The organism is Duganella sp. CY15W, assembly GCF_009857555.1.
GTDB classification, from domain to species: domain Bacteria; phylum Pseudomonadota; class Gammaproteobacteria; order Burkholderiales; family Burkholderiaceae_D; genus Rugamonas; species Rugamonas sacchari.
In genome coordinates, this window is sequence record NZ_WWCQ01000002.1 from 1,094,312 (window position 1) to 1,151,982 (window position 57,671).

Below are 57,671 nucleotides of genomic sequence, written 5' to 3' on the forward strand. Positions count from 1 at the left end.
GGGCCTGTTGGTCGCGGTTGTGGTGCTCAGCCTGTTTGTCATGGCGATCGCCCACGTCATTGCCCGCTTCCCCTGGCTCGCTGTCCTGATCGCGCTGCCGTGGGCGCTCTACGTCAAATATAAAAAAGAGTAGGGCGGCCGTCACTGCGGCGGGAATTTTTCCACATGCATTTCCCCGGCGCGGCCATAGTAGGCAACATGGCGGCCTGCAATCCAGACCATATAGCCGACGCAGCCTGCAGCGACCGACAGACTCACGAATGCCGGATATTTGACATCGCCGCGCTGGGCGCCGCGGATCGCGTCCTGCACGCCTGCCGCATCGAAGTCCGGCGGTATCGCGGCCGCGCTACGCGTCAGCGGGATGGTGTAGCTGTCGCCTTCGGGGCCATAGTAGGTGGTGGTGCGGGCGCGATAATCGGCGTAGTAGCTTTCCACGCCGGCGCCTGCCAGCCGCATGACGATTTCGCCAAAGCTTGCGGTGCCTGCGTAGGAATCATGCGCGCAGCTGTCGATGATGTTCTTGTCCATCTTTCCTCTCCTTGGTAAAATAGTTTCCATGGAAACCAATTGAGCGGATTAAAACATGCCTTCAAAGAAAAAAGCAAGCGCGCTGGAATCGCATGTGGGGTTCTGGCTGCGGTTTGTTTCCAACCATGTGTCAGCAAGTTTTGCCGCGCTGGTCGAGCAACATGGCGTCTCCGTATCGGAATGGGTGGCATTGCGGCATATGTATGACCGCGATGCCTCCACTGCTTCCGAATTGATAGCCGCACTGGGCATGACCAAGGGCGCGGTATCCAAGATCCTCACGCGTTTGCAGGACAAGGGCCTGGTGCAGCGCTACATCGTCGATGACGACCTGCGCGCCCAGCAACTGTGCCTCACGGAAGAAGGCCGCACGCTGGTGCCCAAGCTGGCCGCGCTGGCGGATCAGAACGATGAAGCCTTCTTTGGCCAATTGAACGATGAGCAAAGGAATGCCCTGCTGGGTACGCTAAAGTTGTTAGTCCGAGTAAATGATTTGAAACAATTGCCCGTTCTGTAAGGCAAAAAGGCGACAAAGCAATAATGTCCTGACAGTGTTTCCCTAACATTTTAGTCAGGTTAGTCTTTCCGTGTGAGAATTTGATAGTATTGCCGTACGCCAACCTAACTGAATCTAGTTAGAATTCACACCGAGAGATTTCCATGCGCCCGTACCTGATCCCGATGACCTGCATTGCCGCCCTGCTGAGTGCCTGCGGCGGCAACACCGAAACCAGTCCAGCATCCCGCGTCGTGCAAGCCGCCGCCCCGATGGCGACCGCAGCCACCACGATTGAACTGGACCCAGGTACGCTGCCAGCGGCCGATGCGCAGCAGTACGCGCAGCCATCGTTCCACATGGCGCCGGTGCTGCTGGATGCACCGGACGACAACGCGGTCGGCGCGGACGCACCGGTGCACACGCAAACCATCCCGTCGGAATTCCGCCGCCTGGGTTCGCGCCAGCTGACGGTGCAGGCGCTGCGCCACGTCGAAGCGGACCGCAGCCTGGCCGCCGACACCAGCCCGGCCACGCCAATGGCCACCAGCAGCACGGTCGTGACGTACTCGCCGGCGCAGATCCGCGCCGCCTACGGCCTGCCAGCGCTGCCGGCCAGCTTCACCAATCTGACCGCCACACAGGCGGCACAGCTGGGCGCCGGTCAGACCATCTACATTGTCGATGCGCAGCACAACCCGAACGTGGCGGCCGAACTGGCAGCGTTCAATACCAAATTCAGCCTGCCGGCATGCACCACCAAAACCATCGCCAGCAGCACCAAGCTGCCGCTGGCAACGGCTGCCGGCAACGCCTGCGAACTGTCGGTGGTGTACAGCACGGCCAGCGGCGGCATGAGCGCGTCCGCGCCTGCCTACGATTCCGGCTGGGCCACCGAAATTGCGCTGGATGTGCAGTGGGCGCATGCCACCGCGCCGCTGGCGCGCATCGTCCTGATCGAAACGGCCAGCGCCAGTTATGACAATCTGCTGGGCGGCGTCAAGCTGGCCAATGCCATGGGGCCCGGCGTGGTATCGATGAGCTTTGGCGGCAGCGAAAGCAGCGGCACCAGCGCGGCCGATGCCACCTTCTCCGCAGCGAACATGACTTACCTGGCCGCCACCGGCGACTCGGGCGCGGCGGTTGCGTGGCCATCGGTATCGCCGAAAGTGCTGGCGGTGGGCGGTACCACGCTGAGCTACAGCGGCGCGGGTACGCGTTCCGAAGTGACGTGGTCGAACACCGGTGGCGGCGTCAGCCAGTATGTGGCGACGCCGTCGTATCAGAGCGTGTCGGTGCCCGGCATGGGCACGGCCGCGCGCCGCACGGTGGCCGACGTGGCGTTCAATGCCGACCCGTCGAGCGGCCAGTATGTCGCGGTGATCCCGAGCGGCAGCAGCACGGTGCGCTGGTCCAGCGTCGGCGGCACCAGCCTGGCAACGCCGCAGTGGGCCGGCCTGATTGCGGTGGCCAATGCGCTGCGCGCCGTGAATGGCAAGGCCGCGCTGGGCGCGCCACATAGCGCGCTGTACAACCAGATCTCGACGGTGCCGGGCACCTATGCCGCAGTCTTCGCCGACGTCGTCAAGGGCAGCAACGGCAGCTGCGCCGGTTGCACGGCCAAGACTGGCTACGACCTGGCTACCGGCCTGGGAACGCCTAACGCCGCTTCGCTGCTGAGCACCCTGTCCGGCCTGACCGTGGACACGGCGCCTGTGGTGGCGCCAGCCACCATCAATGGCAAAGTCGGCACGGCCCTGAGCTTCACGGTGTCGGCTTCGTCGGCGAATGCACTCAGCTACACCCTCAGCGGTGCGCCTGGCGGCATGAGCATCAATAGCAGCGGCGTGGTGAATTGGGCGACGCCGGTGGCTGGCACCTACAGCGTCACCGTCATCGCCAAGGACAGCAAGACCGGCCTGAGCGGCCAGGGCGTGTACACCATCGTGATTGCGGCTGCGACCACCACCACTAACCCAACCACCACCAGCTCGGCGGGTCCGGTGATTACGGCGGCGGCCATGAATGGCGTGGTCGGCAAGGCGCTGACCGGCAATATCGGCATCTCGGCTACCGGTGCAGTGTCGCTGACGATCTCCGGCGCACCACTTGGCATGGCGTTCCTGCCTGGCGGCATGAACATTACCGTGTACTGGGCGGCGCCGCAGGCTGGCAGCTATCAACTGAAAGTATCGGCCACCGATGCCAAGGGTGCGACCACGCAGATCACCATTCCGGTGACCATCAACGCACGCTGATTGCTGCAACAGGACTTATGCGTTTTCCACCTTTGTGAAGTTGTTTTTATTCGTTTTGTTTCATTTTGACGAACCGTATGCTGGTGTCTATCGCCATCAACGCATAAAGGGTCGTCATGTCAGAAGAAGTACTCGATCTGCCACAGCAGCTGGCAGAGCTTAAAACCCGGGCCGGCTTGTCCGGCCTGTCTTATGCGGGCGGTGTGCCGCCGGCACTGGCCTGGGAGCTGTTCTCCAGCGGCCAGGCGCTGCTGGTGGATGTCCGCACCGCCGAAGAGCGCAAGTTCGTCGGCCACGTGCCGGACAGCCTGCACGTGGCCTGGGCCACCGGCACCGCACTGACCCGCAATCCCCGTTTTGCCCGTGAGCTCGAAGCCAAGCTGGGCCGCAAGGATGCGGTGGCCCTGCTGCTGTGCCGCAGCGGCAAGCGCTCGGTGCTGGCGGCGGAAGCGGCAACCAAGGCCGGCCTCACCAATGTCTTCAATGTGCTGGAAGGGTTCGAAGGCGAACTCGACGCGCACCAGCAGCGCGGCAAGGCGGACGGCTGGCGCTTCCAGGGCCTGCCTTGGGTGCAGGACTGAACCATGGCAGCCACCTTCGACATCACCGGCATCGTGCAAGCGCTGCACGATGCGCGCCACAGCTGGCGGCAGACCCAACGCCGCAATAGCGAAGCCGGCAACCGTGAATTTCCTTCACGTGACGCGCTGGCCGCCATCATCGACAGCCTCAAGGGCGTGCTGTTTCCCATGCGACTAGGACCGCCCGATCTGCGGCAGGAAAGCGAGGACTTCCACGTGGCGCATGCGCTCGACGCGGCCCTGCACGCGCTGCTGAAACAGGTGCGGCGCGAGCTGGCCTATAACGCCGGCCTGCGCGGCCAGGGTGGGCGTCCCGTCGATGAGGAAGCGCTGATCGCCGTGCGCAGCCTTGCTGCTGCGCTGCCGGGCATCCGCGCTCTGCTGGATACCGATGTGATGGCCGCTTACCAGGGCGATCCGGCGGCGCGCAGCGTGGACGAGGTGCTGCTGTGTTATCCCGGCGTGCTGGCCATGATCCACTACCGGCTGGCGCATCAGCTGTATGTGCTGGAACTGCCGCTGCTGGCGCGCATCGTATCGGAGCTGGCGCACAGTGCGACTGGCATTGATATCCACCCGGGCGCGCGCATCGGCGCCGGCTTTTTCATCGACCATGGCACCGGCGTGGTGATCGGCGAAACCGCCGTCATCGGCGAGCGGGTGCGCGTGTACCAGGCAGTGACGCTGGGCGCCAAGCGCTTCCCGACGGATGCGGAAGGCAATCTGCAAAAAGGCCTGCCGCGCCATCCGGTGGTGGAAGACGACGTGGTGATTTACGCGGGCGCCACCATCCTTGGCCGCATCACGCTGGGCAAGGGCGCTGTCATCGGCGGCAATGTGTGGCTCACGCATGACGTGCCGGCGGGCGGCCGCATTGCCCAGGCCGAATCGCGCGAAGGCGCTTTTGCCAACAGCATAGGTGCGTCATGAGTGCCGCGTCCGGCGTGGCGTGCGCGCTGGCGCACAGCTTCGGGCGGGGCGTGCGGCAGTTGCGCGAGGCACAGGGCTGGTCGCAGGAGCGGCTGGCGGAAAATTCCAACCTCAACCGGTCCTACATCGGCGAAATCGAACGCGGCGTCGTGATCGCCTCCCTGCTCACCGTGGAAAAACTGGCGGCTGCACTCAAGCTGTCGCCGGCCGCCTTGCTGACCCACGGCGAAAGCCTGCGCACCAAGGCTGAGCCCGTGTAGAAATGAGGGACCTGACCCCGGAGTGGTGGCGATAGCATGTTGAGCGCATGGGTATCACACCGCACACTATCCCTGTTTTCTAACTATCTGGATGGGAGTCACGATGTCGGCAACAGTAGGCGGTACCACGGCGCTGGGCGATAACGCAGCGCGGCAATTAGCAAACGCAACCAAGACCGCGCCCCAGCTGTCGACCATCAGCCCGCGCTGGCTGACCCATCTGCTGCAATGGGTGCCGGTGGAGGCCGGCATCTATCGCCTCAACCAGGTGAAGAATCCAGAGGCGATCAAGGTCACCTGCACCGCGCGCGAGGAGGAGAACCAGCTGCCGCGCACCTTTGTCGATTATGAGGAAAATCCGCGCGAGTATTTCCTCAACGCGGTGTCAACGATCCTGGATGTGCATACGCGCGTGTCCGATCTGTACAGCAGCCCGCATGACCAGATCAAGGAACAGCTGCGCCTGACGATTGAAACCATCAAGGAAAACCAGGAATCCGAACTGATTAACAACCCGGATTATGGCTTGCTGGCGCAAGTGACCGAGGAGCAACGCGTCTTCCCGCTGACCGGCGCACCGACGCCGGACGATCTGGACGAACTGCTGACCAAGGTGTGGAAGGAGCCGGCATTCTTCCTGACCCATCCGCTGGCGATTGCCGCGTTTGGCCGCGAGGCGACACGCCGCGGGACGCCGCCGCCCACCATCAGCCTGTTCGGTTCGCAGTTCATCACGTGGCGCGGCATTCCGCTGATCCCGTCGGACAAGGTGCCGGTGGCCGATGGCAAATCCAAGATCCTGCTGCTGCGCGTGGGCGACAAGCGCCAGGGCGTGGTGGGCCTGTACCAGCCGGGCCTGCCGGGCGAGCAGAGTCCGGGGCTGTCGGTGCGCTTCATGGGCATCAACAACCATGCGATCTCGTCCTATCTGATTTCGCTGTACTGCTCGCTGGCGGTGCTGACGCCGGATGCACTGGCCGTGCTTGATGATGTGGAAATCGGCAAATACCACGACTATCCCGACACCTATAAATGAGCCATCCATCTCCTACCTTGCCGGAGCCGTCCGGCGCGCCGTTTGATACGGCAGCGCTGGCACGGCTGGCCAATGAATTGTTCAGCGCGTCGCCGTTTGCCTCGCCGTCGGGTGTCCATGGTGTGCAGGCGCCCGCCAATATTGCACCGCCCGGCTCGCCGCTGGCCAGTCCGGCCGGTCTCGGGCCTGCTGTGCCGGGAACGCCGATACCGCAAGGCCAGCTACCGGGCACCAACCTGATCCCGGCGTCGCCGACGCAGCTGCCCTCGCTGGCGCACCGTGCTCCGGCGCTGGCACCGTCCGCGCCAGCCGGCAATGGCGTACCGGACAAGGTGTACAGCACGCTGCCCGCGTACGAACCACGCAGCGGCGGCGCCGTGCTGGGCGTGCCGTCGCTGGAGGTGGGGGGAGCGCGTCAGATCGATGCGCCGTCCTACTACTTCCTCAACGACTGGCAGACACCATCGGGCGCGCCGTCCTCATCCGCAGCGGCCTCTCCGGTGCTGGGCGCCGCCAGCCATCAGCCGCCGTTTGACGTGCATGCCGTGCGGCGCGATTTTCCGATCCTGCAAGAGCGCGTGAATGGCCGCCAGCTGGTGTGGTTCGACAACGCCGCCACCACGCACAAGCCGCAATCGGTGATCGACCGCATCAGCTACTTCTACGAACACGAAAACTCCAACATCCACCGCGCCGCGCACGAACTGGCCGCACGCGCGACCGATGCGTACGAAGGCGCACGCCAGCGCGTGCAGCGTTTCATCAACGCCCCGGACGTCAACGAAGTCATCTTCGTGCGCGGCACCACCGAGGCCATCAACCTGGTGGCCAAGAGCTGGGGCGCTCAGCACATTGGCGAAGGCGACGAAATCATCGTCTCCAACCTCGAACACCATGCCAACATCGTGCCATGGCAGCAGCTGGCTGCGGCCAAAGGCGCCAGGCTGCGTGTGATCCCGGTCGACGACAGCGGCCAGATCCTGCTGGACGAATACCGCAAGCTGCTGAACCCGCGCACCAAGCTGGTCTCGATCACACAGGTATCGAATGCGCTGGGCACCGTCACCCCGGTAAAGGAAGTGGTGGCGCTGGCGCACAGCGTGGGCGCCAGGGTGTTGGTGGATGGCGCGCAATCCGTATCGCATATGCGGATAGACGTGCAGGAGCTGGGCGCCGACTTTTTCGTCTTCTCCGGCCACAAAGTGTTCGGGCCGACCGGTATCGGCGCGTTGTGGGGCAAGCGCGAAGTGCTGGAAGACATGCCGCCGTGGCAGGGCGGCGGCAATATGATCGCCGACGTCACGTTTGAAAAAACCGTGTACCAGCCGATCCCCAACAAGTTTGAAGCGGGCACCGGCAACATAGCCGATGCCGTCGGCCTGGGCGCAGCAATCGACTACGTCAACCGCATCGGCATCGACAACATCGCGCGTTACGAGCACGAACTGCTGGTGTACGGCACCTACCAGCTCAAGCAAATCCGTGGCGTACGCCTGATCGGCACGGCGGCCGACAAAGCCAGCGTGATGTCCTTCGTCCTGGACGGCTACACCACCGAACAGGTAGGAAAGGCGCTCAACGAAGAAGGCATCGCCGTACGCACCGGTCACCACTGCGCCCAACCGATCTTGCGCCGTTTCGGCGTCGAGACCACAGTACGGCCCTCACTGGCCTTCTACAACACCTACGACGAAGTCGACCGGCTCGCCGCCGTCATCCGCAAGCTCGCCTAAAATCCGGGGTCAGTTCTTGCAATCCAACACGGGCTCTGCCATACACCGGCAGAGCCCGTGTTGGATTGCAAGAACTGACCCCGGATTTATTTGGTTTTGGCGCGGGTGCGGATGGCGTTGATTTGTTTGAGTTCTTTGTCGCTGGCGTTGGCCAGCAGCGCTTCGTGGGCTTTGCCGAGCTCGACGTAGTGGGCTTGCTCCGGCGTCAGGGCGTTGCCGCGCAGCGCCCAGCTGGTCAGGAAGCCGGTCACCAGGCAGCACAGGACGACCAGCATCGTGTAGACGGCGATCCAGCTCCCGGTTTTGAATTGCAACAGGTTCAGCGACAGGCTGGTCCTGCGCGCCGCTTCGGTGGCTTCGCCCAGGCTGTGCACCATGCCGGCGACTGCCGCGCTGGTGGCGGTGGTCGCGGCGGCGCTCGCCTGGGCGCCTGCTACGTCGGCGATCTGCTGGGCTTCGGCGCTGATGCGGACGGCGTCGGCGATCTTGCCGTCGATCTGGCTCAGGCCGGCATTGGCCAGCCGCACCAGCTTGTCGCAATTGGCGATTTGTCGCGAGACACTGGCCACTTCTTCGTGAAAACGGCCGACTTCGAGCCGGTGGGCATCGATTTTTTCATGCAGCTTGTCAAATTCGGCTTGGGTCATGGCGCCTTCGTCGCTTACGCATTTCAATCGTGCCGTCCTTGCTCAGCTGAGCAAACTCAGGCTTAATATCGTGTCAAAAAAGTAATTTTAACGTTTTTTATCGGTTTTACCGGAGGTTTCCGTCATGCTAGCACTGCTGAATCGTCTTACCCAAGACACGCGCCTGCTCCAGTTGTCCACGCCGCTCGGCGCGGATGCGCTGGTGGTCGAGTGCCTGCGCGGCGAGGAGGCGATCAGCCAGCCCTATGCACTGACGGTCGCTGCATTGTCGCCTGATCCGGGTATTTCTCTCAAGACATTAATTGGCCAGCCGGTGCTGCTGCAGCTGCAGACCACCCTGCCGGGGCAGATGCGTGCTTTTCACGGTCACGTGACCAGCGCCCGCGCGATGGGGGCGGATGGTGGCCTGGCGCGCTATGAAATCACCATCGGCCCATGGTACGCCTTTATGGCTGCCGGCCGCGATAGCCGTATCTTCCAGGACCAGACGGTGCTGGATATTCTCGATGCGATCTTTTCTGGCTGGAAAGAAGTTGGCAAGCTGGCGCCGGCCTGGCGTTATGAGGTGGCGGACCGCAGCGTCTACCCCAAGCGCTCACTGACCTGCCAGTACCAGGAATCCAATCTGGCTTTTGCCGAGCGGCTTATGCAGGAAGAGGGTCTGTTTTACTATTTCGAGCACGACGGCGATCCGGCCAGCCCGTCGTTCGGCAGTCATACGATGGTGATTGCCGACCACAACGATGCCTTCCAGCCGAATCCTGAGCCGTTGATCCGCTTCACCCAGCCGGGCGCCGTGATGAGCGTGGATGCCATGGACCGCTGGCGCACCGCGCTGCACTGGACGGTCGGCGGCCTGGCCCTCGGCAGCTGGGATTATCGCAGCCTCAGCATGCGTCCGGTGACCGCATCCAGCGCGACCGCAACCGATGCCCCGATCAGCCGCGATACGCCCGGTGCCTACGCCTATACGTCACGCGAGCACGGCCAGCGGGTGGCCGACCGCCAGCTGGAGGCGCTGGAAGCGGGGCGCGAAGTGCATACCGGCGCCGGCACGGTGCGTACGCTGATACCGGGCACCACTTTCACGCTGACCGGCCAGGCCCAGCTGGATGCCGGCGAAGAAAGCGACCGCCAATTCGTGGTGCTACGGGTGGTCCACATGGCGCATAACAACCTCAGCGCGGATATTGCCAGTGCAGTGGTCAAGGCGCTGGGCCTGGGTGCGCTGGCCAAGGCCATCAATGAGGAGCAGGACAGCAGCAGCCTGCACGCCGTTGGCGAGGCGATTGCCGAACGTCCGCTCTACCGCAACCGTATCGATGCCATCCGCAGCAAGGTGCCTTTCCGCGCCAGTTCGGTCGATGGTCATGGCGTGCTGCTGCATCCCAAGCCTACGGTGCAGGGCCAGCAGACGGCGGTGGTGGTCGGGCCGCAAGGCGCGGTGATCCATACCGACCGCGATCACCGCATCAAGGTGCAGTTCCACTGGCAGCGCGGCGAGCAAAGCCATAGCCGTTTGAATCATCCGAATGACGGCCACAGCGGCGCGCCGGGCGACGATAGCGCCGGCACCTGGGTGCGGATCGCCACGCCGCTGGCGCCGGTGGCGGGCGCCAACTGGGGCACGGTAGCGGTGCCGCGCATCGGCAGCGAGGTGCTGATTGATTTCCTTGACGGGAATATCGATCGCCCGGTGGTGATCGGCAGCGTCTACAACGGCCAGGGTGCGCAGGATGCGCAGAACAATCAGGTGGCGCAAGGCGCCGGTGCGGCCACCGGTAACGCCCCGGCCTGGTTCCCTGGCGTGGCCGATGCCTACGCCCACGGTGCGGTGCTGTCGGGCCTGAAGTCGCAGGCGATGGCGTCCAGCCAGGCCGGTAGCGGCGCCTACAGCCAGCTGGTGTTTGACGACAGCCCCGGCGAGCCACGCATGGCGTTGCAGCGACACGCCGGACCGCACAGCGGCACCGATGAGCTGAACCTGGGACATCTGCGTCATCAGACCGATAACCAGCGCCTGCAAACGGCGGGCTTCGGCGCCGAGCTCAAGACTGAACACGGTGCGGCACTGCGGGCCGGGCGCGGCATGCTGCTGTCGGCCGATGCGCGCAATGGCGGCAGTGGCCAGCAGCTCGACACGCGCGAAGCGCAGTCGCAGATCGAGCAAAGCAATCAGTTGCAGATATCGATGGCGGACCTGGCGCAAAAACAGAACGCCAGGCTGGCCGCCAAGGGGGGCGCGGAACCGGCGCCGGATCAGTTGCCAGCGATTGCGCAACTGGCTGCCAGCGCCAAGGCGATCGCCACCACGGGCAATGGCAGTGGCGGCGACAGCGGCGGCAGTGGGCAGGTGACGGCCTACAGCAATCCGCACCTGCAGCTATCGGCGCCGGCCGGCATTGCCGCCGTGACGCCGGTCAGTGCGGTGCTGCGTTCGGGCACCACCACCAGTCTGACAGCGGGACAGGACATCAACCAGGTCGCGCAAGGGAACAGCATGCATCTGGTCAAGGATGGCATCAGCCTGTTCAGTTATGGCAAGGCCAGCAGCGCGGACAAGCCGAACCAGGAAACCGGCATCCGCCTGCACGCGGCCAGCGGCAAGGTCAGTGTACAGAGCCAGTCGGACCAGACCAGCATCACCGCCGACAAGCTGATTACGGTGGCCAGCATCAGCAAGAGCGTGACCGTGGCCGCCAAGCAGCACGTGAAGCTGACGGCACAGGGCGCCTACCTGCAACTTGAAGGCGGCAACATCCTGGTGCACGGCCCGGGCACCATGTCGTTCAAGGCCAGCATGAAGGAGCTGACCGGTCCTGCGGACGGCAGTGCCGGCAAGCCAGCGCTGCCGCAAGCCAAGGACCTTTACAACGAAGCTTTTGTGCTTAACCACGAGAAGACGGGCGAGCCGATGGCCAATGTGCCTTACCGCCTGGAGTCCGCCAGCGGCCAGATCCTCGAAGGCATTACCGATGCCGAGGGCCGCACCCAGCGTCTGTTCACCAGCAAGGCGGAGCAGGTCAAGCTGTTCCTGTTAAACCAAGATTGATTTTTGTTGAGATGGTACGACCATGAGCCTGGATTCTTCCGCATCCTCTTCCACCACTGGCGTGATGGCGCTGCAACCGCACGCGGAGGGCACCACCAACATCCCCGCCGGCACCTTCATTCCCGCCAAGCTGCCGGCAGGCGAAGGCGCGTTGATGTACTGGCCGGAGCAGAACGCCTTTCTGGCGCTGTTTGCGCCTGAGTTCAATGCCCTGCATTTCCAGGCCGACGAACACAGCAAGAAGATCGCGGCGCTCCAAGAGGCCAACAAGAAGGTCACCGAAGCGGCGGTGGTACTGCGCGCTGCGCAAAAGGCCAATGTCGCCGCCGACATGAAGAAGGCGGAGGACGAGCTCAACAAGGCGCTCAACGAGATGCAGCAGGCCAGTGACGAAGTCAAGAAAAAGCTGGAGCCACTCGACAAGCTCGATGCCAAGGGCGGTAACAAGATGATCGAGCTGGTTTCGCTGAAAGCGGGCCGCTACGACAAGAAAGACAAGGGTGTGCCGATCTATGTCACCAGCGACAAGATCAAGAAAGTGCTGGCGGAAAAGCGTCTCTATCTCGTCGAAAGCGAAAAGGCCAAGCGCGAGAAGGACAAGATCTTCAAGGACGGCAAGCTCAACACCAAGGAAATCAAGCACCGCATTGCCGAGAAGGCGCAGTCCAAGGATTTCAAGAAAGAGTGGAAGCTCAAGCCCGACGATGCCGATGAATACACCGGTGTGCTGTCCGAGTGGGCGCGCACCATGAACGGCGACATCGCCAAGTTCATCGAGCGCAATACGGATGACCTGCAAAAGAAATTCAACCACGACCCCAAGGACGAACACCGCAACATCGATCTGTCGGTGGATGCGCAGCTGATGCGCTATACCGCTGGCGCCGGGCTGGCGGTCAACTTCAAACCTTTCCAGGGCAATCTGTTCGACCAGCGCGACCGCAACTGGCCCAGCCGCATAAAGCGCGGTTTGATGTCGGCCGACTGCGGCATCAAGGCCAATGCCAAAGCGGCGTTTGCTGTGGCCGAAGGCCGTGTGCACACCGAGCTGTACTTGCCGCATTATGCGGGCTGGCATGCGACCGCAGAGCTCGCCGGACAAACGGTGGAGTTCGGCTATTGGCGGCTGTATGGCGACATCATCCTGTCTGGCAGCGTGGGCGCCAGCGTGGCGGTGGAGCTTGGTATCGAGGTCAGCCTGACGGGCGGCAAGCAGGGCATCCGCGGCATCCCGCCAGCCAACAAGAAAAAGAGCGGCGCCAAGGCACGCGTCGGCGCCAGCGGCGATCTGGACGCGTTTGCCGGCGCCCGCGCAGGCCTGGACGCGAAAGGCGCGCTGCAATGGCTCAACCCGGAAGGCGCGGAGAGCAATGGCAAACCGCTCAAGGTCAAGCCCGGCAAGGCGATTGCTGAATACAAGGACATGGCAAAAATCGACACCGGCGTGGCGGGCACGGCAGGTATCGGCGTGCGCGGTGCGTTTGCGATCAAGCACGAGGAGGGTAAATTCGTCATCTATGCCAAGATCGGTGCGTGTCTTGGTTTAGGCGGTGAGGGCTCGTTGAAGTTTGAAGCGGGCACAGCGACTATTGGCGAATTCTTCAAATGCGTCGCTTATCACCTCAAGCGTCTTGATTACCACAAGCTTGGGGATGCGATTGAGCAGGATGCGTATGAAGCCTATTGCAAAGTGAAGTATATGGTCGTGGCCGGTGGTCGCCGCCTGGAACAATTTGTCGATGAGCAGTTAGACACTATTGAGAAAGAGTTTGATAGTACGATAAAAAAAATCGATCGGGCACTTAAAGATGGCACCAATGAGGCCAAAGAATTTCTTAACCGGATACGTCATGAACTAGAGCTGGAAACAGCAAGCTGGCTGAGCTATGCGCCGCCGGAAGTGATGGGGCAGATCACGCGTCAAATCGCTGCCGCTGGCTTGAGTCCCGATGCAGCCATCAGTGGAGAAGCACCGAGATTGATGGCGATGGCATTGGGCGCGCCTCAGACGCTGAATCATCTGAATACAGTCGCTGAGCGTATGACGCTTGCTATGGGTGATAAGCAAAGCGAAGCTACTGGCATGGCGATGATTCAGGCTTGTTTAGCCGATAGCGTTTATTCCTCATCGTTGAACGCTGCCCAGCAGCGCCTGGCCGATGCGCAACCATTGCTCAGTCAGCCTTTTATCTGGAATAGTGAACCGGAGTTCCAGACTGCCTCTTTGGCAATAGAACACTCCATGTTTGCTTAATGGGTGGTGTGCAGCGCACACCGGAAAGCTGTGCCAGCCACGCCGGCATATTTCCCATAGGGGACTTCACGATCTGGATCGCCTTTGTTTTTACCAAAACTGGTCCAGGTACCATGTTGATCGCCGTTATTTCGGGACCAACGTTTAATGCTCATCGCGGACGAGTAACTACCAGCGAAGCCGCGATAAACATGTACCGAGCCTTTGGCAGGACCAGCAGGATCTTGGACTGGGGAGTTTGCGTAATAGCCAGCGTCATACCAGTCCCGGACCCATTCGCTGATGCCGTTGCTAAAATCGTGGAGTCCTGCCGGATTGGGCGGAAAGCTCCCCACCTCGACTAAGCCCCCCAGCGATTTCCGTTGTTCGTAGGAGGCAAGGTTGACCCCTGGTTGCGACTCGCCGTTATTTGTCGGATACAAATTTCGCTTGCCAGCGCCGCGCGCGGCGTATTCCCATTGCGCCTCAGTGGGAAGATCATATGGCTCGCCGGATTGTTTCGCCAACCATGTGCAGTAGTCTTTGGCGCCTTGCCAGTTCACGCCCGCAGGATTACGTGGCTTGCGGCGTTTCTGTTCGACGTCTGACTGAGCGATACGGGGCAAACGCTGCGCTGCAGTAAAGATATCGAACTCTGCCATTGTGATGGGATACTTCCCGATTGAAAATGCACTCAGTGTTACCTTATGCACAGGCTTGGAGTCAGAACTGCCATCAAATGGCAAGCCGCTACCATTCACTTCTGCACCCCAATCGCCCATATCAAACGTACCGGCAGGCAGCGGCACCATGTTTTTCTTCGTATCGGCCAGTAGCTGCTTGATGGCTTCTGCACTTGGTGCCGGATCGCGCCAGTTCCCGTCTGGCATTTGCTCAGCCTGATCGGCTGACGCGATGTTGGCGGCGAACAGAAGATTTAGCAACAGGGTTGAGCTGGCGAGTACAGTACGCATGGTGGTCCGTCATAGAAGCAGGTCTGCTTATTATGTCATCAATAAAACCAGTCTGATTTCCTGTTGAGCCCGATGCCGGGGCGGCGCTGCGGATGTTGAGAATGCCTTATCATGGAGCCTTGCAAACGACCGTATCCTGGGCGCCATTGGAACCGACTAACTACCATCTTGCCGTCTGCGCTTATCTGGAGCAGCGGGAGCCAGAACTGTGGAACTGGATCGCCGCTTCACGGCAGGAGCAAGACCCCGCCTTACGCCTGCATCTACTGAAAACCACCTATCAATTGAGCCAGGAAGCACATCCAGCCTTGCATGCGGCAGTGGCGCAGGCCTCGCAGCGGCTCAACATCGCGCCAGAGGTGGCGCTGTATCAGGCCAATCACGCGGAGCAGATCAACGTCGCGATCTATGTCGAAAATAATGCGGCCCACATCATTTTCAGCGGCGCCGTACTGGAATTGCTGGATGACGCCGAACTGAGCGCCGTGATCGGCCACGAGCTGGCCCACTACGAATTGTGGCAGCGGGATGGCGGCCGCTTCTGGATCGCCAGCCGCCTGGTCGAACGCCTCGCCGATGAAGAACCGGGCCGTGGCGAATGGCATTACACCGCCTTGCGCTATCAGCAGTACATGGAGATTTATGCGGACCGCGGCGCCTACCGCGTGTGCCAGGACATCGCGCCGTGCATCGCCAGCCTGGTCAAGATCCAGACTGGCCTCAAGCAGGTGCACGTGGACAGCTATCTGGAACAGGCGGAACGCATCCTGGCGCACGATGGCGTGGTCAGCGACGCTGTCAGCCACCCGCAAGCCTTCATCCGCGCCAAGGCGCTGGCGATGCACGCTGCGGCTGCGCCGGAACTGGATGTCACGCTTGATCGCCTGCTGGCCGGCGCCATGGAGCCGGATACGCTGGATATCACGGGCCAGGTCGCCCTGTCCGCGCTGACCCGCAGCGTGGTCGCCAGCCTGCTGACCTCACCGTGGTTTGCCAGCGATGCCGTCAAGGCGCTGGCCCGGCGCTACTGGGACGACTTCACGCCTGGCGAGGCCGCAGCGCCGCAGCATCTGGGCGCGGTCGGCCAGGTGCTGCTGCCGGATGCACACAAGCTGGATATCTATCTGTCCTTTGTCCTGCTGGATTTCGCCTGCGTCGACCCAACGCTGGAAGAACTGCCGATGGCCGCCGCGCTGCAACTGGCCGACCAACTCGGCATCGGCGACACCTTTGAAACCACCGTGCTGAAAGAAACCAGGCTGAAAAAGACCGCCCTGGCCAAACTGCGCGCCATGGTGATTCCCATCCATATCGATCGCCCATGAGTACTCCTGCCCCCGTTTTTTTTGATTTCCTCAACGGCCTGCACGACGCTCCGCAGACCGAAGACCTGCAGGCCTGGCTGCTGCCGCTGTTTGAACAGGTAGCACAGCTGCACGCGCAGGATCAGGTGGCGCCGTTGAAGGGCGTGGCGAGTGTGCGTTTCGATTACAACCAGCTGTGGTTTGAGCAGGGGCTGGCGCCGGCGCCGCAACGCGCCGACGATAAAATCGCGGCACTCGATCCGCAAAGCACGCTGACCATCAGCGCGCGCCTGTATCAGGATGACGAGGAAACGCGCAACCTGCGCATCGCCGCGCTGCAGACGGGGACGGGTGTCGAAGCACCGGCCTACCTGCCTGGCTATGTCTCATGGGAGCACACCTGGTCGCACCACGATCCGCTGACCGATATCTTTGTCCTGGGCCTGATGCTGGCCAGCGCCGCGTGCCGGCTGAACCTGTCACAGGAAGAGGATCTGGCGCGCTTCGTCGCCCATCGCCATAACCTGTTTGCCTTGAACGACAGGCTGAATCCTGTCTGGGCGCGCATGATTGTGCGGATGACTGAGCTGTCGCGCCACCGTCGCGAGCCGGACCTGCAAGAGGTCATTCATACGCTGCGCAACTACCGCGTGCTGGATGCGCCGGTAGCGCTGCCTGCGGTCGCGCAGGGCGAAGGTTCGCGCAACCGCCAGCTGCAGGCGCATTTGCGCGACCGCCTGTTTGAGGTATCGCGCCGCAACAAGCTGCTGTACTTCCGCCAGTCGCAGCAGACGCTGAACCTGACGGTTGGCTCGTTCCCGCTGATGCTGGATGTCCGCAACATCAAGGAAGAGCAGCTGTTCTACTGGCATGAGGACGTGGCAAAGCAGGTATGCAGCGAGGCGCCGATCCCGTTACAGAAGTATCTGCGCTTTGAAGACCTGCCGTTCCTGCCATCGCAGCTGGATGCGATACGCACTGCGGCCCAGCGTGACCAGAACGAGTACGGCTGTTCGCAATTGCGGCTGGCCGTGTGCATGCTCCGCTGGCATAACTTCAAGGAAGACAAGAACGAACGCATCACCACGCCATTGCTGCTGTTGCCAGTGACGCTTACGCGCAAGAAGGGTGTGCGTGACACCTATCAGCTGCAGGCGACGACGTCGGTGGCGGAAGTCAATCCTGTGCTGCGCCATGTCCTGCGCCAGGTGTATGGCATGGAACTGCCGGAAACCGTCGATCTGGAGCAGCCGCTGGATGCCTTCCATGCGCAGCTGGAACAGCAGATCCGCCAGTCGGAGCCGGGCATCACGCTGCACAAGATAGAGCGTCCGCAGATTCAGGTCATCCGCAAACTGGCCAAGGCGCGCCTGGACCAGTTCGAGCGTCGCCGCAAGAAGCAGCTCAGTGGCCTGGCCCGCCGCAGTCATGGCGATTTCGAATACAGCTACGACAAGTCTGCCTACCATCCGCTCGGCGTGCAGCTGTTCCTTGACCGCGTCAAGCCGCAACCGGCGCCGCTGGCCAACCTGGTCGGCAAGCCACGCCCGCTGTACATGACGGCACCTGGCGTGGTCGAAGGCGAGACGTACGTGATCGATGAGGACCGCGCAGGTTCTCCCTACGACTGGGAGTTTGACCTGTGTGCGCTCACGCTGGGCAACTTCAACTACCGCAAGATGTCGCTGGTGCAGGACTATAACGCGCTGCTGCGCGAGAACCTGTCCAGCCCAGCGTTCGACGGCATCTTCTCGCTGGAGCCGCGCCGCAGCTTTGCCGACACGGTGGAACAGCCGGACCTGGCCAGACAATTCACGGTGGTGCCGCAAGACCCGACGCAGGCCCGCGCGATAACGCACGCCCGCAGTGGCGCCAGCATGATTATTCAGGGGCCGCCCGGCACTGGTAAATCGCAGACCATCACCAATCTGATCGCGGATTATGTGGCGCGCGGCAAGCGCATCATGTTCGTCTGCGAGAAGCGCGCAGCGATCGACGTGGTCTACCACCGCCTGCAGCAGCACGGCCTGGAAAAACTGTGCGCGTTGATTCACGATTCGCAGGGCGACAAGAAAGCCTTTGTGATGGACCTCAAAGCCTGCTACGAAGCGTGGATGGCGCCGGTGTCCGAGCCGGAACAGGCCGAGCATCAGCGCAATGCCTTGCTGGCGCTGGCGGGCCGCGAACAGGAGCAGCTGGCCGCGTTCTCGTCGGAGATGACGGCGACGTACGCGAATGTCGGCATTCCCTTGCGCGACCTGTACAAGCGCATCGCCATACTCGGCGTCGACGAGGGCGCCAGCGTTTCCATGGAGTTGCCGGACTACGCGCAGTGGGCCGGCAATGGCGCGATGCTGCTGGACCTGGCGGCGCGCCTACGTGACGCCGGGCAGGACCCGGTGCTGGCGCATCATCCGCTGCGCAATGTGCATCCGCAGTTGCTGGCGACGCCACAGCCGGTGGCAGCCGTGCGTGCGGCGGCGGCAGAGGCTTTGCCGTTGCTGCAGCAGCTGCAGTCATCGCTGTCGGCCTTGCCGGCGGAGCTGTGGCAGGACATGGCCGCGTTGCGCCGTCTGGCGGGCTATCTGCATGCGGTGCGGCCGCTGCTGCAGCGCCAGCTGCCGGAGCTGCTGGACGCAGATCTGCCGCGCAGTGCCGCCTTCCTCAAGCTGCGCAAGCAGTATCTGGCGCAGCGTGAAGCGGTGGTTGCTGCCACGGACAAGAGCGCGCACTGGCGTGTGCGGCCGACCGCGGATGAAGTGGAAATCGCGCTGCCGCAAGCGGCGGCGGTGGAGCAGAAGCTGCTGGGTTTTCTCAGTCCCGTATGGTGGCAGCTGCGGCGGTTGTTCAAATCGGCGTATGACATGGGCGCGCATGCGGTCAAGCCGCGCTGGAGTGATTGCCTGCGCTGGCTGCAGCAGGATTACCAGGCCACCGCTGCGCTGGCCGCCGTTCAGCGCGAGATCGACAGCGAATGGCATGTCGATGATGTGGATGCCTTCTCGGCGCAGGTGGAGGCGCTGCACGCACAGAACGCCGCGCTGCCACCGGCCCTGCTGCTGTTCCAGCGCGAGCTGACGAGCCGCCGCCATGCCGATCTGGCAGGCTTGGTCGAGCTGGAGCATTTGTGCACCGTGGTGTTCCGTGCGCTGGATGCGGGCTGGGTCGACTTCGATCACCTCAGCGTACCGCAATTGCTGGATCAACTGGAGGCCACCGGTGAAGCCAGTGCATGGCTGCCGCTGATGGCCAGTGGCCTGACAGCGCTGCATCAGACCCCTGCGGCGTTCGCGCACGCCGCGCGCACCTGGCCGGGCCAGCCGGAAGCGCTGGAACTGGCGATGGCGCGCGCTTCGCTGGCGCAGGTCTACCGTGACAATGCGGCGTTGTCGCGCCAGAGCGGCGCCCAGCTGGACCAGTTGTGCGCGCAACTCAGCGCGCATCTGCGGGAACTGCATGCGCTGAACGCGCGCGTTATTCTGGAGCGCCGGCGTAACCAGTTCCTGGCGCAGCTGGCGATTGCCAACAGCAGCGCAAGCCAGTTGAGCGCCGAGCAGAAGGAGTTCAAGAAGAACTACTCGGCCGGCCGCCGCGAACTGGAAAACGAATTTTCCAAGGTGATGCGCTACAAAGCTATCCGCGAGCTGGCCTCGAGTCATTCCGGGCTGGTGGTGCGCGATCTCAAGCCGGTGTGGATGATGAGCCCATTATCGATCTCCGACACGCTGCCGCTGGAAGCCGATTACTTTGATGTCGTGATCTTCGACGAAGCCAGCCAGATACCGGTGGAGGAAGCCATACCGTCGCTGTATCGCGGCCCGCAAGTGATTGTGGTCGGCGATGAAATGCAGCTGCCGCCCACGAACTTCTTCAGCGCGCAGCACGATCCCGATGACGCGGATGAGGAGATGATGGCGGACCTCAGCAGCGATAGCTTTCTGAACCAGGCCGCGCGCAGTCTGCCGTCGACCATGCTGCAATGGCACTACCGCAGCCGTTCGGAGGCCTTGATTACCTTCTCCAACCATCGCTTCTACGAAGGCAGCTTGCTGACGATTCCGGACCACGCGCTGATGCAGCCGGCGGCGCCGATCGTGATGGCAAATGGCGCGGAAGTCGCGCCGGCATTGGCGCAGGCGCTGCAACGGCCGATCAGTTTCCATTTCCTGTCCGACGGCCTGTATCGCGACCGCCGCAACCAGCCGGAGGCGGCCTATATTGCCCAGCTGGTGCGCCAGCTGCTGGCCAGCGGCAGTCCCCTGACCCTGGGCGTGGTGGCGTTCTCCGAGGCGCAGCAAGATGAAATCGTCCAGGCCTTGCGCGCGCTGGCCAGCGCCGATGCCGGGTTCTCAACGCTGCTCGATGCGGCCTATGAACGCGAGGAAGATGGCCAGTTCTGCGGCCTGTTCATCAAGAACCTGGAAAACGTGCAGGGCGATGAGCGTGACCTCATCATCATGAGCGTCTGCTATGGCTACGATGCCCAGCGCAAGATGCTGATGAATTTTGGTCCGATCAACCGTGCTGGCGGCGAGAAGCGTCTGAACGTGGTGTTTTCGCGCGCGAAGCGGCATATGTTCCTGGTGTCGAGCGTCAAGCATACCGACATCCGCAACGACTACAACCCTGGCGCCTTTGCGCTCAAGGCCTACCTGCAGTTTGCCGAGTTGTCATCCATCGGCGATCAGCCGGGTGCGCGGCAGGTGATTGAGCTGTTGGGCGGTAAGCACCGCGTGCGGCGGCAGACGGAACATCATCCGGTGGTGGTGCGGTTGCAGCAGGTCTTGCAGCAGCGCGGCTATCTCGTGGACACAGATATTGGCGAATCCAGCCTGCGTTGTGACCTCGGTGTACGCCGCCAGGGCGACAGCGCATATCGCCTGGGTATTCTGGTGGACACCGATACCCACTACGCCGCGCCGGATCTGATCGAGCGCTACCTGCAGCAGCCGGATTTGCTGTCCGGCGCTGGCTGGCGTATCGCGCGCGTCTACAGCAAGGACTGGGTGGCGCGTCGCGAAGCAGTGCTGGACGAATTGTTCAAGACGCTGGACGCTTGAGCAGCTCCGTCAGGGCTTGCGCCGCACGGCTCTGGTGACGCTGGCGGTGATGCAGCAGCGAGAATGGCCGTGGCGGCAGGTCCAGATTCACCTTGCGCAGCAGGCCCGCCTGCAGATGCGGCGCCACCACGAGTTCTGACACTACTGCCGCATATGGTCCCGCCAGCACGGCGCTGCGTACTGCTTCGTTGGACGGCAGGTCCAGCGCGACGCGCAGCTGCGCCGGCATGATGCCCATGGCAGCCAGCCGCGCCTCGAATGCGGAGCGGGTGCCGGAGCCTGGCTCGCGCATGATCCACTCGGCGTTACGCAGCGCATCCGCGTCCACCGCGCGGCCATCGGCCCATGGATGGCCGGGAGCCACGACCGCGACGATGTCGTCCTGCGCCACGGTGGTGGTGGCCAGCTCCGGCTCGTCCACGCCATCTTCCACCAGACCGAGATCGGCCATCCCTTCACGCACCGCTTGCGCCACGCTGCTGGTGTTGCCGATGGTGAGGCTGAGTGTAATCAGCGGATACTGCTGGTGGAAAGCCAGCAGCAATGGCGGCAGCCAGTAGCTGGCGATGGTCTGGCTGGCGTGGACGGCCAGTGCGCCGCGTTGCAGGCCCGCCAGTTCGGTCAGCGTCAGTTCGGCGTTGCGGGCGGCGGCCAGCGTGGCGCGTGCTTCGGCCAGGAACAGGCGTCCGGCGTCATTGAGCTGGATGCCGCGCCCCATGCGGTGGAAGAGCGGCGTGTCGTAGCGCTCTTCCAGCGCGCGTATGGAGGCGCTGACGGCGGAGGGTGTCAGCGCCAGGGCATCGGCCGCCTGCGTCAGGTGCTCGCGCTCGGCGACGGCAATGAAGATACGCAGCTGTTCCAGCGTCATACGGATTCCTTAAGCGATATGCAGAAAATGGATCAGTCCCAGGCTGATGGCCGACAGTGCCAGCAGGGACAGCACCACGACCATGGTAACCCGGCCACCGGCGCGCAGCACAGAGCTCGCATCGACACCCAGGCCCAATGCCGCCATGGACATCACGGTCAGCGCATTGGCGGCGATGTGGGTTGGCGCCAGCAGCGCTTGCGGCAGCAGGTCGAAGGAACGCAGCGCCATCAGCGTCAGGAAGCCGACGATGAACCATGGCAGCAGGTGCGACAGTTGCGGGCGCTGGCGTTCGCTGCGTGGACCGAACAGGGACAGTAGCAGCACGACCGGCCCGAGCATCAGCACGCGGACCAGTTTGACCAGTGTGCCGATGTGGGCGCTGGTCAGCGATACGGCGCTGGTGGCGGCCAGCACTTGCGGCACGGCGTACACGGTCAGGCCGGCAAACACGCCGTACTGCATGGCGGACAGCGACAGCAGCGGCATCATCAGCGGCAAGGTCAGCACCACAATCACGCCCAGCACGGCGGTGAAGGAGATGGAGGCGGCAACGTCCTCGCCATCCGCATCAATCACCGGCGCTACGGCGGCGATGGCGGAATTGCCGCAGATGGAGTTGCCGCAGGCGATCAGGATGGCCAGTTTGCTGGGCAGGCCACCGAGGCGGCCAATCGCGTAGCTGCAGGCGATGGCCAGCAACACCACGCCGGCGATGCCAGCCAATAGCGTCCAGCCGTTCGCAAGGATGGCCCCGGCACTGACCGATGCGCCCAGCAGCAGGACGGCAAGTTCCAGCAGGGTTTTGGCGCTGAAGTGGATGCCGGCGTCCCAGCGCGGCGATAGCTGCACGGTGGTGCGCAGGGCGGTGCCGAGCACGATGGCCAGCACCAGGCTTTCCAGCCAGGCGCGGCCGAATAATGCTGCTTCGATGCGCTCCAGGCCGATGGCGGCGGCAGTGACGGCTGCACACAGCAGCAGGCCAGGCAGGATATTGTTGCGCATTTCATACTCCTTATTACAAATCCGAATAAGCAAAGTATGAAACCGCATGGCCATGCGGTCCATTGATATGTTCTGCACAAATCATTCGATTTTATAAAACAATTGGCGTCCACCCGTTATCAGGCGAGCGGAATCGCTCTTGACATTGATATCACGCTAAGATGGCCGTTTCTTGGTCGGGGGAGCAGCGATGGGAATGCGTGATTGGCTGGCGGCGGTGCTGGTTGGGGTATGCAGTCTGGCGCAGGCGGCCGGACCGAACAACCGCGCGGAAGCAGTGCAGATCGTCGCGGAGATGCGCCGCGTGGTGACGCCCGGCGGCGTGGAGCGCAGCCAGATGGTGCGTATCGGCGGCATCGACCAGGCGGTGACGATACGCGGCACGGACCTGCGCAATCCCATCCTGCTCATGGTGCATGGCGGCCCGGGTTATGTGGCGATGCCGACCAGCTGGTATTTCCAGCGTGGCTGGGAGGACTACTTCACCGTGGTCCAGTGGGACCAGCGCGGCGCCGGCAAGACCTACGCCGCCAACGATCCTGCCACCGTGGCGCCGACCATGACGCGCGCACGCATGCTGGCCGATGCCGAAGAAATGGTGACATGGCTGCGCAAGGAATTCGGCAAAGACCGTATTTTCCTGATGGGGCATTCCTGGGGCAGCTCATTGGGCGTGGACATCGCCAGCCGCCATCCGGAGTGGCTGCATGCCTACATCGGCATGGGGCAGATCGCCAATTCGCCCGAGAGCGAGCGGCGCGGCTGGCGCTTCGCGCTCGATGCGGCAAGGCGTGACGGCAACCAGCCGGCGGTGCGCGAGCTGGAGGCGCTGGCGCCCTATGCCGCGCCAGGGCAGACGGTGCAGCTCAAGGACCTGTACGCGCAGCGCAAATGGCTGGGTTACTACGGCGGCGCGGTGCATGCGCGCCGCGGTTTTGAGGCCGAGTCGGCGGCCGTGAAGCTGGCGCCCGAATATTCGGATGCGGAGCTGAAAACCATCTGGGAAGCCGGCGATTTCTCCGCCAGCCATCTGCTGGCCGATGTGGTGGCGACCGATTTCAGCAAGCTGACGCAGTTCCGCTGCCCGATCATCATTTTCAACGGACGCCATGACTACAATGTGTCGTCCAGCGTGACGGCCGAGTGGTTCGAGACGATACAGGCGCCGTCGAAAAAGCTGGTGTGGTTCGAGCACTCGGCGCATGAGATGTTCAACGAGGAGCCGGGCAAGACGCTGGTGTCGCTGGTGAATCTGGCGCGGCCATTTGCCGAGAAAGCAGGCGATGTAGCTCCCTGATACAATAGCCGCGTGAAAAAAATCCTGCTCATACTGCTGCTGACAATATTGCCTATCCAGTACTCCTGGTCGATGGCGGCCGTCTATTGCCAGCACGAGTCGAGCAAGGTCACGCACTTTGGCCACCATGGCCATCAGCACCAGTCGCAAGCCGATGATGGCGCGGACAAGAGCAAGCTGTCCAAGCATGGCGATTGCGAGGTTTGTCACCACGCGGTGCAGGCCTCGCTGTCCGGCGCCGATGCGGTGCTGGCCGCTGCGCCGGCTGCCGTGTACACGCCGTCCGGCGTGCCGCGCTACCACTCCTACATTGCCGACGGGCCGCCACGGCCCAACTGGTCCCTCGTCGCTTAACGCGGCGAGACCTGATCTCCTATTCCCTGTCACGTCTCGTCGAATTCCATCCTTTTAACTGGAGAATTCGATGTACAAATTTGTTTTGCCGCTATGGCTAGCGGCATGGTCTGCCTATGCGCAGGCCGGAATCGAGCCGCCTGCGCCATTGACGCTGCCCGCAGCGCTGGCGTTGGCGGATAGCGCCAATGCCGATCTGGCGGCGGCGCGTCATGAACTGTCGGCGGAAGATGGCGTGGTGCAGCAGGCTGGTTTGCTGCCCAATCCCTCGCTGACCGTGGAGCGCGTCGATACGCGGCGCGATACGCGCGAAACCACGGTGCAACTGAGCCAGCCGCTGGAACTGGGCGGCAAGCGTTCGGCCCGGGTGCAGGCGGCGCAGCGCGGACGCGAAGGTGCGGCGGCCGCGCTGGTCCAGCGTCGCGCCGAGGTGCGTTCTGAAACTACGGCGGCGTGGTTTGCGGTGCTGGCGGCGCAGGAGCAGTTACGTCTTGCGCAGAAGGCGTCCGAGCTGGCGCAGCGTGCGGCAGCGGCGACTGGCCGCCGTGTGGTGGCCGGCAAGGTGTCGCCGGTGGAGGAGACGCGGGCGCAGGTGGCGGCATCCACCGTCAAGCTGGATCTGATCCGCGCGCAAAGTGCGCTGGTGACGGCGCGTGCGCGGCTGGCGTCCATGTGGGGCAATCCGGCGCCGGTGTTTGAGAAGGTGGCGGGCGAGATCGAGGCGCTGCCCGAGTTGGCGCCGCTGCCGGCGCAGCGTGCGTTGCTGGCGCAGGCGCCGGCCATGCAGGTGGCACGGTCGGAAGTGGAACGCCGCCAGGCGCTGGCGAAGGTGGAGCTGTCGCGCCGCGTGCCGGATGTGTCGGTGAATATCGGCAGCAAGCGTTCGGAGGAGCTGGGGCGTACGCAGGCGGTATTTGGCATCTCCGTGCCGCTGCCGCTGTTCGACCGCAATCAGGGCGCGGTGCTGGAGACGGCACGCCGCGCCGACAAGGCGCGTGACGAGCTGACGGCGACTGCTTCGCGGCTGGAGGCCGAGTTGGCGCAGGCACGCGAGGAGTATGCCGCGTCGCGCGCACAGGCGCTGGCGCTGCGCAGCGAGATTCTGCCGGGCGCGCAAAGCGCCTACGACGCGGCCATCACGGGCTTCGACTACGGCAAATTCGGCTTCCTCGATGTGCTGGACGCGCAGCGCACGCTGTTGCAAGCCCAGTCCCACTACCTGACCACCCTGGCCGACGCGCATCGCGCGCAAGCCGCCATCGCCCGCATTCTGGGAGCAGATCATGAATAAGAAACAGACCATTACCATCGCCGCCATGGCGGCTATTGCGCTGCTGCTGGCGGCGTTCATTCTCAAACCGCGTGCAGAAAGCGCGCATGACGGTCATGCGGACGGCGAGCCGGCCACTGCTCGCGAAGGCGCGGCTGCGGTCGAGGCGGTGGCGTTGAGCGAGGCGCAAATCAAGGCGGCCGGTATCACGCTGGCCGCTGCCGGCCCGGCGCAAATCAGCACCATCCTCACGCTGCCAGGCGAAATCCGCTTCAACGAAGACCGTACCGCGCACGTGGTGCCCAAGCTGTCGGGTGTGGTGACCGCCGTGCATGCGGAACTGGGCGAGACGGTGAAGCGTGGCCAGTTGCTGGCGATAGTCGCCAGCAGCGCCTTGTCGGAACAGCGCAGCGAACTGCTGACCGCACAACGCCGGCTGGCGCTGGCCGGCACCACGCTGGAGCGCGAACGCAAACTGTGGCAAGACAAGATCTCCGCCGAGCAGGACTATCTGCAGGCAAAGCAGGCTGCGAGCGAAGCGGAAATCGCGGTGCAGAACGCGCGCCAGAAACTCAGCGTGCTGGGTACCGGCGCTGCTGGCGGTGCGCACTTGAATCAGTTGAATCAGCTGGAATTGCGCGCACCGTTCGATGGCGTTGTGATGGAAAAGCACCTGGCGCTTGGCGAGGCGATCAAGGAGGACGCCAACGTCTTCACCATCTCCGACCTGTCCACCGTATGGGCCGATTTCGCCGTGCCGCCGCAGGATCTGAACCGGGTGCGTGTTGGTGAAACGGTTATCGTCCGTGCGTCCGCGTTTGATGCCCAGGCCAGCGGCAAGATCACCTATGTCGGCGCTCTGCTGGGTGAGCAGACCCGCACCGCCAAGGCGCGCGTGTCGCTGAAAAATCCGCAGGGCGCATGGCGTCCCGGCCTGTTCGTCAATGTCGATGTGCAGTCGGGCCTGAGCTCCGCTGCCGTTACAGTGGCGGCGGATGCGGTGCAGACGATAGACGGCAAGTCCGCCATCTTCGTGCGCAATGCCAGGGGCTTCCAGGTGCAGACGGTGACGCTGGGGCGCAGCGATGGCAAGCTTACCGAGGTGCTGCAAGGTCTGTCCGCAGGCGCGCAATATGCCGCCGTCAACAGCTACGTGCTGAAAGCGGAGCTGGGCAAAGACAGCGCCGAACACGAACATTGATACGGGAGACGACTATGTTTGAACGTATCATCCGCTACGCCATCCATCAGCGCTGGCTGGTCCTGCTGCTGGTCGCGGGCATGGCTGCCCTAGGTATCTACAGTTATCAAAAGCTGCCGATTGACGCGGTGCCGGACATCACCAACGTACAGGTGCAGATCAATACGGCGGCGCCGGGCTACTCGCCGCTGGAGGTCGAGCAGCGTGTGACCTTCCCGCTGGAGACGGTGCTGGCTGGCTTGCCGCGCCTGGAGCAGACACGCTCGCTGTCGCGTTATGGCCTGTCGCAGATTACCGTGGTATTCAAGGACGGTACCGACATCTACTTTGCGCGCCAGATGGTCAGCGAACGTTTGCAGGAAGCACGCGCGCAACTGCCTGCCGGGATCACGCCGTCGATGGGGCCTGTTTCCACCGGCCTGGGTGAAATCTACCTGTGGACGGTGGAAGCCAAGCCGAACGCAAAAAAAGCCGATGGCACGCCGTACACGCCAACCGATCTGCGTGAGATTCAGGACTGGATCGTCAAGCCGCAGCTGCGCAACGTGGCTGGCGTCACCGAGATCAATTCCATCGGCGGCTACGCCAAGGAATATCATGTGGCGCCGCAGCCGCAACGGCTGGCCTCATACGGCCTGACCTTACAGGATGTGGTGACTGCACTGGAGCGTAACAACGGCAATGCCGGCGCCGGCTACATCGAAAAACGCGGTGAACAGCTGCTGGTGCGCGCACCGGGGCAGGTACGCTCGCTGGAAGATATCCGCAACATCGTGCTGCGCACGGCGGGCGGCGTGCCGGTGCGCGTGCGCGATGTCGCGGAAGTTGACGTCGGCCGCGAACTGCGCACCGGCGCGGCCACGGAGAATGGCCGTGAGGTGGTGCTGGGCACCGTCTTCATGCTGATCGGCCAGAACAGCCGCGCCGTGTCGCAGGCCGTGGACCAGCAGATGGCCGTCATCAACCGCAGCCTGCCGCCAGGCGTGGAGGCGATCACCGTCTACGACCGCACCGCACTGGTGGACAAAGCCATCCGCACCGTGAAAAAGAACCTGCTGGAAGGCGCGGTGCTGGTGATTGCCGTGCTGTTTATCTTCCTCGGCAACCTGCGCGCGGCATTGATTACAGCCATGGTGATCCCCTTGTCCATGCTGTTCACCTTCAGCGGCATGGTGGCGTACAAGGTCAGCGCCAATCTGCTGAGCCTTGGCGCGCTGGACTTCGGCATCATCGTGGACGGCGCGGTGGTCATCGTTGAAAACTGCGTGCGCCGCCTGGCGCATGCGCAAGCGACGCTGGGCCGTCCGCTGACACGCGCGGAGAAGTTCGAAGAAGTCTTCGCTGCCGCCAGGGAAGCGCGCCGGCCGCTGTTATTCGGTCAGCTCATCATCATGGTGGTCTATCTGCCGATCTTTGCGCTGACGGGCGTGGAAGGCCGCATGTTCCATCCGATGGCGCTGACGGTGGTGATGGCGCTGCTGGGCGCGATGATCCTGTCGGTGACCTTCATTCCCGCTGCCGTGGCGCTGTTTATTGGCGACCGGGTGGTGGAGAAGGAGACGCATCGCATCAACCGCTGGTACGGCGCAATGCTGGAACGCACGCTGGCGAATACTCCGGTGGTGCTGAGCTTTGCCGGTATTGCGGTGGCGCTGTCGCTATTGCTGGCGACGCGCATGGGCAGTGAGTTCGTCCCCAGCCTGAACGAAGGCGACATCGCCATGCAGGCCCTGCGCATCCCCGGCACCAGCCTGACGCAGTCGGTTGAGATGCAGAAGCAGATCGAGACGACGCTGATGCGCAAGTTCCCGGAAATCGAGCGTGTCTTTGCGCGTACGGGTACGGCGGAAATCGCATCCGATCCGATGCCGCCGAATATCTCGGACGGTTACATCATGCTGAAGCCGGAGCCGCAATGGCCCAAGCCCCGGAAGTCGCATGCCGAGCTGCTGGAGGCGATACAGAAAACCGTGGCGGCAATGCCGGGCAATGCCTACGAGTTCTCGCAGCCGATCCAGCTGCGGTTCAACGAGCTGATATCGGGTGTGCGCAGTGACGTCGCCGTCAAGCTGTTTGGCGACGATGCCGATGTGCTCAACGGTACCGCTGTGCGCATTGCCGCCATGCTGGGCAAGGTGAGCGGTGCGCAAGAGGTGAAGATCGAGCAGACCAGCGGCCTGCCGGTGCTGACCGTCGATATCGACCGCAGCAAGACCGCGCGCTATGGCCTCAACGTCAGCGATGTGCAGGACGCGATTGCCACCGCCATCGGCGGCAAGGAAGCCGGCACCATGTTTGAGGGGGATCGCCGCTTTGATATCGTGGTGCGCTTGCCGGATGCACTGCGTGCGGATATGGAGGCGATCCGCCGTCTGCCGTTGCCGCTGCCGGGCGGCGCCAACTTCATCCCGCTGGGCGAGGTGGCGACGTTCACCATTGCACCGGGGCCGAACCAGATCAGCCGCGAGAACGGCAAACGCCGTGTCGTCATCAGCGCCAACGTGCGCGGGCGCGATATCGGTTCATTCGTTGCGGAGGCGGAGCAGCGCTTGCAGCAGGTGACCATCCCCGCCGGCTATTGGACCACGTGGGGTGGCCAGTTCGAGCAGCTGCAATCGGCTTCGCAGCGTTTGCAGATCGTGGTGCCGGCAGCACTGGCGCTGGTGATGCTGCTGCTGTTCGCGATGTTCGGCAATCTGAAGGATGGCTTGCTGGTGTTCAGCGGCATTCCGTTTGCACTGACGGGCGGCCTGGCGGCGCTGGCGCTGCGCGGCATACCGTTGTCCATCTCGGCGGCGGTGGGCTTTATCGCCTTGTCCGGCGTGGCGGTGCTGAATGGCCTGGTGCTGATTTCCGCCATCCGCAAGTTGCGCGAAGATGGCCGCACCGTTGAACAGGCGATCCGCGAAGGTGCGCTGGGCCGTTTGCGTCCCGTGCTGATGACGGCGCTGGTGGCTTCGCTGGGCTTCATCCCCATGGCGATTGCTACCGGCACCGGTGCGGAGGTGCAGCGGCCACTGGCAACTGTCGTCATAGGCGGCATCCTGTCGTCTACCGCGCTGACGCTGCTGGTGCTGCCGCTGCTTTACCGTCTTACTTCGAAGCGCAGCGCGCCTTGATGTAAGCGGCGTGTGACGGCATCTGGCTGACGCACTGGCCGATCACGGAAGCGATGTCGCGCAGGTAGCTGGCGACTTCGCTTTCGTCCATCAGGTCGGCCAGTGGGTGATAGCTCTCGACCGGCACGCGCTGGCCCTGCAGCACCTGCAGCCAGCCAGCTTCCGCAAACAGCTCGTTATCGACGCGCACGATGCGGCCACGGCTGCGCCACAGGGCCATCTTGTCGCGCAGCGACTGCGGCACGTCCATGGTGCGAACATGGTCCCAGAACGGTGTGTCGTTGCGCTCCGTGGCGTGGTAGTGCAGGATCAGGAAGTCGCGAATGCGTTCCACCTCGAAATCGCACTGGCGGTTGAACTCCGCCACGTCCGCAGCGCTGAAGCCCTGGTCCGGGAAAAAGGCAATCAGGCGCGCGATGGTGGACTGGATCAGGTGGATGCTGGTGGATTCCAGCGGTTCCATGAAGCCGGAAGACAGTCCCACCGCCACCACGTTCCTGTTCCAGACCTGTTTGCGCTTGCCCGCCGTGAAGCGCAGCTGTTTGGGCTCTGCCAGTGCGCGGCCGTCCAGGCTGGACATGAGGATGCCGGCCGCTTCATCGTCACTCATGAATTTCGAGCAGTAGACATGGCCGTTGCCGGTGCGGTGCTGCAAACCGATGCGCCATTGCCAGCCTGCCGGGCGCGCGGTGGCGCGCGTGTAAGGCAGCAGTTCGTTCCCCAGTTCGCACGGTACGGCGTAGGCACGATCGCATGGCAGCCAGTGCGACCAGTCTTCAAAGCCGGTGTGCAGCGCCTGTTCGATGAGCAGGCCGCGGAAGCCGGAGCAGTCGATGAACAGTTCACCGCCAATCAGCTCGCCGTTTTCCATGCGGACGGCATCGACGTGGCCATCCGAGGCGCGCGTCAATGCGTCAACCACTTTGCCTTCGATGCGGCATACACCCTTGGCTTCGGCATACTGGCGCAGATAGCGCGCGTACAGTCCGGCGTCGATATGGAAGGCATGCACGATATCGGCCAATGGCGAGTTGCCGTGCGAGCGGTCGGCGCGCATGAATTTGCCGGCCTTGGCGGCCATGCGGTTGATGGAGTAGTGTTCGATGTCCGGCGCCTTGCCGGCATGCTGCATGCGCAGCCAGTACTGGTAGAACGGCAGCGTGGCCAGGTCCTGGCCGAAGATGCCGAAGCCGTGCATATAGCTGTCGCCAATGCGGCCCCAGTCCTTGAATTCGATACCCAGCTTGAAGGTGGCCTGGGTGGCGCGCATAAACTCGTCTTCGTCTATGCCCAGCACGGAGTTGAACAGCTTGATCATGGGGATGGTGGATTCGCCCACGCCCACGGTGCCGATGTCGTCGGACTCGATCAGTGTCAGTTTGATTTTATCGCCCAGCACGCGGGCCAGGGCCGCTGCTGTCATCCAGCCGGCGGTGCCGCCGCCGACGATCACTACCTGCTTGATGTTCTCCATCCATTCCGCCTTTATGGTTTATTTTTTGACGCTATGCGGTGTCACTATATCGCATCGCGGCCGGCAGTAACGGCCAAGGCGGAAGCCGTTACTGCCGGTGTCAGGCTGCTTACTCCTGTGGCGTCAGGGCCAGGGCGGCGCTGAAGTCGCCCATCGGCTTGGCGCCGCTGGTAGCCAGCGCTTTATCACGCGTGGTCAGGCCATCCAGCACCGGCAGGTTGAAGCGGTGGGTGATGGCGCGCAGGATCGATGCGGAGTCGTACTGCGTATGGTCGACGGTCCCCTTCTTCACGTATGGCGACACGATGATTGCCGGGACGCGGGTGCCTGGACCCCAACGGTCGCCCTTCGGTGGCGCGGCGTGGTCGTAGAAGCCGCCGTTTTCGTCGTAGGTCACGATGACCAGCATGTTCTTCCACTGCGGGCTCTTCTTCAGTTTGGCGATGACGTCGGCGATGTGCGCGTCGCCGTCCGCTACCGAAGCATAGCCGGCGTGCTGGTTCAGGTTACCTTGCGGCTTGTAGAAGGCGACGGCTGGCAGCGTGCCGGCAGCGGCATCCGCCACGAACTGGGTGTCGTAGTCTTTCAGGTGAGCCGCGCGGTAAGCCGGGAACTTCACCGGGTCCATATTGGCGAAGTAGTTGAACGGCTGGTGGTGGAACTGGAAGTTAGGCGGATTGGTGAACGCGCCGCGTGGGGCGGCGGTGCCGGCTGCCAGCGAATCCTTCCATGCGCCGGCATACCAGGCCCAGTCGACGCTCTTGGCGGTCAGCAGGTCGCCAATGTTTTTCTGGGTTTGTGGCGGCAGCGTATTGGACTTGTTGGTGTCGGCGAACAGGCGGGTGCTGTCGTCGCCGGACGGGGCGTTCGAACTAGGCTGGTACGGCGGCTGCATGGTGTTGACCGCGTAGAACATGCCGCTCGAATCCGCCGGCGTGATGGCGCCGTCGTTGGCGTAGGCCGGTGCGCCATTCAGCACGCTGGCTGGCGCGGTGGCCGATGGCGTCAGGCGCAGGAAGTTGCCTTTGCTGTCCAGGTCGATCTTGGCGATCGAACCCGAGGCGACCGACTTGTCGGCGTTCGGGTATTGCGGTGCGCAGGCGCAGATCAGGTACTGGTGGGTCAGGAAGGAGCCGCCGAAGGCGCCGATGAACAGGTTGTCGGCCAGCGCGTACTGCTTGGCGATGTCCCACATCTTCATCTTGCTGCCGTCGTAGTAGCCCATGGTCAGGCCGCCGGCGTCGGAATAGGCCGCGAACTTGTCGTTGGCGCCGCCGTTAATCTGCATCTGGTTGTTGTAGAAGCGGTGTACCAGGTCGCGCGTGATGACCGATTGCGGCATCGAGATCGCGCTGTTGGCGTCGTCGATCTGGAATGGCTTGTTGGCCAGGTTGGCCGACTGCGCCTGGGTGATGACCAGGCTCTGGCCCGCTGCGGTCATGCCGCCCCAGGTCGGTGGCAGTACCGGCAGGGTGCTGTTGTCGTAGTCTTTCTGGGCGACGTAGCCGCCGGTCGAGGTCGGGTTCACGCCCGGTACGCCGTTGGCGCCTGGGAACAGGCCGTACAGGTTGTCGAAGCCGCGGTTTTCCGCGTAGATCACGACGATGTTCTTGATGTTGGCCAGCGCGGCGCCAGCGGTGACGGTGCTGGCGATGTCGGATGCGGCGGCCTGGGTGGCGGCGTTGGCGATGACGCCGGTCATGACGTCGTTTTCGGCCTTGAGCTTGGCCTGGTCGTCGCCGCTGACCTTGTTGACGTCAGCCAGCAGGTTGGCTTCCGCAACGCCGAGACGGGCGGCCAGCTGGCTGCTGGCTTTGGCGAAGTCGCCGCCGTTGGCGTCCATGAGCGCGGTCAGCTCGGTGCTGATGGCGTCCACCACGGCAGTGTGGCCGTCGGGGGCGCGGAACAGCAGTTTCTGGGTGACCTTGGTACCGGCATCGCCGACCGCGTCGTGGCGGATGGCGTCGGTGCCCACCGTGACCAGCAGCGCGCCGTGGCTGGCGCCGGTGATGGTGAAGCTGCCGTCCGCGCCGGTGCGTACGGTACCGGAGTTGCTGTCGCAGGTGAATTTGGCGCTGCTGCTTTCCAGGCAGACCACAGCGTTTTCATAATAGCTGCCCACGACCTGGCCGGTCATGGTGGGGACGCTGCTGTCGGACGAGCTGCCGCAAGCGATCAGGCCGGCGCCGATGCCGGCTGCCGCCAGCACCAGCGGCAGTGGACGCAGCGCCGTTTTCAGGGTGGATTTCATCTTCATGCCTTGAGGGTGGGGTGTGAAAGCGGCTCATGCTAATTAGGAAATATTTCAGGACGATGAAATGAAACGGCCGCAAAAGTATCGTTTTGTATCGGTTTCTAACTGTCATGTAGCGGTCATGTCATTTTGGTAGGCTGCGCGCATGAAAATTATTTATGCAGTGTTGACCGCTGCGCTGCTCAGCGCCTGCCATCCCAAGACCCCTGACGACGCCCCCAAGGCGGCCTATGCGCCCAGCGCCCACCAGCCCACCGTGCCGGAGCTGACCGCGCTGGGCCGCGCCATGTTTGTGGAGCCGAGCTTGTCTGCCTCAGGCCGCACCTCGTGCGCCAGCTGCCATAGTCCGGACAACGCCTTCAGCCCGAATAACAATCTGGCGGTGCAGCTGGGCGGCGGCGATGGCCGCACCGAGGGCACGCGCGCGGCGCCGTCGCTGCGCTATATCCAGAACGTGCCGGCGTTCACCGAGCACTATCACGATGATGATGGCGACGACAGCGTCGATGCGGGCCCGACCGGCGGCCACAACTGGGATGGCCGCGTGCAGACTGCGCACGAACAGGCGCTGGGACCGCTGCTGTCGCCGCGCGAGATGGGCAACAAGGATGAGGCGGCCGTGCTGGCCAAGCTCAAGGCCGGGCCGCTGGCGCCGCAGTTCCGCAAGGTGTTTGGCGAAGACGTGTTCGAGCGTCCGCGCGCGGCCATGCAGGGCGCGCTGATGGCGCTGGAAGTGTTCCAGGAAAGTCCGGCCGAGTTCTATCCCTACACCAGCAAGTACGATGCCTTCCTGCGCAAGCAGACCACGCTGTCGGCGCAGGAGCTGCGCGGCATGCAGCTGTTTAACGACGAGACCAAGGGCAATTGCGCGTCCTGCCACATCGGCCGGATTTCGCCGGGCGGCGTGTTCCCGCAATTTACCGACTATGGCCTGATCAATATTGGCGTGCCGCGCAACCGCCAGCTGGCGGTGAATGCTGACCCGGCGTATTACGACCTCGGCCTGTGCGGGCCGGACCGCACTGATCTCAAGGATCACAAGGAATACTGCGGCGCGTTCAAGACGCCATCGCTGCGCAATGTCGCGCTGCGCAAGGTGTTCTTCCACAATGGCAGCTTCACCAGCCTGGAACAGGTGATCCGCTTCTACGTCACGCGCGATACCACGCCGCAGAAGTGGTACCAGGGCGGCCGCAAGTTCGACGACCAGCCGGCCGGCATGGACGCCAACGTCAATAGGGAAGCGCCGTTTGGCGGCAAGCCAGGCGACAAGCCGACGCTCAACGAGCGCGAGATTGCCGACATGGTGGCGTTCCTGAAGACGCTCACTGATGGCTACCAAGTGAAAAATTAGCAAATGTGTCATAGAATGCTGATTCCGTTGCTTTAAAGAATTGCATTCTCATGAAGAAAAAAGTCCAGTATCTGTTGATCATTGCCGCCGTGGCGGCGGGTGTGGCGGGGCCGGTGGCCTACTTCGGCGGGCGGCAGGGCGCGGCGCCCACTGCGGCGCCGGCTGCCGCGACGGCCGCCGTGCCGCAACTGCAACCCGAGTTGCAGGCGCTGCTGGCCAACTACCGCAAGATCATCGTCCTGCTGGCGGATGAGAAATCGCTCAATGATGGCGAACGCAAGGCGGCCAACCAGGTTGGCCAGGCACTGTTCCATGAAAACCTGGAACGTCTGGCACGCGTGCAGGCGCTGCTGGGCCAGGCGCAGGCGCTGCCGCAGTCCCAGCGTGATGCGGCGGACGACGCGCTGCTGTCGTATATCGAATCCTCGGCCGACCTGTTTGACGCCGACCGCCTGGCCTTCCGCGAAGTGTTGATCAGCCTGCAAAAACTGGCTGCTGCCGACCAGACGCTGCCGGCCATCAAGCTGCACAAGCGCGTCAGCGAAGACCTGGCGGCGCTGGAAGATATCGAAAAGCAGTATGACAAGGAGCTGAGCGGCATCTTCGGCCGCTTTGAAACGCGCGCCATCGTGCCCAAGCGCGAGCGCTGGGAGGACTACATCGCCAAGCTGCGCAAGCTGTACAGCCGCGAACAGATCATGAAAGACTACGGCGTCATCGTGCCGTATCCGGACCCGCCGAAGACCGCCGAGCAGGAAGAGCAGGGCAAGGAAATCTTCGGCAACACACTGCCGCCGAAAACCGTGGTGCTCACCTTTGACGACGGTCCGCATGGCACGTACACGGAGGAAGTGGCAGCCATCCTCAAGCAGTACAACGTGCCGGGCGTGTTCTTCCAGGTGGGACAGAATGTCGGCAAGCTCGACGCGCAGGGCAAGCAGACTTTGAGCAAGAACGCGGCAGAGAGCCGCCGCCTCATCGACGCCGGCCATACCGTCGGCAACCACAGCTTCACCCACGCGCAGCTGTCCAAGCAGAAGGGCGAAGCGCTGTATGGCGAGATCGCCAATGCGGACGCGATGCTGAAGGCGGCCGACTCACGCCGCTCGCAACTGTTCCGCTTCCCGTATGGCGCGCGCAATGCCGAAGGCATGGCCGTGCTGTCCAAACTGGGCCTGCGTTCGGTGATGTGGAATGTCGATTCGCTGGACTGGGCCGATCCCGTGCCGAGCTCGATTGCCAACCGCGTGCTGACCACGCTGGGCAAGGAGCAGCGCGGCATCATCCTGTTCCACGACATCCACGAGCGCAGCGTCAAGGCGCTGCCGATGGTGCTGGACAAGCTGATTGCCGATGGCTACAGCTTTGCTGGCTGGGACGGACAAGCGTTCAAGGTCGCGCAGGGCAGCCGGCCGGAGCCGGAGAAGATTGCCGTCAGCACCGGCTATGCCAACAGCTACGCGGTGGTGATCGGCATTAACGACTACCAGAAGTGGCCCAAGCTGCAGTACGCGGTGCAGGATGCCAAGGCGATCCGCGACACGCTGGTCAACCGCTTCGGCTTTGCCAGCGAGCGTGTATTCACCCTCAGCAATGGAGAAGCGACGCGCAACAACATCCTCGCGGTATTCCACGACAAACTGGCCGATGCCAGGCTGAACAAGGACGACCGCATCTTCGTGTTCTTTGCCGGCCACGGCGCCACGCGCCAGCTGAGTTCGGGGCGCAACCTCGGTTACATTGTCCCGGTGGACTCCGATCCGCAGCAGGTCAGCGTCGATGCGATCCCGATGACGGATTTGCAGAACATCGCCGAAAGCCTCAACGCCAAGCACGTGCTGTTTGTGATGGATGCCTGTTACAGCGGCCTGGGCCTGACGCGCGGCGGCGGCAACACCGCCTTCCTGCGCGACAACGCGCGCCGCATGGGGCGGCAGATGCTGACGGCCGGCGGCGCCGACCAGATGGTGGCCGATGGCGGCCCGAACGGCCACTCGATCTTCTCCTGGACGCTGCTGCAGGCGCTGGGCGGCAAGGCCGACCTCAACGGCGACGGACTCATCACCGCAACCGAGCTGGCCGCGTATGTGGCGCCGGCGGTATCGAGCGTATCGCAGCAGACGCCCGCGTTTGGTAGCCTGCCGGGCTCGGAAGGCGGCGAGTTCGTGTTCCAGCTGCCGGCCGAGGCCGAATTCCTGAGCGCGCAATCGAGCCAGCTGTCGCCGGAAGCGATCGCGATGAACAGCAAGCTCGACAGCGGCCGCAACCAGCAGGCCGACGGCAACACCGTCGTCATCAAAAACCTGCAAGGTGGCGAACAGAAGATCGCCGCACCGAAGCCGGTGGATGCCTCCGCGCGCCAGCTGGCGCAGCGCGCCAACGACAAAGGCCTGCAACTGTACAAGGAAAAGCAGTACGCCCAGGCAGAAGCCGCGTTCACCGAAGCGTTGAAATACCGGCCCGACTTCGGTCTGGCGGCCAACAACCTCGGCTTCGTCTACTACAAGCAGGAGAAATATGCCGAGGCGGCGCGCTGGTTCGAGAACACCATTCAAATCGACACCTCGCGCGCCATCGCCTACCTCAACCTGGGCGACGCGCGCATGCACCAGGGCGACAACGACAAGGCCCGCAAAGCCTACAGCAGCTTCCTCGAACTGGCGCCGAATCACGCCAGTGCCGGTTATGCGCGCGAGCAGCTGAAAAAACTCTAATCAGTCGCTGCCGGCCCGCTCGATCACGAGGATGCGGGCCGCGCCGCGCGGATGGGCGCAATGAGCGTCGCCGGCGCCGGCAAAGAACAGATCGCCAGCATGCAGCGTGGCCACTTGTTCATTGCCGGCGATACGGTAGTGCATATCGACCACGCCATCCATCACGGCAAACACCTCCTCGCCATCGTTGACGTGCCAGCGATAGGGCTGATCGGTCCAATGCAGGCGCACGGTGGCGCTGTCCATCGCCGCAATCAACTCGCTGCCCCAGGCCTGCGCCGCAGTGAAATCCTTACTTCGAATCACTTTCATACTTTTCCCCAAGTCGGGGTCAGGTCCGTCATTTCTACACGCACTCAGCTTTAGCGGCGTCTTACGGCCGAGCTCGTGTAGAAATGACGGACCTGACCCCGGAGTTAAGCTTCTTTCCAGTCGTATTCCATTTGCAGGGCGGTGCGCTGTGCCAGCTCGCGGCTGGCCAGGCGTTCGACCAGGTGCAGCGACATGTCGATGCCGGCGGAGATGCCGCCGGAGGTGACGGTGCGGCCGTTGTCGATCCAGCGGCGGTCAGTCCTGACGGTGACTTGCGGCCAGCGCTGTTGCAGTTCGGCGATGTCTTCCCAGTGGGTGGTCGCTTCTTTGCCGTTCAACAGGCCTGCTTCGGCCAGCAACAGGGCGCCGGTGCAGACGGCGGCGACCAGCTCGCAATCGCGCGCTTGCCCGGCGATCCACGCGATCACTTCCGGTTTGGCCAGTTCTGCCGTGACGACGCCACCGGGAATCACCAGGACGTCGATCTGGCCGGCGTCGGCAAACGTGGCCTCGGGATGTAGTTCCAGTCCGGCCCGTGCGCGGATCGGTGTCCGTTCCGGGGCCAGGGTGCGGACCCGGAATGGCGCCGCCGCGCCGGGCGCCAGCTTGCCAGCGACGCGGCTGGCGCAGGTGAAGACTTCGTAAGGGCCGGCAAAGTCCAGGACTTCGACGTCGTCATAAATGTAGATGCCGATGGTGCGTGTCATGTTGTGCTCCTTTCGGATGAATAGTGCCATCACGGCGATTGACACAGATGACATCAATGGTGGAATATCTGCCATTATGAATCCCATCGATATCTGGCTGCTGGTGTATTCCGGCTTTACTTTGCTGGACGCCACCGGCCCCGCGCAGGTGTTTTCTTCCGCCAATGACGAGGCGTGCGATGCCGGCTTGCCGCCGCCTTACCGGATTCAGATGATTTCGGCCGATGGCGGCCTGGTCGCCTCCACTTCGGGCGTGGCGTTGCAGACCGCGCCGTTGCCGCGCGACGGCCTCGGCGGGGCGACCTTGATTGTTTCCGGCGGCCGTGGCCTGGAGTGCGATGCCAGTCCGGCGCTGGAACCGTCGCTGGTAGCCTGGGTGCGGCAGGCGGCCGCCACGGTGGGACGTTGCTGCTCGGTCTGCACGGGGGCGTTTGTGCTGGCCCGCACGGGACTGCTGGATGGCCGGCGGGCGGTCACGCATTGGCAGGACGCGGCGGCGCTGCAAGCCCAGCACCCCGCCATTACGGTGCAGGAGGACGCGATCTATATTAGAGATGGCGCGCTGTACACCTCGGCCGGGATTGCTGCGGGCATGGATCTGGCCCTGGCGCTGGTGGAAGAGGACCTGGGCCGCGCCGCCGGGCTGGCGGTGGCCAAGCGGCTGGTGGTGTTTTTCAAGCGGCCCGGCGGCCAGCGCCAGTTCAGTTCGGAGCTGCTGGCGCAGGCTGATCCGCAGGGCTTGCATGGCCAGCTGACGGGCTGGCTCAGGCAGCGGCTCGCGCAGCAACTGGATGTGGAGCAGATGGCGGCGGCGTTTGCGCTGTCGGTACGCACGCTGCACCGGCGTTTGCAGCAGGAGGCGGGGATTTCGCCGGCCCAGCTGCTGTTAAGGCTGCGCATGGAAGCCGCTTGCGCGCTGCTGGAAAAGCCGGGCATGACGGTCAAGCGCGCTGCCCACCAGAGCGGCTTCGGCAGCGAGTACAATCTGCGGCGCGCGTTTGCCGCGCAGCTGGGGGTGGCGCCCAGCGATTATCAATCTCGCTTTGGATGATGATGCTGGAATTCGAAAAATGGCTGGCCCGGGTATTACTATTGAATAGCGCGCTGGCGCTGGGTGTCTCGCTGGGGCTGCTTGGAGAGCCGCTCAGCGGCACTGGCTTGCACCTGGTGTTTGGCGCTGCGTTGCTGGGCTTTCTCTCGGCCGTGCTGTCGCTCAAGCGCTGGCTGCCCGGCGTGTGGGGCGGCGCCCTTTATTACCTGCTGCAGGTGGCCAGTTATTTTCCTTTCGATGGCAGCGCGTCGTTCAGTGTCAAGGCCGGCGTCAGCATTGGCCTGGTGCTGCGTTTCCCCAACGCAGTGGTGGTGCTGAATATGGTGGCCCTGCTGCTGCTGGCCGCGACGATGGCGGTGCTGGTCTGGCGTCCGCGCACAAAATTGTCAAATTGACAGCGATTTATCCCGCTGTTCTGTCATCTGCCTGTCATACCGCCACGTCAAAATAGCCGTACGGATACTTTTTTCCGTAGTGGAACTTATTTCTTCTACCAATGAGTTACACTTATGAAAATGGCTGTCAGGCAATTATTATGAAACCATAATATTGCCAGGAAGTGGTTGCGACTTGACGACATTCCGGCAAAAAGTTCCTGACGGCAATTAGACTTCGCTATAATGTGAGGTCCAATAGTCCCGAATTTACTGCGCTCGGGAACTGCTGTAGGCCTTAAGTTTTACCCGTATAAAAGTTTACTTAATGGAATCCAGATTTCCGTCGTTATATACACTGCGGAGCTGTTTTTACCGCATAAGTGGGCAAGAAATCTTGCTAATAAGTATACATAAATACGTAATGATGTCCTAACAGGGCTTGGGGCCAGATCAGGCTGGCACTCAGGTTGCTATCTGCGCAAAAAAACGTAGTACCTCCAGGAGAAATACAATGGGTTTCGCGTCTACCTTAACCACGGCACAGCTGGCTGCGCTGAGTACAACCTTCGTCGCTTCGATCAGCACCGAAGACATTGTGGCCTTCAGTTCTGATCAGCTACAGGCATTCACGACGGCTCAAATTCCTGCGTTCACGACCGCCCAGCTGGCGGTTGGCTTTGGTACTGCGCAAGCCGCAGCGCTGACCTCCACCCAGGTCGGCGCACTGAAATCGACCCAGGTCGCCGCGCTGCGCACCGCCAGCTTTGCCGCCTTGTCGACCGGCGACATCGCCGCGCTGGCGACCAGCGCACTGGCGGGCGTCACCACCAGCCAGATCAAGGCCCTCACCACTGACCAGGTGGTCGCACTGACCACCAGCCAAGCCTCCTCGCTGAGCACCGCGCAAGTCGCCGCCCTGAATACCGGCGCCATCGCTGCCATGGAAACTGCGGATCTGGCCGCCGTTTCCACCGCGGCGATCGCGCAACTGAGCACCGCCCAGGTTGCCGCCCTGACCACCGCGCAGATCACCAACCTGTCGACCAATGCGCTGTCGGCCCTGAGCACCAACGCCATTTCTGCCCTGAGCACCGATCAGGTGGTGGCGCTGACCTCGAATGAAATCGCCAGCCTGAGCACTGGCCAGATCGCCGCCCTGTCGAGCCGTTCGCTGGGCGCGATTGAAACCGCCGACCTGGCCGGCCTGAGCACCAAAGATATTGCCGCGCTGCGCAGCGCGCAAGTTGCCGGCCTGACGACCGCTCAGATCGCCAACCTGTCGACCAACCAGGTCAACGCCTTCACCACCACCGTGCTGGCCAGCCTGAGCACCAACCAGGTTGTCGCGCTGACGTCGCAGCAAGCTGGTGCGCTCAATAGCAGCCAGGTTGCCGCCCTGAGCACCAACGCGGTTGGCGCACTGGACACGGCCGATGTGGCCGCACTGGCCACCGCTGCTATCGCCGGTCTGAGCACTGGCCAGATGAAAGCGCTGGACAGCGCGCAAGTGGTGGCACTGACCACCGCACAAGCTGCTGCGCTGAGCGCGGTTCAGGTGGCCGCACTGGGCACGTCCGAACTGTCGGCCATGGAAACCGCTGACCTGAGCGTCCTGAAAACCGCTGCCATCGCTGCCCTGAGCACCGCGCAGGTATCGACGCTGACCACCGGCCAGGTGACCAGCCTGGCGACCGGCGCGATTGCTGCGCTGAGCACCGCCGGCATCGCTGCCCTGACCACCAACCAGATCGTTGCGCTGAGCTCGCAACAACTGGCTGCCTTCAGCACGTCGCAAGTGTCGGCGCTGAGCAGCAACAGCATCGGCGCGATTGAAACCGCCGACCTGGTTGGCCTGAGCACCAGCGCTGTCTCCGCCCTGCGCAGCGCGCAACTGGTGGGCCTGACCACGGGCCAGGTTGCCTCGCTGTCGACCAGCCAGGTCGCTGCGCTGACCTCGGCGGCTGTGGCCGCACTGAATACCGCCCAGGTCGTCGCCCTGACCACCCAGCAAGCCAGCATCCTGAGCACCGCGCAAGTGGCGGCACTGGGCACCGCTGCCGTGGCTGCCCTGGAAACCGCAGACTTTGCCGCGCTGTCGACCAATGCCGTTGCCGCACTGACCACCAACCAGGTCAAGGCACTGACCAGCGACCAGGTGGTTGCGCTGACCACCGGCGAAGCCGCCGCGCTGACCACCGGCCAGGTGGCCGCACTGAGCACCACCGCGATTGCCGCGATGGAAACCGCCGACCTGAGCGCACTGAAAACCGCCGCCATCACCGCGCTGACCACCGCGCAAGTGTCGTCGCTGACCACCAGCCAGGTATCGTCGCTGGCCACCGGCGCGGTAGCTGCGCTGAGCACCGCTGGCGTGGCCGCACTGACCACCAACCAGATCGTCGCACTGAGCTCGCAGCAGCTGGGCGCGCTGAGCACCGGCCAGGTGTCGGCGCTGAGCAGCAATAGCATCGGCGCGATCCAGACCGCTGACCTGGTAGGCCTGAGCACGGCAGCGATTGCTTCGCTGCGCAGCGCCCAGCTGGTGGGTCTGACCACCGGCCAGGTGGCTTCGTTGCTGACCAGCCAGGTTGCGGCACTGAGCTCGGCGGCCATCTCGGCCCTGAACACCGCCCAAGTGGTCGCCCTGACCACCCAGCAAGCGAGCATCCTGAGCACCGCGCAAGTGACCGCGCTGGGCACCGCTGCCGTGGCTGCGCTGGAAACCGCTGACTTCGCCGCACTGTCGACCGGCGCTGTTGCCGCGCTGACCACCAATCAAGTCAAAGCACTGACCAGCGATCAGGTCGTGGCGCTGACCACCACCGAAGCCGCCGCGTTGACCACCGGCCAAGTCGCCGCACTGAGCACCACCGCGATTGCCGCGATGGAAACCGCTGACCTGAGCGCACTGAAAACCGCCGCCATCAGCGCACTGACCACTGCACAAGTGTCTGCACTGACCACCGGCCAGGTGACCAGCCTGGCGACCGGCGCGATTGCCGCGCTGAGCACCGCTGGTGTAGCGTCGCTGACCACCAACCAGATCGTGGCGCTGAACTCGCAACAACTGGGCGCGCTGAGCACCGGCCAGGTAACGGCCCTGAGCAGCAACAGCATCGGCGCGATTGAAACCGCTGATCTGGTGGGCCTGAGCACTGGCGCGATTGCCGCGCTGCGCAGCGCCCAGCTGGTGGGTCTGACCACCGGCCAGGTCGCTGCCCTGTCGACCACGCAAGTGGCCGCACTGACCTCGGCCGCGATCTCGGCCCTGAACACCGCACAAGTCGTGGCACTGACCAGCCAGCAAGCCAGCATCCTGAGCGCCGCGCAAGTGACTGCGCTGGGCACCGCAGCAGTCGCCGCGCTGGAAACCGCTGACTTTGCCGCACTGTCGACCAACGCTGTTGCTGCGCTGACCACCAACCAGGTCAAGGCACTGACCAGCGACCAGGTTGTCGCGCTGACCACCGGTGAAGCCGCTGCGCTGACCACCGGCCAGGTCGCTGCGCTGAGCACCACCGCGATTGCCGCGATGGAAACCGCCGACCTGAGCGCACTGAAAACCGCTGCGATCAATGCCCTGAGCACCGCGCAAGTGTCGTCGCTGACCACCAACCAGGTCACCAGCTTGGCGACCGGTGCAGTAGCTGCCCTGAGCACTGCCGGCGTGGCCGCACTGACCACCAACCAGATCGTGGCGCTGAACTCGCAACAACTGGGCGCCCTGAGCACCGGCCAGGTGTCGGCGCTGAGCAGCAACAGCATCGGCGCGATCCAGACCGCCGACCTGGTGGGCCTGAGCACCGGCGCGATTGCCGCCCTGCGCAGCGCCCAGCTGGTCGGTCTGACCACCGGCCAGGTGGCTGCGCTGTCGACTACCCAGGTGGTGGCACTGAGCTCGGCCGCGATCTCGGCCCTGAACACCGCCCAGGTGGTGGCCCTGACCAGCCAGCAAGCCAGCGTGCTGAGCACCGCGCAAGTCACCGCGCTGGGCACCGCTGCGATTGCCGCACTGGAAACTGCCGACTTTGCCGCACTGTCGACCAACGCGGTTGCCGCGCTGACCACCAACCAGGTCAAAGCACTGACCAGCGACCAGGTCGTGGCCCTGACCACCGGCGAAGCCGCCGCCCTGACCACCGGCCAGGTCGCCGCGCTGAGCACCACCGCGATTGCCGCGATGGAAACCGCTGATCTGAGCGCACTGAAAACCGCTGCCATCAACGCCCTGAGCACGGCGCAAGTGTCGTCGCTGACCACCGGCCAGGTGACCAGCCTGGCGACCGGTGCAGTGGCTGCCCTGAGCACCGCTGGCGTGGCATCGCTGACCACCAACCAGATCGTGGCGCTGAACTCGCAACAACTGGCAGCCTTCGGCACCGGCCAGGTAACGGCCCTGAGCAGCAACAGCATCGGCGCGATTGAAACCGCCGACCTGGTGGGCCTGAGCACCGGCGCCATCGCTGCCCTGCGCAGCGCCCAGCTGGTCGGCCTGACCACCGGCCAGGTCGCTTCGCTGTCGACCAGCCAGGTTGCCGCACTGACCTCGGCCGCGATCTCGGCCCTGAACACCGCACAAGTGGTGGCACTGACCAGCCAGCAAGCGAGCATCCTGAGCACCGCGCAAGTGGTCGCGCTGGGCACCGCTGCTGTCGCCGCACTGGAAACCGCTGACTTTGCCGCACTGTCGACCAACGCGGTTGCTGCGCTGACCACCAATCAAGTCAAGGCACTGACCAGCGACCAGGTTGTCGCCCTGACCACCGGTGAAGCCGCTGCGCTGACCACCGGCCAGGTGGCTGCGCTGAGCACCACCGCGATTGCCGCGATGGAAACCGCTGATCTGAGCGCACTGAAAACCGCTGCGATCAACGCCCTGAGCACCGCGCAAGTGTCGTCGCTGACCACCAACCAGGTGACGAGCCTGGCGACCGGTGCAGTGGCTGCCCTGAGCACCGCCGGCGTGGCCGCACTGACCACCAACCAGATCGTGGCGTTGAACTCGCAACAACTGGGCGCCCTGAGCACCGCGCAAGTGACCGCGCTGAGCAGCAACAGCATCGGCGCGATCCAGACCGCCGACCTGGTGGGCCTGAGCACCGGCGCGATTGCCGCCCTGCGCAGCGCCCAACTGGTGGGCCTGACCACCGGCCAGGTGGCTTCGCTGTCGACCACCCAGGTGGTGGCACTGAGCTCGGCGGCCATCTCGGCCCTGAACACCGCCCAGGTTGTGGCCCTGACCACCCAGCAAGCCAGCGTACTGAGCACCGCGCAAGTGACCGCGCTGGGCACCGCTGCGATTGCCGCGCTGGAAACCGCCGACTTCGCCGCGCTGTCGACCGGCGCCGTAGCGGCCCTGACCACCAACCAGGTCAAGGCACTGACCAGCGACCAGGTCGTGGCGCTGACCACCACCGAGGCTGCCGCGCTGACCACCGCGCAAGTGGGCGCGCTGAGCACCAACGCCATCGCCGCCATGGAAACCGCGGATCTGGCAGCACTGAAAACCGCTGCCATCGCGGCCCTGAGCACCGGCCAGGTGGCTGCGCTGAGCACCAACCAGATCACCAGCCTGGAAACGGAAGCGATCGCGGCCCTGAGCACTGCCGGCGTGGCATCGCTGACCACCAACCAGATCGTGGCGCTGAATTCGCAGCAGATCGGCACGCTGAGCACCGCGCAAACCGTGGCGCTGAGCTCGGCCAGCATCGGTGCGATTGAAACGGCTGACCTGGCAGGCCTGAAAACCAGCCAGATCGCTGCGCTGCGCACCGCCCAGCTGGCGGGCCTGAGCACCGGCCAGGTGGAGTCGCTGTCGACCGCGCAAATCGCCGCGCTGAGCACCGGCTCGATCAACGCGCTGAGCACCAACCAGATCGTGGCGCTGACCACGCAGCAAGCGGCCGCACTGAGCGCCGCCCAGGCTGCCGCACTGAGCGCTGCCGGCCTGGCGGCCATGGAAACGGCGGACTTTGCCGCTCTGTCGACCGCTGCCATCGCCGCGCTGACCAGCAACCAGATCAAAGGCCTGACCACCAACCAGGTCGTGGCCCTGACCACCGGTGAAGCGGCTGCGCTGACTACCGGCCAGGTAGCCGCACTGGCCACCAGCGCGATTGCTGCGCTGGAAACTGCTGACCTGGCGGCGATCAAGACCGCCGCGATTGCCGCACTGGGCACCGCCCAGGTGGTGGCACTGACCACCAACCAGGTCAACAGCCTGGCCACCGGTACGCTGGCCGCGCTGAGCACCAGCAGCATTGCCGCACTGAGCACCGACCAGATCGTGGCGCTGAGCTCGCAGCAACTGACCGCGCTGAGCACCAACCAGTTCGTAGCGCTGAGCTCGAACAGCATCGGTGCGATCCAGACTGCCGATCTGGCAGGCCTGAGCACCACCGACGTGGCGGTACTGCGCAGCAGCCAGCTGGCCGGTCTGACCACCAGCCAGGTGGTTGCCCTGAGCACCAGCCAGGTCGCCGCGCTGTCCTCGGCATCCTTCGCTTCCGGCCTGACCACGGCGCAGATCGCCGCACTGACCACCGCCCAGGCAGCAGCGCTGGCGACGGCCCAGGTGGCAGCACTGTCGACCCGCAATCTGGCCGCACTGTCGACCGATGCACTGGGCGCGCTGAGCACCCAGGACATCGCGGCACTGACCACCTCGCACATGGCAGCACTGAATTCGGCGCAAGGCGTAGGCCTGACCTCGAACCAGGTCGCCGCGCTGAGCACCGCGCAAGTGGTGGCGCTGTCGACCGCAGCACTGAATGCACTGGAGACCGGCGACTTCGTGGCCCTCAAAACCAGCGCGATCCGTGCCCTGACCACGACCCAGATCCGGGCGCTGTCGACCAACGATATCCAAGCGATGACCACCACGCAGGCGGCGGCGCTGACCACCCTCCAGCTGAACGCGATGACCTCGGACCAGACGCATGCGATACCTACCGACCATATCGCGGTGCTGACCCCGATCATGCTGGACCTGAACGGCGACGGCATCCAGACCCTGGCGCGCAGCGCTGGCGTGCAGTTCGACCATCTGGCCAACGGCACCAAGCTGAGCACCGGCTGGGTTGGCGGCGGCGACGGTCTGCTGGCGCTGGACCGCAACCATGACGGCATCATCAACGATGGTAGCGAGCTGTTCGGTTCGGGCACCACGCTGGCCAACGGCAAGAAAGCCGACAATGGCTACCAGGCCATGGCCGAACTGGATACCAACGGCGACGGCGTGATCGATGCCAAGGATGCCCAGTTTGCCGACCTGCGCGTCTGGGTCGATGCGAATGCCGACGGCGTCAGCCAGGCGGATGAACTGAAGTCGCTGGCCGACCTCGGCATCACCAAGCTGAACCTGGATGTCAAGAAAGACAACACGGTCAACAATGGCAACATCATTGGCCTGACTTCGACCTACGAGACGGCCGATGGCGCCAGCCACGCGGCAGCCGACGTCTGGTTCCAGGTGGCGCCGGTGGCTCAGCTGAGCAGCAATGTCAGCAGCCTGAGCCAGGCACTGGCTTCGTTCAGCAGCCCGGCGCCGGCAGCACCGGCGGCCAAGCTGGAAGTGCCAGGCCAGAGCGTGAACGGCGGCGCGGCCCAGCTGGCGGCAGCAATGCGCCAGTTCGATGCCGACGGCAAGCCGACCCTGAGCAGTACGCAGGCGGCCAGCGACAGCGAGCTGCGTCTCAAAGCGCTGCAGTCCGGCGCCGCACACGGCATCCTGGCGGTGCCAGGCAAGTAAGCATCCCGCAGTAAGTCAAACGGCAGAGCAAACGCTCTGCCGTTTGTGTCTGGGGCGGCAAAAATGCAGTTGATTCTCATTGCCCCGAGTAAACAAAAAAACTTAATGCTTTTGAGAAAAAGGTCGCTTTGTACGTTCAGGCCAGCTAGCCCCGCAAATTTGTGGGGATGATTGGCCGAAACTATGCAGTAGAGCAAGGCCATTGAAATGTTAACGCAGGGCAAAAACAGCAGCGGCCGGTCCTAAAGTTGCTTCAAAGATTGACGTTAAGAACTAAAGCGCGCGAAATTAGTGTTGTCGCGTCAGTAATCTGCAGTAGATACCGCAAGAAAATTCAAGTTGGAGCCGCAGGATGGCCTGCTGGCTCCTTCATCTGTCCCGTTAAGAACTGTGTAGTGCCCCAAGGAGAATGGAAATGAGCCTCGTAACAAGCTTTAGTACTGATCAGATCGCAGCGTTGACGACTGACACCGTTGCAACGCTCTCGACAGCCGATCTTGTCGCGCTCAACTCCGCTCAGACGCGGGCGTTCACGACGGACCAGATTGGTGCGCTGACCACCAACCAGATCTCCGCGCTGGCCACCAAACAGCTGACTAACGGCCTGACCACCGACCAGGTGGTGGCGCTGACCTCGAACCAGGTCGCGACGCTGAACTCGGCCCAGGTCAATGCGCTGTCGACCCAGTCGATCGCTGCGCTGGAAACCGGCGACTTCGCCGCTCTGAGAACCGCCACCATCGCCGGCCTGAGCAGCAGCCAGCTGGCCGCCGTGACCACCGACCAGGTCGTCGCGCTGACCACCGCGCAAGCCGCCTCGCTGAGCAGCGGCCAGGTGTCGGGCCTGAGCACCCAGGCGATTGCCGCAATCACCACCAGCGACTTTGTCGCCCTGAAAACCGCCGCCATTGGCGGCCTGAGCACTGGCCAGGTGACCTCGCTGTCGACCGACCAGATCAGCGTGATGACCACCGGCCAGGTAGCTGCCCTGAGCACCAATGCGCTGTCGAGCGGCATCACCACCGACCAGATCGTCGCCATGAATTCGGCCCAGCTGTCGACGCTGAGCACGGCCCAGTTCAGCGCGCTGAGCACCACCTCGGTGGCCGCCATCGAAACGGCTGACATCATTGGCCTGAAAACCAGCACCATCGCCTCGCTGCGCACCGCGCAACTGGCCGCGCTGACCACCGACCAGCTGAGCAACCTGACCACCGGCCAGTTCTCGGCACTGACCACCGGCAGCATCGCCGCCCTGAGCACCGACCAGGTCGTGGCCATCAATGTCAACCAGGCTGGCGTGCTGAGCTCGGCTCAAGTGGCCGCCCTGAGCACCAACGCCATCGTGGCCCTGGAAACCCAGGACCTGGCTGCACTGAAAACCGGCGTGATCTCGGCCCTGACCACCAGCCAGACCAAAGCCCTGACCACCGACCAGGTCGTCGCACTGAGCAGCCAGCAAGTGTCCGTGCTGAACAGCCAGCAAGTGGCTGCCATGGGCACCACCGCGATTGCCGCGATTGAAACCGCCGACTTTGGCGCGCTGAAAACTTCGGTCATCGCCAACCTGACCACCGGCCAGTCGACCGCGCTGACCACCGACCAGATTTCCGTGATGACCACCGCGCAAGTGGCATCGCTGAGCACCACCAACCTGGCGTCGGGCCTGACCACCGACCAGGTCGTGGCCATGACCTCGAACCAGCTGGCGACCCTGAGCACCAGCCAGTTCAACGCGCTGAGCACCACCTCGGTGGCTGCCATCGAAACCGCTGACATCGTCGGCCTGAAAACCAGCATCATCGCGTCGCTGAAAACCGGCCAACTGGCTGCGCTGACCACCGACCAGCTGTCCAACCTGACCACCGGCCAGATCTCCGCGCTGACCACCGGCAGCGTGGCGGCCCTGAGCACCGACCAGGTGGTGGCACTGACCTCCAACCAGTTCGGCGTGCTGAACAGCGCCCAGGTGTCGGCCTTCACCACCCAAGGTATCGCCGCGATTGAAACCGGCGACATCGGCGCCCTGAAAACCTCGACCATCGCCGCGCTGAGCACCAGCCAGGCCAAGGCCCTGACCACCGACCAGGTCGTTGCCCTGACCGCCGGCCAGGTTGGCGCGCTGAACAGCCAGCAAGTTTCGGCGATGTCCAGCACCGCGATTGCCGCGATTGAAACCGGCGACATCAGCGCGCTGAAAACCTCGGTGATTGCCGCCCTGAGCACCCAGCAAGTGGCGGCACTGACCACCGACCAGGTGACCGCGCTGAGCACGGCCCAAGTCGCTTCGCTGAGCACCAATGACCTGGCCTCGGGCCTGACCACCGACCAGGTGGTGGCACTGACCTCGAACCAGCTGGGCGCGCTGAGCACCACCCAGTTCGGCGCCCTGAGCACCACCGCGATTGCCGCCATCGAGACCGCTGACATCGTCGGTCTGAAAACCAGCATCATCGCCTCGCTGAAAACCGGCCAGCTGGCTGCGCTGACCACCGACCAGCTGTCGAACCTGACCACTGGCCAGATCACCGCGCTGACCACCGGCAGCATCGCTGCGCTGACCACCGACCAGGTGGTGGCACTGACCTCGAACCAGTTTGGCGTGCTGACCAGCGCGCAAGTGTCGGCCTTCAGCACCAACGACATCGCCGCGATTGAAACCGGCGACATCGGCGCCCTGAAAACCAACACCATCGCCGCGCTGAACACGGCCCAGGCCAAAGCCCTGACCACCGACCAGGTCGTCGCCCTGAGCAGCCAGCAGATCGGCGCCCTGAACAGCCAGCAAGTCGGTGCGCTGACCAGCACCGCGATTGCCGCGATTGAAACCGCTGACATCGGCGCGCTGAAAACCTCGGCCATCGCCAACCTGACCACCCAGCAGTTCGCTGCGCTGACCACCGACCAGATCACCGTGCTGAGCACCGCACAGGTATCGTCGTTCAGCACCGCCGACCTGGCTTCGGGCCTGACCACTGACCAAGTCGTGGCCATGACCTCGAACCAGCTGGGCGCGCTGAGCACCGTCCAGTTCAACGCCCTGAGCACCACCGCCGTGGCAGCCATCGAGACGGCTGACATCGTTGGCCTGAAAACCAGCATCATCGCCTCGCTGAAAACCGGCCAGCTGGCTGCGTTGACCACCGACCAGCTGTCGAACCTGACCACCGGCCAGATCACCGCGCTGACCACCGGCAGCATTGCCGCGCTGACCACCAATCAAGTGGTGGCCATGACCTCCAACCAGTTTGGCGCACTCAGCAGTGCACAAGTGGCCGCCTTCAGCACCAGCGATATCGCGGCGATTGAAACCGCCGACATCGGCGCGCTGAAAACCAACACCATCGCTGCCCTGAGCACCGGCCAGGCCGCTGCGCTGACCACCGATCAGGTGGTTGCGCTGAGCAGCCAGCAGATCGGCGCCCTGAACAGCCAGCAAGTCGGCGCGCTGACCAGCACTGCCGTTGCCGCGATTGAAACCGCCGACATCGGCGCGCTCAAAACCTCGGCCGTTGCCGCACTGACCACCCAGCAGTTCGCTGCGCTGACCACCGACCAGATCACCGCGCTGAGCACCGCGCAAGTGTCGGCCTTCAGCACTTCGGACCTGGCCTCGGGCCTGACCACCGACCAGGTGGTGGCACTGTCGTCGAACCAGCTGGGCGCCCTGAGCACCACCCAGTTCAACGCGCTGAGCACCACGGCGGTAGCCGCGATCGAGACCGCTGACATTGTTGGCCTGAAAACCAGCATCATCGCCTCGCTGAAAACCGGCCAGCTGGCTGCGCTGACCACCGACCAGCTGTCGAACCTGACCACTGGCCAGATCGCCGCGCTGACCACCGGCAGCATCGCTGCGCTGACCACCGACCAGGTTGTCGCGCTGACCTCGAACCAGATCGGCGCCCTGAGCAGCGCGCAAATCGCTTCGTTCAGCACCAACGACATCGCCGCGATTGAAACCGGTGATATCGGCGCGCTGAAAACCAACGCGATTGCCGCGCTGAACACGGCCCAGGCCAAAGCCCTGACCACCGACCAGATCGTTGCCCTGAGCAGCCAGCAAGTTGGCGCCCTGAGCAGCCAGCAAGTTGGCGCCCTGAGCAGCACCGCGATTGCCGCGATTGAAACCGCCGACATCGGCGCGCTCAAAACCGCTGCTGTCGCCAACCTGAGCACCCAGCAGTTCGCTGCGCTGACCACCGACCAGATCACCGCGCTGAGCACTGCGCAAGTGTCGGCCTTCAGCACCGCTGACCTGGCCTCGGGCCTGACCACCGACCAGATCGTGGCCATGTCGTCGAACCAGCTCGGCGCCCTGAGCACCGTGCAGTTCAGCGCCCTGAGCACCACTGCGGTGGCTGCCATCGAGACCGCTGACATTGTTGGCCTCAAAACCAGCATCATCGCCTCGCTGAAAACCGGCCAACTGGCTGCGCTGACCACGGACCAGCTGTCGAACCTGACCACGGCCCAGATCGCCGCGCTGACCACCGGCAGCATCGCCGCGCTGACCACCGACCAGGTTGTTGCGCTGACCTCGAACCAGATCGGCGCCCTGAGCAGCGCGCAAATCTCGTCCTTCAGCACCAACGATATCGCCGCGATTGAAACCGGTGACATCGGCGCGCTGAAAACCAACGCGATTGCCGCGCTGACCACGGCCCAGACCAAGGCCCTGACCACCGACCAGGTGGTTGCCCTGAGCAGCCAGCAGATCGGCGCCCTGAACAGCCTGCAAGTTGGCGCACTGACCAGCACCGCGATTGCCGCGATTGAAACCGCCGACATCGGCGCGCTCAAAACCTCGGCCATCGCCAACCTGACCACCCAGCAGTTCGCTGCGCTGACCACCGACCAGATCACCGCGCTGAGCACCGCGCAAGTGTCGGCCTTCAGCACCTCGGACCTGGCCTCGGGCCTGACCACTGACCAGATCGTGGCCATGTCGTCGAACCAGCTGGGCGCGCTGAACACTGTCCAGTTCAACGCCCTGAGCACCACGGCTGTGGCTGCCATCGAGACCGCTGACATCGTTGGCCTGAAAACCAGCATCATCGCCTCGCTGAAAACCGGCCAGCTGGCTGCGCTGACCACGGACCAGCTGTCGAACCTGACCACGGCCCAGATCGCTGCGCTGACCACCGGCAGCATTGCCGCGCTGACCACCGACCAGGTTGTCGCACTGCAATCGGTCCAGATCGGTGCCCTGAGCAGCGCGCAAATCTCGTCCTTCAGCACCAACGATATCGCCGCGATTGAAACCGGTGACATCGGCGCGCTGAAAACCAACGCGATTGCCGCCCTGAACACGGCCCAGGCCAAAGCCCTGACCACCGACCAGATCGTTGCCCTGAGCAGCCAGCAAGTTGGCGCCCTGAGCAGCCTGCAGGTTGGCGCGCTGAGCAGCACCGCGATTGCCGCGATTGAAACCGCCGACATCGGCGCGCTCAAAACCGCTGCCGTGGCCAACCTCAGCACCCAGCAGTTCGCTGCGCTGACCACCGACCAGATCACCGCGCTGAGCACCGCGCAAGTGTCGGCCTTCAGCACCTCGGACCTGGCCTCGGGCCTGACCACCGACCAGATCGTGGCGATGTCGTCGAACCAGCTGGGCGCCCTGAACACCAACCAGTTCGGCGCACTGAGCACCACCGCGATTGCCGCCATCGAGACCGCTGACATTGTTGGCCTGAAAACCAGCATCATCGCCTCGCTGAAAACCGGCCAGCTGGCTGCGTTGACCACCGATCAGCTGTCGAACCTGACCACCGGCCAGATCGCCGCGCTGACCACCGCCAACGTCGGCGTGCTGACCACCGACCAGGTTGTGGCACTGCAATCGGCCCAGTTTGGCGCCATGAGCAGCGCGCAGATCGCCGCCTTCACCACCACCGACATCGCCGCGATTGAAACGGCCGACATCGGCGCGCTGAAGACCAACGCGATTTCCGCCCTGAGCACCAACCAGGTGAAAGCCCTGACCACCGACCAGGTTGTCGCGCTGAGCAGCCAGCAGATCGGCGCCCTGAACAGCAGCCAGGTCGCCGGCATGAGCAGCACCGCGATTGCCGCGATTGAAACCGCCGACATCGGCGCGCTGAAAACCTCGGCCATCGCCAACCTGAGCACCCAGCAAGTGGCCGCCCTGACCACCGACCAGGTGACCGCGCTGAGCACCGCGCAAGTGGCCTCGCTGAGCACCGCTGATCTGGCCTCGGGCCTGACCACCGACCAGGTGGTGGCACTGTCGTCGAACCAGCTGGGCGCCCTGAGCACCAACCAGTTCAGCGCACTGAGCACCACCGCCGTGGCCGCGATCCAGACCGCCGATATCGTTGGCCTCAAAACCAGCATCATCGCGTCGCTGAAAACCGGCCAGCTGGCAGCCCTGACCACCGACCAGCTGTCGAGCCTGAGCACCGGCCAGATCGCTGCGCTGACCACCGGCAGCATCGCTGCGCTGACCACCGACCAGGTCGTTTCCCTGCAATCGGTCCAGATCGGCACCCTGAGCAGCGCGCAGATCGCCGCCTTCAGCACCAACGATATCGCCGCGATTGAAACGGCTGACATCGGCGCGCTGAAATCGAACGCGATTGCCGCCCTGAGCACCAACCAGGTGAAAGCCCTGACCACCGACCAGGTCGTCGCCCTGAGCAGCCAGCAGATCGGCGCCCTGAGCAGCACCCAGGTGTCGGGCATGAGCAGCACCGCGATTGCCGCGATTGAAACCGCCGACATCGGCGCGCTCAAAACCTCGGCGGTCGCTGCGCTGAGCACCCAGCAAGTGGCAGCACTGACCACCGACCAGGTGGCGGTACTGAGCACCGCGCAAGTGGCCTCGCTGAGCACCGCTGACCTGGCCTCGGGCATCACCACCGACCAGATCGTGGCATTCACCTCGAACCAGATCGGCGCCCTGAGCACCGCCCAGGTATCGGCACTGAGCACCGGCGCGATTGCGGCGATTGAAACGGCGGACATCGGCGCACTGAAGACCTCGGTCATCCAGTCGCTGCGCACCGCCCAGGTGGCCGCACTGACCACCGACCAGATCGCCACGCTGAGCACCCAGCAGGTGACTGCGCTGACCACCGCTGCACTGGCCAACAGCCTGAGCACCGACCAGGTCGTCGCGCTGAACACCGCGCAAGTTGCTGCGCTGAGCTCGTCGCAAGTGGCGGCCCTGTCGACCAACGCGATTGCCGCGCTGGGTACCGAAGACGTGGCTGCGCTGAAGACCTCGGCCCTGGCCGCACTGCAAACCGCCCAGGCTGCAGCGCTGACCACCGACCAGATCGTGGCGCTGTCGAGCCAGCAGGTTGCTGTGCTGTCGAGCAACCAGATCAAGGCGATGTCGACCACCCAGCTGGTGGCGATTGAAACCGCAGATCTGCGTGCCCTGCGCACCTCGGCGATCGCTGCGCTGAGCACCTCGCAACTGGGTTCGCTGACCACCGACCAGATCCACGCGCTGACCACCTCGCAAGTGTGCGCCATCACCACCGCACAAGTGCCAGGCCTGACCACCGCGCAAGTGGCTGCACTGTCCTCGCCGCTGGGTACGCCAATCGTGCTGGACCTGAACGGCGACGGCATCAGCACCCTGAACCTGTCGGCTGGCGTCAACTTCGACGTGCTGGCTAACGGCAACAAGGTCAACACTGGCTGGGTCGGCGGCGGCGACGGTCTGCTGGCACTGGACCGCAACCACGACGGCATCATCAACGATGGTAGCGAGCTGTTCGGTTCCGGCACCACGCTGGCCAACGGTCAGAAAGCCACCAACGGCTACACCGCCCTGGCGGAGCTGGATACCAACGGTGACGGTGTCATCGACAGCAAAGACAGCGCGTTTGCTGATCTGCGCGTGTGGGTGGATGGCAACGCTGATGGTGTGAGCCAGGCTGATGAGCTGAAATCGCTGACCGACCTGGGCATCACCAAGCTGAACCTGGACGCCAAGCAGAACGTGTCGGCCAACAACGGCAACATCGTCGGTATCACCTCGACCTTCGAGACCAACGATGGCAAGTCGCACACGGCGGCTGACGTCTGGTTCGCACTGGGTGCCAGCACCAGCAACGTCAGCAGCTCGGTCAGCAGCCTGTCGGCCGCGATGTCGACCTTCAACGCCGCAGCCAGCGCTGCGACCGAGAACGCCGGCAAGCTGGATCTGCCAAGCGCGACCAACACGGCGGTGTCGGCCCTGGCCAGCGCCATCGGCAGCTACGACAACAAGCTGACCGCGGCGTCCAGCCAGGCCTCGACGGAAGAGACCCAGCGCCTCAAAGCGCTGTTGACTGGCAACCACGGCGCCGGCATCCTGGCCGCCAAGTAAGCCACACGCTGCTCAGCAGTAAGAACGGCAAGACCTGCGGGTCTTGCCGTTTTTTTTTGAGGGGCGGAACAGCGTGGTAAACCAGCTTGTGTTTCTACAACAGAAAAGGCGCCGATAAACGTTGCGCTGGGTTAGAATCGCAAGGCTGGCACAATAGTGCGCTAATGCAAGCTTTTACCTGTACAGGCCTATGCAAGATAAATTTCCCCATACCGCGATTCAGTGTCTGACTGCCATCGCGCAGCATCACGGTCTGCAAATCAACCCCGAACGCATCATCGATGAAAACGCGTTGCGCGCGGAAGAGCCGACCACCGGGGCACTGTTGCGGATTGCATCGGATATAGGCTTGAAAGCCAAGGCGGACAAGCTGAACTGGACACGCCTGATGGCGCAAGGCGGGGTGTTCCCGCTGATGGCGCGCCTCATCGACGGCAATATGATTATCGTGGTCGGCGTCAAGCCGGGCGAGAACGGCGCGGAAGACCAGGCGGCAGTCCTGAATCCGGCTGCCGCCAATGCGCAGGTGATGATGGTACCGCGCAGCGAGTTTGAAAAGCGCTGGCACGGCGAGATCTTCTTCGTCAAACGCCAGCACAAGCTGACCGATCCCAACCAGCCGTTTGGCCTGCGCTGGTTTATCCCGGAAATCCTGAAACAGAAAGCCGCGTTCCGCGACATCTTCATCGCCGCGATTGCGATGCAGCTGCTGGCGCTGGCCTCGCCGATCTTCTTCCAGCTGGTGATCGACAAGGTGCTCACGCACCAGAGCGTGACCACCCTGCAGGTACTCGGTGTCGGCATCGTGATGGCGCTGGTGTTCGACTCCACGTTCGGCTTCCTGCGCCAGACGCTGACGCTGGCCGCGTCCAACAAGATCGACATGCGCCTGACGCGCCGCGTGTTCAGCCATCTGCTGTCGCTGCCGATCGACTTCTTTGAAACCACCAGTGCCGGTGTAGTCACGCGCCACATGCAGCAGCTGGAAAAAATCCGCAGCTTCCTGACCGGCCGCCTGTTCATGACCGGCCTGGATCTGATTGCGCTGGTGGTGTTCGTGCCTATCCTGTTTAGCTACTCGTTCAAGCTGACCCTGATCGTGCTGCTGTTTGCCGCCATGATCGG

33 protein-coding genes (2 of these 33 running past the window's edge) are annotated in these 57,671 nt (G+C 63.7%); 24 read left to right on the plus strand and 9 right to left on the minus strand.

Annotation, left to right across the window (positions count from 1 at the left end):
• Window positions 1–133, plus strand: the 3' portion of a protein-coding gene (locus tag GTP58_RS14395; protein ID WP_161078015.1) for a hypothetical protein. The gene continues 95 nt to the left of window position 1, outside the view; 133 of the gene's 228 nt are visible here — the last part of the coding sequence; its start codon lies beyond the left edge, outside the window; the stop codon is at window positions 131–133.
• A gap of 8 nt (window positions 134–141) precedes the next feature.
• On the opposite strand, the gene GTP58_RS14400 is transcribed toward GTP58_RS14395, so the two are convergent.
• Entirely contained in the window at window positions 142–531 is a 390-nt protein-coding gene (locus GTP58_RS14400; RefSeq protein ID WP_161078016.1) for a DUF1398 family protein, read from the minus strand.
• Between the two features lie 55 nt (window positions 532–586).
• Here GTP58_RS14400 and GTP58_RS14405 point away from each other — a divergent pair, with 55 nt between their 5' ends.
• From GTP58_RS14405 to GTP58_RS14435, 7 genes are all read left to right on the plus strand, one after another.
• Window positions 587–1,048 (plus strand): MarR family winged helix-turn-helix transcriptional regulator, encoded by a 462-nt coding sequence (locus GTP58_RS14405; protein ID WP_161078017.1) that lies wholly within the window; start codon window positions 587–589, stop codon window positions 1,046–1,048.
• A gap of 143 nt (window positions 1,049–1,191) precedes the next feature.
• Window positions 1,192–3,285, plus strand: a complete 2,094-nt coding sequence (locus GTP58_RS14410; RefSeq protein WP_229215567.1) for a putative Ig domain-containing protein — start codon at window positions 1,192–1,194, stop codon at window positions 3,283–3,285.
• Between the two features lie 116 nt (window positions 3,286–3,401).
• The gene (locus GTP58_RS14415) at window positions 3,402–3,866 is read left to right on the plus strand and encodes a rhodanese-like domain-containing protein (protein WP_161078018.1); all 465 of its coding nucleotides are present in this window, start codon (window positions 3,402–3,404) and stop codon (window positions 3,864–3,866) included.
• 3 nt (window positions 3,867–3,869) lie between these two features.
• A complete protein-coding gene (gene epsC / locus GTP58_RS14420) occupies window positions 3,870–4,796 on the plus strand; it encodes a serine O-acetyltransferase EpsC (protein ID WP_072783439.1) in 927 nt (308 codons plus the stop codon).
• Window positions 4,793–5,056 carry a helix-turn-helix domain-containing protein gene (locus tag GTP58_RS14425; RefSeq protein WP_161078019.1) on the plus strand — a complete coding sequence of 88 codons (264 nt, stop codon included), beginning with the start codon at window positions 4,793–4,795 and terminating at the stop codon, window positions 5,054–5,056. The genes epsC and GTP58_RS14425 overlap by 4 nt, the downstream gene beginning before the upstream one ends.
• A 103-nt stretch (window positions 5,057–5,159) precedes the next feature.
• Entirely contained in the window at window positions 5,160–6,092 is a 933-nt protein-coding gene (locus tag GTP58_RS14430; RefSeq protein WP_161078020.1) for a family 2A encapsulin nanocompartment shell protein, read from the plus strand.
• The gene (locus GTP58_RS14435; protein ID WP_161078021.1) at window positions 6,089–7,825 is read left to right on the plus strand and encodes a family 2A encapsulin nanocompartment cargo protein cysteine desulfurase; all 1,737 of its coding nucleotides are present in this window, start codon (window positions 6,089–6,091) and stop codon (window positions 7,823–7,825) included. Before GTP58_RS14430 ends, GTP58_RS14435 begins: the two co-directional genes overlap by 4 nt.
• 86 nt (window positions 7,826–7,911) lie before the next feature.
• Here GTP58_RS14435 and GTP58_RS14440 read toward each other — a convergent pair whose 3' ends face one another.
• Window positions 7,912–8,472: a hypothetical protein gene (locus GTP58_RS14440; RefSeq protein ID WP_161078022.1), complete on the minus strand. Its 561-nt coding sequence runs from the start codon at window positions 8,470–8,472 to the stop codon at window positions 7,912–7,914.
• A gap of 124 nt (window positions 8,473–8,596) precedes the next feature.
• Here GTP58_RS14440 and GTP58_RS14445 point away from each other — a divergent pair, with 124 nt between their 5' ends.
• Together GTP58_RS14445 and GTP58_RS14450 are read left to right on the plus strand one after the other, a co-directional pair.
• Window positions 8,597–11,524 (plus strand): type VI secretion system Vgr family protein, encoded by a 2,928-nt coding sequence (locus GTP58_RS14445; protein WP_161078023.1) that lies wholly within the window; start codon window positions 8,597–8,599, stop codon window positions 11,522–11,524.
• A gap of 22 nt (window positions 11,525–11,546) precedes the next feature.
• Complete coding sequence (locus tag GTP58_RS14450; RefSeq protein WP_161078024.1) at window positions 11,547–13,778, plus strand: hypothetical protein; 2,232 nt, start codon at window positions 11,547–11,549, stop codon at window positions 13,776–13,778.
• On the opposite strand, the gene GTP58_RS14455 is transcribed toward GTP58_RS14450, so the two are convergent.
• On the minus strand, window positions 13,775–14,731 hold the full coding sequence (locus GTP58_RS14455; RefSeq protein WP_161078025.1) for an SUMF1/EgtB/PvdO family nonheme iron enzyme: 957 nt from the start codon (window positions 14,729–14,731) through the stop codon (window positions 13,775–13,777). The two genes, GTP58_RS14450 and GTP58_RS14455, sit on opposite strands and share 4 nt — an antisense overlap.
• Window positions 14,732–14,850: 119 nt before the next feature.
• On the opposite strand from GTP58_RS14455, the gene GTP58_RS14460 reads away from it, so the two are divergent.
• Complete coding sequence (locus GTP58_RS14460) at window positions 14,851–16,056, plus strand: M48 family metalloprotease (RefSeq protein WP_161078026.1); 1,206 nt, start codon at window positions 14,851–14,853, stop codon at window positions 16,054–16,056.
• Complete coding sequence (locus GTP58_RS14465) at window positions 16,053–21,095, plus strand: AAA domain-containing protein (RefSeq protein WP_161078027.1); 5,043 nt, start codon at window positions 16,053–16,055, stop codon at window positions 21,093–21,095. The genes GTP58_RS14460 and GTP58_RS14465 overlap by 4 nt, the downstream gene beginning before the upstream one ends.
• Here GTP58_RS14465 and GTP58_RS14470 read toward each other — a convergent pair.
• Both GTP58_RS14470 and GTP58_RS14475 read right to left on the minus strand, forming a co-directional pair.
• A complete protein-coding gene (locus GTP58_RS14470) occupies window positions 21,076–21,963 on the minus strand; it encodes a LysR family transcriptional regulator (protein WP_161078028.1) in 888 nt (295 codons plus the stop codon). The two genes, GTP58_RS14465 and GTP58_RS14470, sit on opposite strands and share 20 nt — an antisense overlap.
• A 9-nt stretch (window positions 21,964–21,972) precedes the next feature.
• Window positions 21,973–22,968, minus strand: a complete 996-nt coding sequence (locus GTP58_RS14475) for a YeiH family protein (RefSeq protein WP_202413668.1) — start codon at window positions 22,966–22,968, stop codon at window positions 21,973–21,975.
• Between the two features lie 190 nt (window positions 22,969–23,158).
• Here GTP58_RS14475 and GTP58_RS14480 point away from each other — a divergent pair, with 190 nt between their 5' ends.
• The 5 genes from GTP58_RS14480 (at window position 23,159) to GTP58_RS14500 (ending at window position 30,209) form a co-directional block, all read left to right on the plus strand.
• Window positions 23,159–24,265 carry an alpha/beta hydrolase gene (locus tag GTP58_RS14480; protein WP_161078030.1) on the plus strand — a complete coding sequence of 369 codons (1,107 nt, stop codon included), beginning with the start codon at window positions 23,159–23,161 and terminating at the stop codon, window positions 24,263–24,265.
• 12 nt (window positions 24,266–24,277) lie between these two features.
• Window positions 24,278–24,619 carry a DUF2946 family protein gene (locus GTP58_RS14485; protein ID WP_161078031.1) on the plus strand — a complete coding sequence of 114 codons (342 nt, stop codon included), beginning with the start codon at window positions 24,278–24,280 and terminating at the stop codon, window positions 24,617–24,619.
• 70 nt (window positions 24,620–24,689) lie between these two features.
• Window positions 24,690–25,910, plus strand: coding sequence for a TolC family protein (locus GTP58_RS14490; protein ID WP_161078032.1), 1,221 nt, complete (start codon window positions 24,690–24,692; stop codon window positions 25,908–25,910).
• A complete protein-coding gene (locus GTP58_RS14495; protein WP_161078033.1) occupies window positions 25,903–27,090 on the plus strand; it encodes an efflux RND transporter periplasmic adaptor subunit in 1,188 nt (395 codons plus the stop codon). The genes GTP58_RS14490 and GTP58_RS14495 overlap by 8 nt, the downstream gene beginning before the upstream one ends.
• A 14-nt stretch (window positions 27,091–27,104) precedes the next feature.
• Window positions 27,105–30,209: an efflux RND transporter permease subunit gene (locus GTP58_RS14500; protein WP_161078034.1), complete on the plus strand. Its 3,105-nt coding sequence runs from the start codon at window positions 27,105–27,107 to the stop codon at window positions 30,207–30,209.
• On the opposite strand, the gene GTP58_RS14505 is transcribed toward GTP58_RS14500, so the two are convergent.
• Both GTP58_RS14505 and acpA read right to left on the minus strand, forming a co-directional pair.
• Complete coding sequence (locus GTP58_RS14505) at window positions 30,184–31,683, minus strand: tryptophan halogenase family protein (protein WP_161078035.1); 1,500 nt, start codon at window positions 31,681–31,683, stop codon at window positions 30,184–30,186. The genes GTP58_RS14500 and GTP58_RS14505 overlap by 26 nt on opposite strands.
• A 109-nt stretch (window positions 31,684–31,792) precedes the next feature.
• Complete coding sequence (gene acpA / locus GTP58_RS14510) at window positions 31,793–33,934, minus strand: acid phosphatase (RefSeq protein ID WP_161078036.1); 2,142 nt, start codon at window positions 33,932–33,934, stop codon at window positions 31,793–31,795.
• 148 nt (window positions 33,935–34,082) lie between these two features.
• Here acpA and GTP58_RS14515 point away from each other — a divergent pair, with 148 nt between their 5' ends.
• On the plus strand, window positions 34,083–35,291 hold the full coding sequence (locus GTP58_RS14515; RefSeq protein WP_161078037.1) for a cytochrome-c peroxidase: 1,209 nt from the start codon (window positions 34,083–34,085) through the stop codon (window positions 35,289–35,291).
• Window positions 35,292–35,341: 50 nt separating this feature from the next.
• Window positions 35,342–38,005 carry a polysaccharide deacetylase family protein gene (locus GTP58_RS14520; protein WP_161078038.1) on the plus strand — a complete coding sequence of 888 codons (2,664 nt, stop codon included), beginning with the start codon at window positions 35,342–35,344 and terminating at the stop codon, window positions 38,003–38,005.
• Here the strand turns inward: GTP58_RS14520 and GTP58_RS14525 are convergent, their stop codons facing one another.
• Entirely contained in the window at window positions 38,006–38,317 is a 312-nt protein-coding gene (locus tag GTP58_RS14525) for a cupin (RefSeq protein ID WP_072783461.1), read from the minus strand.
• Between the two features lie 104 nt (window positions 38,318–38,421).
• Window positions 38,422–39,024, minus strand: coding sequence for a DJ-1/PfpI family protein (locus GTP58_RS14530; RefSeq protein WP_161078039.1), 603 nt, complete (start codon window positions 39,022–39,024; stop codon window positions 38,422–38,424).
• Between the two features lie 76 nt (window positions 39,025–39,100).
• On the opposite strand from GTP58_RS14530, the gene GTP58_RS14535 reads away from it, so the two are divergent.
• The 5 genes from GTP58_RS14535 to GTP58_RS14555 form a co-directional block, all read left to right on the plus strand.
• Window positions 39,101–40,075, plus strand: a complete 975-nt coding sequence (locus tag GTP58_RS14535; protein WP_161078040.1) for a GlxA family transcriptional regulator — start codon at window positions 39,101–39,103, stop codon at window positions 40,073–40,075.
• A 2-nt stretch (window positions 40,076–40,077) separates the two neighbouring features.
• Window positions 40,078–40,470 carry a hypothetical protein gene (locus GTP58_RS14540; RefSeq protein WP_229215568.1) on the plus strand — a complete coding sequence of 131 codons (393 nt, stop codon included), beginning with the start codon at window positions 40,078–40,080 and terminating at the stop codon, window positions 40,468–40,470.
• Between the two features lie 493 nt (window positions 40,471–40,963).
• Window positions 40,964–48,202, plus strand: a complete 7,239-nt coding sequence (locus GTP58_RS14545; protein ID WP_202413672.1) for a heme utilization protein — start codon at window positions 40,964–40,966, stop codon at window positions 48,200–48,202.
• 415 nt (window positions 48,203–48,617) lie between these two features.
• The gene (locus GTP58_RS31085; RefSeq protein WP_229215569.1) at window positions 48,618–56,546 is read left to right on the plus strand and encodes an S-layer family protein; all 7,929 of its coding nucleotides are present in this window, start codon (window positions 48,618–48,620) and stop codon (window positions 56,544–56,546) included.
• Between the two features lie 190 nt (window positions 56,547–56,736).
• A protein-coding gene (locus GTP58_RS14555; protein WP_161078041.1) for a peptidase domain-containing ABC transporter crosses the window boundary here: on the plus strand, window positions 56,737–57,671 show its beginning. Its footprint extends 1,216 nt past the window's final position; the window shows 935 of its 2,151 coding nt (coding positions 1–935); its start codon is at window positions 56,737–56,739; its stop codon lies off the right edge, out of view.

Coding starts and splice junctions, on each gene's coding strand:
- GTP58_RS14400 (WP_161078016.1), bottom strand. CDS start 531: ATGGACAAGAACATCATCGACAGCTGCGCGCATGATTCCTACGCAGGC.
- GTP58_RS14405 (WP_161078017.1), top strand. CDS start 587: ATGCCTTCAAAGAAAAAAGCAAGCGCGCTGGAATCGCATGTGGGGTTC.
- GTP58_RS14410 (WP_229215567.1), top strand. CDS start 1,192: ATGCGCCCGTACCTGATCCCGATGACCTGCATTGCCGCCCTGCTGAGT.
- GTP58_RS14415 (WP_161078018.1), top strand. CDS start 3,402: ATGTCAGAAGAAGTACTCGATCTGCCACAGCAGCTGGCAGAGCTTAAA.
- epsC (WP_072783439.1), top strand. CDS start 3,870: ATGGCAGCCACCTTCGACATCACCGGCATCGTGCAAGCGCTGCACGAT.
- GTP58_RS14425 (WP_161078019.1), top strand. CDS start 4,793: ATGAGTGCCGCGTCCGGCGTGGCGTGCGCGCTGGCGCACAGCTTCGGG.
- GTP58_RS14430 (WP_161078020.1), top strand. CDS start 5,160: ATGTCGGCAACAGTAGGCGGTACCACGGCGCTGGGCGATAACGCAGCG.
- GTP58_RS14435 (WP_161078021.1), top strand. CDS start 6,089: ATGAGCCATCCATCTCCTACCTTGCCGGAGCCGTCCGGCGCGCCGTTT.
- GTP58_RS14440 (WP_161078022.1), bottom strand. CDS start 8,472: ATGACCCAAGCCGAATTTGACAAGCTGCATGAAAAAATCGATGCCCAC.
- GTP58_RS14445 (WP_161078023.1), top strand. CDS start 8,597: ATGCTAGCACTGCTGAATCGTCTTACCCAAGACACGCGCCTGCTCCAG.
- GTP58_RS14450 (WP_161078024.1), top strand. CDS start 11,547: ATGAGCCTGGATTCTTCCGCATCCTCTTCCACCACTGGCGTGATGGCG.
- GTP58_RS14455 (WP_161078025.1), bottom strand. CDS start 14,731: ATGCGTACTGTACTCGCCAGCTCAACCCTGTTGCTAAATCTTCTGTTC.
- GTP58_RS14465 (WP_161078027.1), top strand. CDS start 16,053: ATGAGTACTCCTGCCCCCGTTTTTTTTGATTTCCTCAACGGCCTGCAC.
- GTP58_RS14470 (WP_161078028.1), bottom strand. CDS start 21,963: ATGACGCTGGAACAGCTGCGTATCTTCATTGCCGTCGCCGAGCGCGAG.
- GTP58_RS14475 (WP_202413668.1), bottom strand. CDS start 22,968: ATGCGCAACAATATCCTGCCTGGCCTGCTGCTGTGTGCAGCCGTCACT.
- GTP58_RS14480 (WP_161078030.1), top strand. CDS start 23,159: ATGGGAATGCGTGATTGGCTGGCGGCGGTGCTGGTTGGGGTATGCAGT.
- GTP58_RS14490 (WP_161078032.1), top strand. CDS start 24,690: ATGTACAAATTTGTTTTGCCGCTATGGCTAGCGGCATGGTCTGCCTAT.
- GTP58_RS14495 (WP_161078033.1), top strand. CDS start 25,903: ATGAATAAGAAACAGACCATTACCATCGCCGCCATGGCGGCTATTGCG.
- GTP58_RS14500 (WP_161078034.1), top strand. CDS start 27,105: ATGTTTGAACGTATCATCCGCTACGCCATCCATCAGCGCTGGCTGGTC.
- GTP58_RS14505 (WP_161078035.1), bottom strand. CDS start 31,683: ATGGAGAACATCAAGCAGGTAGTGATCGTCGGCGGCGGCACCGCCGGC.
- acpA (WP_161078036.1), bottom strand. CDS start 33,934: ATGAAATCCACCCTGAAAACGGCGCTGCGTCCACTGCCGCTGGTGCTG.
- GTP58_RS14515 (WP_161078037.1), top strand. CDS start 34,083: ATGAAAATTATTTATGCAGTGTTGACCGCTGCGCTGCTCAGCGCCTGC.
- GTP58_RS14520 (WP_161078038.1), top strand. CDS start 35,342: ATGAAGAAAAAAGTCCAGTATCTGTTGATCATTGCCGCCGTGGCGGCG.
- GTP58_RS14525 (WP_072783461.1), bottom strand. CDS start 38,317: ATGAAAGTGATTCGAAGTAAGGATTTCACTGCGGCGCAGGCCTGGGGC.
- GTP58_RS14530 (WP_161078039.1), bottom strand. CDS start 39,024: ATGACACGCACCATCGGCATCTACATTTATGACGACGTCGAAGTCCTG.
- GTP58_RS14535 (WP_161078040.1), top strand. CDS start 39,101: ATGAATCCCATCGATATCTGGCTGCTGGTGTATTCCGGCTTTACTTTG.
- GTP58_RS14540 (WP_229215568.1), top strand. CDS start 40,078: ATGCTGGAATTCGAAAAATGGCTGGCCCGGGTATTACTATTGAATAGC.
- GTP58_RS14545 (WP_202413672.1), top strand. CDS start 40,964: ATGGGTTTCGCGTCTACCTTAACCACGGCACAGCTGGCTGCGCTGAGT.
- GTP58_RS31085 (WP_229215569.1), top strand. CDS start 48,618: ATGAGCCTCGTAACAAGCTTTAGTACTGATCAGATCGCAGCGTTGACG.